Below are 56,839 nucleotides of genomic sequence, written 5' to 3'. Positions count from 1 at the left end.
AGTTTTTTCATTACTACTTCCTAGAGTTTAATAACTACAAATAATGACTGCAGATGCACTAAAAGAAACGGCTACTTGGCACTGCTCTGTTATGCCCAGTTGTTCCTCAAGTACGCTAGGAACAATAGCGGATAAGTTTTTTTGTTCGGCTAGCTGGACACTAATGTCCAAGTTGTCTGGCCCTTTGTTGATGCGGCTAACCCTCCCTATAAATTTGTTAGTATCACTTTTAGCGTTATCTGCACCTTTGCGTATGCTTACTTGTGAGGCTTTTATCAAGCACAATACTTCGCTGCCTAGTGTAAGATTTAGCTCTTCTACAGATTCCATAGACAGTAAGGCCTTAACGGTAAGGTGGCGGCTTATTGCTACGTTAACCAAACAGTTAACTGCTTTTTTTTCAATTAACACAACTTGCCCAAGTAATTGATTTCTTGCACTGCATCGTAAACTCATGCGGCGCATAAGCTGTCTAAACTCAACTATGTTTAGTTGCTCATCGCAGGGATCACTAATTCGAGATTTTAATTGCTCGAAGGCTTGTTGGTACTCAAGTTCTAAGGCTCGGTATAAACTCAACAGGCCGATTCCGTAATCAGTCAACTGCGTTCCACCACCATATTTACCGCCACTTTTTTTAATGACCAATGGCTGTTCAGATAAGTTATTAATTGCATCAAGTGCATCCCAAGCCGCTTTATAAGACATAGGAATTGATTTAGCCGCTGCACTTAAAGAACCGTATTCTGTAATGGCCTCTAAAAGCTTTATTCGTTTATCACTAAGAAAGGGACCTAGCTCACTACAAAGCTTTATTTTTCCAATCAGAGGTTGCTTGGTATTGTTAAGTTCTCTTAAGGTCATATTTCCACCTATATAACGTTTGAAAGCGCTCTGTTAAATTGACCAAATGCGGACTAAACGCACCGTTAGTTACCTTATTGCAAGCACGACACCAACTAAGAAGATCGACTAAAACACCAGTTAACATGAGGGTTGAGCCCCAAAAGCAGGAAATTTGAAGCTGTAGCTAAACTAACAATCTGCGCTGTATTGTTAGCTATATAACGAAGGTCTAAAACAAGAAAAAAGGGCTAACTTAATTAGCCCTTTGAAACAGTTTTAATCAACAAAGCATTCGGAATAGGATGAACATTCCTGACAACTAGGTGCTCTACAAACATAGTCCCCACCTTGTTGGCAGAGCTGCCGGTAAAAGAACCGTTTCCAACGCATGTTATTGGTATTTTGCTGATGTAATAACGGAAAGTTGTACTTAAGTAATTCGCCAAGTTCACTACGGTTGTGCAGTCCTAAGCTATGCCAAAGATGCGATTTAGATAAACAGGCAGTGGCCACAATAATTGCCATTTGAAAGGCAAAAGGCACTTTGTCGTTGCAATGAGCAAATAGCAGCGCACTTAGCTCGTTGCGCTCTTGCATGCGTAGTTCAAATACTTCTTCTAGTACTTGAGCGCGTTTACGCAATCCCGCTTTAAAGGGCTGTTTCCACAAAATCTCTTGTTTACTAATATCGTCACTAGCAATTGCCCGTTTTAAGTCCATATAACTGGCATTATCTAAGCCAAGACCATAAGGCAGTTCGGCTTGGCCATTTAATTGGCTATGAATGATCATCTTAAACCAGTTTCTATTATGTATAGACATTGGCGGGCAAACCCGAGATAAAGCTTGTTGCCACTGTGTACCTATAAAACTAGTGGTTTCTTGAAGAGTTTGTATTTCCATAAACGCTCCTAACTTAAGGCAATAACGTTGGCTTCTTGGGGTAAACCAGTTAACGAACCAGGAGGATTTAACGCACAACCGTTTGCATCCACAATGGCGTTTTCAACGGGGCAAATTTGAGCACATTGAGCACCATTAACATTGTTTGCACACTCATCACAGCGGTGAGCAATAACCGCAAATTGTTTATCGCCGCTGGTAATGGCTTTACTGGGGCAAACCTCTTTACAGGCATAACACGCTATACATGACTTAGTAATTGATAAGGCCATTAGCTACACTCTCCCATGCTACAACTGGATTTGCTTATATTCGCCTGTTGCACAGCTAACTGCTGTTGAAGATCTTCAAGAGCGCCCTGAATATCCCGCAAGGCATAATCGGTGTTTGCTTTTACGTTCATTGCAGACAATTCCTGCTGCGGAGCATGGCCAATTCGACTACACAAAATCGTGTCGACGTGTTTTAGTTGGCTTAAATCTTTAACTGCGGAGTCATCGCACTGCTCACTGCCTTGACAATACTGCTGCCAAACAAAGTCATCTAACTGAGTAATCTCGTCTGCAGTTACTCGATACATAGAAAACTGCGTGGCATGGCCAAAATGCTGATCAATCAATTGTAAACTACTACTGGCGACGGCAACCTGTATCGGCCTTGCTACCTGTGCTGCCTCACTATTCTCAAGCGCACTTAAATCTATGTCTTGGCCTAACTTACCTACAGCGTCAGCACGGCATTGCTGGCAATGGGTCATTTGTTGCATACTCTGACCAGCTTGCTCCCTAGCAAGGTTTAACTCTTGCTTGGTGGGTTCTCGCTGACCCATTAGACCGAAATAAGTCCCATGAGCTGGATCAGAAATTAGCGGCATAATGTTGTGAATAAAGGCACCATATCTACCTAATTCTTTAGCCAGCGATTCAATATGAAAATCGTTGATCCCTGGGATCAGTACTGTATTAACTTTTACCAGCATCCCCGCCTTGATAGCCGCTTCTAAACCCAGTAATTGGCGATCAATTAAGGTTTGCGCTGCTTCTCTACCTCTTAAGCGACGTTGGTTAAAATACACCCAAGGGTATATACGCTGGCCAATATCGGCATCAATGCAGTTAATGGTAATGGTTAAATGCCTAACACCTGCTTCGATCAGCGACTCAAGTTGATCCGCTAAGGCCAAACCATTAGTAGAAACACACAGATGAACATCAGAATCTACTTTTTCTATAGCCTTTAAACTCGCCAAAGTAGCCTTAGGATTAGCCAAAGGATCTCCCGGCCCTGCAATACCGACAACTTGGGTTTCTGGAACGTGCTGCTTCACTTTTACAAAACGCTTTACTGCTGCTGCTGGAGAAAGCAGCTTAGAGACGACTCCGGGTCGTGTTTCATTACTGCAATCAAATTTTCGATTGCAGTAATTACATTGAATATTGCAAGCAGGCGCTACAGGTAAATGTATTCGCGCGTACTGATGGCCTTCTTTTGAAAAGCACGGATGTTTTGCTACTAAAGCAGCTTGTTTACTGGCTTGTGCGCTTAACGGATTCTCTCCATTGGCTTGCTTAAGTGGTTGTATTGTCATGAAAAGCTTCCTTGTACACTACTATATAGGTAGTTTTGCAAGTGCTGTTCCAAGTATCTTTTTCATTAAATACAGTTACTTAAAACGAACAACCACCTTAAAAGTAAGCTTGTATGTCGTATTTGTTGTAAACACGACAGAGTGGCGGCGTTAATCGCAGATAAACTTTGCCATCTCTTTATAACTAATGTGGTAGTTAGGGTCTGTTGGCCTTTGCTGATGGTTTTTACAGCAATTTATATACAATAACCCGGTTACTCCGAGATGCTGATTGCAGTAATGGCGAGAAGGTAAAAGGACCTTTAAGTCGCCCATTGTCGATGCTGTAATAGGATTTCTGGATTTGAAAAGTGCAAACAAAGTGGCCTGCATTTGATTGCTTAGCAAAGTCCCCCAAACAACCAACAGAAGCTTGGCTTGGGGTAACAAAGGTGAAGGCAAATAATGCAATGCTAAAGCGGCTTGCTTACGCTGTTGTTGATTTGTATAGCTAAGCCGCTGTTGCATTAACTGGCATAGGTCCGTTACATCGTTATGCCAGCTGTTCCATTAAAGCTGTCTAACGTTAATATTCATTACTTGAATACGATAAGCTATTTGCCTTGGGGTCATATTGAGTAAACGTGCTGCTTTAGCTTGCACCCATCCAGCTTGCTCTAAAGCCGCAATAACCCGCTCTCTCTCGTCCATTTCTTGGCTATCCAAATTTACTTTTTCGATGCTTGGCCGTGGGCTTATTTTCGGTCCATCTAAGCCATCGATAACGATTAGATCTTGATCGATAACACCACTCTCACTCATCACCGATGCGCGTTCGAGCAGGTTCTCCAACTGACGAACATTACCGGGCCAGTCATAAGCCATCATCATACGAATGGCGCCATCGGTAAGTTGTAGCTTACGTCGTTGTTGTTTAGCCAGCTTCTCAATCAAAAACTCTGCTAAATCGGGTAAATCTTCAATTCTGTCACGCAACGGTGGCGGGAACATAGGCATAACATTAAGTCGGTAATACAAATCTTCGCGAAAACGATCTTGCTTAACCTCATCTTCTAGGTTTCGATTGGTTGCCGCCAAAATACGCACATCTACGTTAATAGTTTGGGTGCTGCCTACCCGTTCAAATTCCCCTTCTTGTAATACACGCAATAACTTGGCTTGAAAGGCTGAAGAAATTTCACCGATTTCATCTAAAAACAAGGTACCACCGTCGGCCATTTCAAAACGGCCTTTTCGCTGTTTTACCGCTCCGGTGAACGCGCCCTTTTCATGACCAAACAACTCCGACTCCAATAAGTTGTCGGGTAACGCTGCGCAGTTAAGTTTGATAAAAGGCCCAGTAGCTCGTGGCGAATTGTAGTGAATAGCATTGGCAATAAGTTCTTTACCGGTACCCGATTCACCGCGTATAAGTACTGTACTATCCCATTTGGACACCAAGCGAATTTGCTCAAACACTCTGCGCATTACCCGAGAATGGCCAACGATGTTGTCCATACTGTAGTTGCTTCTTACTTTGCGTCTTAACCTGTCGCGTTCAGCCTCCAATTGATCAGTTTGCACAGCGACGTCTTTGGCAAGCAATACACTTTTTGCAATTAGATTTGCGGTCATCTCCAAAAACCGGGTAAACAAAGCCAGTTTTTCTGGAGCATCTATTTGTGGTTGAGCCGCTAATACGCCTAATACTTCATTGGATTTCTTAATCGGTACCGCAATGAACGGTAGATCTAATGCATACAAATCAAGTTTATCGGCAAAGCGTAAATCGTTGGACACTTTGCTTAAAACGATAGGCTGTTTCTGTGTGAGCACCGTGCCAACGATACCCTCGCCAGGTCGATAACGAATATTTTTGGCAACGCTGTCGTTGGCATGGTTAGGCGTATGCACGGTATCTACGCTAAGCATTTGCTCGTTCTCGGCGATTAGCGCTAACATCGCATGCTGTAACATGGCTTTGTCGTGTAAAACCTGCAGCACTTTGGTTACGCTTTGTTTGTAGTCCAAACTATTGGTTAATACGCTGCTAACCTCGTACAGGGCTGCTAAGTGTTGTTCGGCTATATGTGATTCGCGTTTTGTTGAATAGTCCATTATTCACCTCGCTTGCGGCTACGAAGAGGAAGAACGATGCGTGCTTTACAGCCGCCTAATGATGTTGATAAATACTGAACGGTGCCGCTGTGTTCGCTAACCACTTGTTGTACAATACTCAAACCCACCCCGCGGCAACCGCTATTGTTGGTTGGTTTAGTACTGTAAAAGGGTTCAAACACTTTTAGCTGCAACTCCTTCTTAATGCCTGGTCCACTGTCTTCGACAGTAATTTCTATTTCCTCATCCACTAGTTGAGTGCTACAAACAATTTCACGTCGGGTTTTCTTGCCGTAGTCGATAGCTTCAATCGCATTATCAATAAGTTGTTTTAACGCCACCCGAATGCGAGAGGGCTGGCCGGTTAACGAAGGCAAGGTGCCGTTTAAACTTAGCTGCATAGTAATACTGCGATTTAGCAAACGGTCACTAGATAACTCGGTCACTTCATGCACCAATTGATTAATGTTTACCGACTGGCTTGCCTCGTAGGGTTTACGGGGCAAGGCGCTTTCTAGTTGAGCTATTGCGGCGTGGCCTGCTTCTAAGCCTGCTTGCATTGCCGCTGTTCTAGCACAGCTATTTGATACGCCACAAAACATTTGTAAGGCTGAATCAATCATGTTGATCGGCCCTTGGATCTGGTGAATAGCCGCATGCAGTGCCTCTTGCATACTGTGTAAGGCTTCAGACTCTTCGGTGGAACGTCGTAACTCCGATAACTGCTGCTGGGCTTGGCGGCGTCGTTCTTTGGTTACTTCACTTAAAGTAATAACCAAATAGCGGCTAACTTTGGGGACAAAATAATCATCAACCTCAGAACCATTAATTTTTACCGTAGACAGGCAGCAGCTAAACCAGCGTTTACGCTTGCCTTTACCGACTTCAACATTAAAAGTCTGACCTTCAGTAAAAGAGTTCTCTACCTGTTGTGTTTCTCTTAATTGATTTAAAGCAATCGTTACCGGTTCGTCGCTAAAATCACTGCGTAAGGTTTTGTAAGAAAGGTTATCAAGCACTACTTGTTGACTTTGGTCGAGTAAGGCGATGGCAACTGGCGCTGTATTGAGCACCGCTTCAACCATTAATTTTTGATTGGCAGCTATGGTTTGTTGCTGATGGCGTTCACTAATATCTTGGTGAACACTCATATAGTGGGTGATAATTCCCTGCTGATTACGTAAACCAGTTATCGATAACTCTGCAAGATAGCGTTGGCCATTTTTCTTTTTATTAACTAAACGCCCCTGCCAACTTCCTCCGCTACTAATGCAGCCCCATAGCCCCTGGTAGACCTCGGCCGGCGTTGTTTTATAACTAAGTACAGAATGGTTCTGCCCTATCAAATCCTTTTGCTCGTATCCTGTTATTTCGGCAAACCGCTTATTCACAAACATAAAGTTTGCATCTAAATCACTCACCGACATAGCCATTGGCATTTGCTCTAACACCCTAAAGCATTGCGCTAGGATTTGGTTTTCACTTAATGGAGCAAGATCTTCAAAGGCCTGCTCTAAGGTAGATTTAAGTTCATTCATCATTCAATCAATCCTTTGCATTGCTAAGTTAATCGCTGAACATATAGCTACAATGCAAGCGGCATTCCTCCCTGTAACACTGAGCGCAGCAAGGGTTGACTGAATAAACATTGTTTGATTTACAACAATTTTAACTAATCCATCATTTAAAATTGTTGCATTTGTCACCCTTAAAATGTGCTTAGAAACTAAGCCAATACCCAACTAAAGCCCCGTATTACTCAGGTTCTTTCCCCAATATGGTTCATTTCACCAACTTGGTACATCCAATGCAGTAATGCCATTAGTAGTACAACTGTGTGGAGTATTTGATGGCCGACTACCTTCTCATTTTCATTAGCACTGCCGTGGTAAACAACGTGGTGTTAGGCAAGTTTCTTGGTTTATGCCCGTTTATGGGGGTATCAAACAAAATTGATAGCGCCTTGGGTATGGGTTTAGCAACCACCTTTGTATTGTGTTTAGCGGCTATCGCCGCATGGTTAATAGAAGCACTGCTACTTGCTCCTTTAGGCATTCAAGTAATGCGAATTTTGGTGCTTATTTTGGTCATCGCTGCAGTGGTTCAACTCACTGAACTGATTATTCAAAAAAATAGCCCAGAACTTTACCAAGCCTTAGGCATATTCCTGCCCCTTATTACCACCAACTGCGCCGTGTTAGGTGTTGCCTTGCTGGTCGTTCAAAACAACATGAACTTTTTACAAACTCTTTGTTATGCCTTTGGTTCTGCAGCAGGTTTTAGCTTAGTGATAGTGTTATTTGCGGGTTTACGCCAACGTTTGAAACTGGCCAAAGTACCGGCAGCATTTGCTGGCTTACCAATAGCATTTATTACCGCTGGATTACTGTCGATGGCCTTTTTAGGTTTTAGCGGCTTAGTGAACTAATAGGAGAAAGCCATGATTTTTATATCAATCATTTTACTAATCCTACTAGGAGCAAGCCTTGGAGCATTGCTGGGTTGGGCCTCTAAAGCGCTAAAGGTAGAGGGCGATCCACGAGTCGATGAACTCGAAGCCATGCTACCCGGCGGTCAATGTGGTCAATGCGGCGAACCAGGATGTCGTCAAGCAGCTGAAGCCATGGTTAAAGGTAATTTAGCTCCAACCAGCTGCCCACCAGGCGGAAATGGCCTTGCAGCCAGCATAGCCAACTTACTAGGCGTAGAAGTGAGTAACGATCCCGATGCTGTGGCTGTTGTGGCTTATATAGACGAAAGCCAATGCAGCGGCTGCACTCGCTGTTTTAAAGCCTGTCCCTTTGATGCCATTGTTGGCGCCAGTAAACAGATGCACACGGTCATTAGTCAGGTTTGTACTGGTTGTCGTTTGTGCGAAAAAGCTTGCCCGCAGGGATGTTTAACCATGCAAGCCCAGCAAGTACAGCTTAATACTTGGCAATGGCCAAAACCTCAAACGGCTTAAGGAGTGACTATGTTTAATCTAAAACCTAAACCGTTTAGCGGCGGCGTTCACCCCAAGGGTTATAAAGAGCTTACCCAGCAACAAGACATTAGCAAAGACTTTGTACCAGACCGGGTCTACTTAGGTATGCAACAGCGCAATGGCTCGATGCTTAATAGCCTAGTAGCGGTCGGCGACACGGTAGTTAAAGGCCAACTTATCGCCCGTGGTAGTAACGACATGACCGTGCCTTTACATTCACCAGTAAATGGCACTGTAGTAGACATAAAGCCCTACTTAAGTAGCCACCCATCTGGAATTAAAAGCCAGACCTTAGTTATCGCCAATAACGGCACCAAAAACTGGGGGATTGATTACCCGCCAAGTGACTACCAAAAGCTTAGCCACGAACAAATTGTTGAGCGAGTACTTGAAGCTGGCATTGTTGGCCTAGGCGGAGCAGGTTTTCCTACCGGGATAAAGCTTCGTTTAGCGCGAAAGTCTAAAGTCCATACCTTACTCATTAATGGGGGCGAATGTGAACCTTACTTAACCTGTGATGATCGCCTTATGCGCGAACAAGCCGCCGAGATCATCGCAGGGATAAAAGTAATGGCAAAAGCCATTGGTGCTACAAACTCCATTATTGCGATTGAAGATAATAAACCAGAGGCCATTAATGCCATTAAACAAGCGAGTGATGGCATTAGTGGAATCAGCCTAAAAATAGTGCCCAGCCTTTACCCTATGGGTTCTGAGCGTCATTTAATTAAGGCAGTCACTGGTATTGCTATTGGTCCTGGGCAGTTAAGTACTGCTCAAGGCATATTGGTGCACAACGTTGCCACTGCTAAAGCGGTTTACCAAGCAGTGCGTTATCAGCGCCCCTTGATCGAACGCGTGATCACTGTATCAGGCGATGCCATAGAGGCTCCAGCCAATATCACCGTGCCCATTGGCAGCTTAGTATCACAAGTTATTGCAGAATGTGGTGGCCTTAAAGCCGAAGCGAAGAGAATGATTGCTGGTGGCCCAATGATGGGACAAGTATTGCCATCGCCTTTTGTGCCGATAGATAAAAGTGTCGGCGGTCTTTTAGCCTTAAGTGAAGAGCAAATTAACCAGCGGCAAAGCCAAGACTGCGTGCGCTGTGGTAACTGCGTAAAGGTATGCCCAATGGGCTTAATGCCCTTTCAAATGGCCACACACAGCAATAATGATGACTGGCAAGGTGCACAAGAATTTGGCTTAGACTCCTGCCTATTGTGTGGTGCGTGCAGTTACATTTGCCCTTCTAGTATTCCTCTCGTGCAATATTTCCAGCACGCAAAATCTAACATCAACGCGCAACGTAGCATGATGCAGAAATCAAACTTAGCTCGCCAACTTACCGAGGCACGTCAACAACGCTTAGCCCGCGAAGCAGCAGCTAAAAAAGCAGCCAAAGCAGCTAAACGTAAACGCCCTGCGCGTTCTCGCAGCACTCAAGGAGAAAGCTAATGGCTATAAACAACCCAATAGCAGCACCACATACCCACTCGGGCTTATCCACTACTAACATTATGTACTTGGTAGTGCTAGCTCTTAGTCCAGCGGCTTTATATGGGGTATGGATTTTTGGCTTGCCTGCTGCATTAGTGATAGTTAGTTGCTGCATTAGTGCATGGCTTAGCGAGGTAATTTGCCTGCAACTGCAAGGTAAAAACTGGTTAAGCAGTATAGATGGTTCATCATTGCTTACCGCGCTGCTGCTAGCAATGAGTTTACCTGCCAGCACCCCCTGGTGGGTGGCCAGCTTTGGTTGCATATTTGCCATTGTGATTGGCAAACATGTTTACGGCGGTCTTGGCCACAACCCTTTTAACCCCGCCATGTTAGGTCGGGTAATGCTGTTAATCTGTTTTCCAATAGAGCTGACTAACTGGCAAGCCATTAGTATCCCAAGCTTGGGTTCTGATGGCTTAATATTTAGTCAACAATGGTTAGGCATCGACGGCGTAAGCTCAGCTACTCCTCTCGCTGATTTAAATCAAATCGTTGAATGGAAGGGGCTACTACTTGGTGAACATGCCGGTAGCTTAGGAGAAACAAGCGCCTTGCTTATAGCATTGGGCGGGCTATTTTTAATTTGGCGCGGCATCATTCGCCCTTATATACCCTGCGCGTTGCTGCTTGGTTTAACTATTCCTGCGAGTATTGCGCATTGGCTACATCCTCAAGACTACGCCTCGGGATTAGCACATCTGCTTTCAGGTGGAGCCATGTTAGCGGCCTTTTTCATTGCTACCGATCTAGTTACTTCGCCCACTAGCCCTCGAGGTCAAATTCTGTTTGGTGCTGGTTGTGGCTTACTTATTTGGCTCATTCGTAGCTTTGGTAGCTATCCAGAAGGCGTTGCATTTGCGGTGTTAATCATGAATGCAGGTACACCAGTAATCGACCACTATTTAAGGCCAAAAATATTTGGCAGCCAATCATTATTTAAACGCAGCAAAGGAGCTTAATCATGACCTTACCTTGCGTTGAAAAACATATTAACAGCAGCATCTACCAATCTATTTCGTTAGCCGTTGCCGTGGGCCTCTCTAGCGCACTGTTGTTAGGTTTAAACACAATGACCGCGCCGGTCATCGCCCAACGTGTGAACGAAGATAAGCTGGCGGCTATTGATTTAGTCATGCCAAGCTCTTACTACCAAAATGCCTTGTTAGCTACCGAGCACCCTTTTGATGTTGAGCAGCGACACTACACCGTTTACAACGCGCTAGACCAACAAGGCCAAACCAGCGGCTACGTTGTGCAGGTTACTGCCAAAGGCTACGCTGGCCCAATTAACTTATTAGTTGGTGTAGACGCATCTCTCGCTATTTTAGGCGTTCGTGTATTAAGCCATAGCGAAACTCCCGGTCTTGGCGACAAAATTGAAGTAGCCAAACATCCTTGGATTTTAAGTTTTAACCAAAAAAGCCTGAGCAATACTTCAAAAAAAGCATGGGCAGTTAAAAAAGATGGTGGAGAGTTTGATCAATTTACTGGCGCTACCATCACGCCACGCGCAGTAGTAAACGCAGTGCATCAAGCTTTAAAGGATTTGGAGTTAAAACAGGGAGAGAAGGCATGAGCAATTACAAAAACATCATCGCCGACGGGTTATGGAATAACAATGTGGTACTTGGCCAGTGTTTAGCTCTTTGTCCGTTATTAGCGGTAACATCTAGCGCTACTAACGGTTTAGGCCTTGGCTTAGCGAGTTTGGTAGTGATGGTAATGGCAAACTTGATCAGCGCCCTAAGTAAAAACTATGTTAGCCGTGCGGTGCGCATCCCAATAAATATTTTGATGATAGCCACCTTGGTTACCATTACTGATATGTTATTGAATGCTTGGGTTCATCCCCTACATAAAGTATTAGGCCTTTTTATTCCACTTATTGTCACCAACTGCGCCATTTTGGGCCGAGTAGAATCCTTCGCCAGCAAACAGGCTCCAGTACCTGCAGTAATAGATGGTTTCGCAATGGGCATTGGTTTTACCTGGGTATTAGTGTTTTTAGGTGGTGTACGGGAGATAATTGGCTCAGGCACCTTATTTGCCGACGCCCACATATTGTTGGGCCCCGCTTTCAAAGCTATAGAGTTCACGATAATCCCCGATTACCGAGGGCTTCTGTTAGTGATATTACCGCCTGGTGGATTTCTAGTCCTTGGTGGATTGCTTAGCCTGCACAGACTCATCCAGCAAAAACTAGAAAATAGAGCGAAACCAGCAGTTGTTTGCTCAGCCAAAGTTAGCGTTCAGCAATAGGAGGTTACTATGTTAGTGAGCATTGCCTACGCCACTCCTCAGCAGCAACTTTGCATTAATGTAGAAGTGGTAGAAGAAAGCAGCGTGATTAACGCCTTGCATCAATCAGGCATCTTAGATTTATGCCCGGAAATACAACTGGATAAACAAAAGGTCGGAATATTCGGCAAATTTGTAACCTTAGAAAGTCAGCTGGTTGCAGGAGATCGAATAGAAGTTTATCGGCCTATCACATGGAAGCCCCCAATAGAAGAAGATGAAGACGATGATGATTAAGCAACAGACCAGAGCCTAGTTCTAAATCAAATAAGCAATGGCTAGGGTCTGTTGAACTTTGGTGTTGAAATTTTGTTCGAGATAAGCGGGCTTTAATCGCGGCGAGCACTTAGAAGCCTAGTGGGCTAAGCAAAAAGTGCTTAACAAAGAGTAAAGTTCGCTTATCCGAACCCTTCGGGCAGCATTTCTTAGCCATTTATTCAGCGTTAGCGAGTGATGATTAAGCCCACTTAACTGCACACTCACTGCCTTGCCTAAATGGCTAATAAATTGCTGCAAAAACCATCAGTAAAGATCAACAGACCCAAACAACTTATTGCTTATTTGCTTCTATTCATCTGCTCGTTTCGTCTTAAAGCAAACAATCTTCAACAATAGCTCTGTTGTATTTACAACAAAAACAATAAGTGAAAATCATAAGTCATTGTAATTGCTTAATATACTTAGTGGATTACATCTTGCAATAAACTATGTAAGCCAGCTATTTAAGGAGTACTATCATGGCAGATGTAGGAATCTTTTTTGGGACAGACACCGGAACAACACGAAAAATTGCTAAGCAAATTCATCAGCAATTAGGCGCTGATCTTAGCGACAAACCGCTTAACATTAATCGCGTTGATATCGACACCCTAAGCAGTTACAAGATGTTAATCCTAGGCACCCCAACTTTAGGCGAAGGCCAACTACCTGGACTAGCCGCAGATTGCCAGGCAGAAAGCTGGGACGAGTTTTTGCCGCAATTAGAAGATGCAGATCTCTCTGGAATTAAAGTCGCGTTATTTGGTTTAGGCGATCAAGTGAACTACGCCAGCGAGTTTGTAGACGGATTAGGAGAACTTTACGACGCCATCGCAGAAACCGGCGCAGAACTCGTTGGCGAATGGCCAGCGGAGGGCTACGAGTTTGAAGATTCATCAGCCTTGTTAGACAACGGTAAGTTTGCTGGGCTAGTGCTAGATAACGATAACCAGAGCGAGTTACATGCAGAGCGCATGGCAGGTTGGCTAGAGCAGATAAAAGCAGAGTTTGGCGTTTAGCCACTTACTTTCTTATAAAAAATTAGAGCGCTTAAGCGCTCTTTTGTTTATTAGCTTATTGAAACTCGTCACCTTTATTATCTAAAGTTTTGCAACCACACTGTTGGCATACTACGTAGCGGTCTAACAAATCTAAAGAGGCGCCAACCGCACTTGCGGTACCACCAAAAAAGCCTTCCATAAACGCTTTAAACTGTTCAGTTTTGCTAGTGCCATATTTAGACGGTTTTTGTTTCATTAACTCTTTGTGATCGGTCTCTTCACCACACTTTTTACAATACTGCTTAAACATACAACGCTTCCTTGTTTAATAATAATCAGTTCTCTATGCCGGTGGTCTTAATCATATTGCACACCGCGATGCCTTAACCAACCGTCGATGTGACGACCAGCGGGATCATGATGAGTCCAATGAATCACTCCCCCCTTATTGTTCCATTCGTACTCACCGAAAAACTCTACCTTATCCCCTACTCTTAAGTTTTTGAGGCGCGGGGCTAAATCGATATTGCGAGCAACCAACAAGGTTTGGCCATTGTTTAACTTAAGAATAAATCGTTGATGGCGTGAGCCCTGCTCGTCATCCGCTAATACTCTTACAACGTAACCTGAGCTATTAACCTGCAAATCACTGACTTTGTTCTTAAAAGCCGAAGCGATTTGCTGCTCACCACTTGCTAGTGCAAATAAACTAAAACACGCTAAGCTCAGCAGCACAGCGAATTGATATAAAGGTTTAAAAGACATAGAGAATCTGTTCCTAAATAAGCCAAAACATTTAGTTAATAATTAATATTATCAATATAACTTATAAAGTTCATCAAATAACAATCACTAATTGCTAGAAATTGGCTGACTAAGCCTTGGGATTAACTAGGGTCTGTTGATCTTTGGTGTTGAAGTTTTGTTCGAGATAAGCGGGCTTTTCGCGGCGAGCACTTAGACGCCTAGTGGGCTAAGCAAAAAGTGCTTAACAAAGAGTTAAGTTCGCTTATCCAAACCTTTCAGGCAGCATTTCTTAGCCATTTATTCAGCGTTAGCGAGTGATTATTAAGCCCACTTAACTGCACACTCACTGCCTTGCCTAAATGGAGAATAAATCGCTGTAAAAACCATCAGCAAAGATCAACAGAACCTAGATTATTTATCTTTGGCAGCCGATACTAGAAATTGGCTTTTGGGACTAGATTCGAGATTTGTTCTGTCTTCAACCACCAACGAACGGTCTTTTAAACCTATGCCGGTACATTTAGTTTTCATTGACTCGGTTAATAGATAAAAGGCCTTATGGCTGGCCTCTTCATAACAAAGGCCTTCTGGGCGTATGTTAGAAATGCAGTTTCGGCTTGAATCTTTAGCACCGCGTTTAGGGTTCCAAGTAATATAAATACCCATGCTGTCAGGCGATGTAAGACCGGGACGTTCGCCAATTAAAATTAGGGTGATTTTAGCCTTTAGGCACTCACCTACATCATCTCCTACCGCCACGCGCCCTTGTGTAACAATGGTTAAAGGCGCCAAAGACCAAGAGTATTTATCATCCTTAGTTAACTTGGTCACCAAACTTTCTATCACCGGCGCAGCATGGCGTTGAATAGCGGTTGAAGAAAGCCCATCAGCTACAACAATAGCTAAGTCATACTCTTGACTACTTTTCTCTCGATGCTTTAGCAAACTTTGCCACGAGGCTTCGCAGAGTTGGCGGCCGAGATCGGGGCGCTGTAGATAGGTCATTCGATCATTAGCTTTGCTGCTTACTACTATGGGAGCATGTTTTATATGCTTTTGAATAATTGATGAAGCTTGTAGTTGCTCTATGAGATTTTCTGCAGCTAAGGCCTTATGCACTGCGTCTATCGCACGTGCATGGTCCAATTGAAAAGGTAGCAGCTGCTGCGTAGGAATACTGGTTCCAGCGCGTCCAAGCGCTATACGCGCTGATGTAAACTGCTTTAAAGCCTGCCAGGGATTTTCGGTGACTAAACCAATAGCCTTGTTGCTTGATTTTGTAGAAGGCTTACTCATAGTTCATTTTTCTCAACTAAGGAGATAGGCGAGCTAAATGCTTGGGCAAGATTTTGATTTAGTTTTACTTTCTCTACGTCACTAAATATATCCATGTTACTCAACCAAGTCTCAAACTCTGGCGCAGGTTTTAAGCCGAGCACTTTGCGAGCATAAAGCGCATCGTGAAAGGAGGTTGTTTGATAATTAAGCATGATATCGTCAGAACCAGGAATGCCCATAATAAACGAGCAACCAGCCACCCCGAGTAAGGTAAGCAAATTGTCCATGTCATTTTGGTCGGCATAGGCATGGTTGGTGTAGCAAATGTCACAGCCCATCGGTAGGCCAAGCAACTTGCCACAAAAATGATCTTCTAAACCTGCACGAATTATTTGTTTACCATCAAACAGATATTCAGGGCCAATAAAGCCTACAACCGTATTCACCAGAAACGGATCGAAGTGGCGTGCTACCGCATAAGCCCTGGCTTCGCAGGTTTGCTGATCAACCCCAAAATAGGCATCTGCCGATAGCGACGTTCCCTGACCAGTTTCAAAGTACATTACGTTGTTGCCAACGGTACCGCGTTTTAACGACAATGCGGCGTCTTGAGCTTCTTGCAGCACATTTAGGTTCACACCAAAGGTGTCATTGGTGCCTTGTGTTCCGCCAATGGATTGAAAAACCAAATCAACAGGCGCGCCTTTCTCAATGGTTTCGATGGTGTTTGTCACATGAGTCAATACACAAGACTGGGTTGGAATTTGGTAATGCTGAATCACTTCGTCTAAAAAGTTTAGGAGCTTGATAGTTTGCGGGACATTATCAGTGGCTGGGTTAATGCCTATTACGGCGTCACCATTGCCATACATTAAGCCATCAAAAATTGTCGCGGCAATGCCATCTAAAGAGTCTGTTGGGTGATTTGGCTGTAAACGAGTAGATAGCCGATTTTCTAATCCAACAGTGTTACGAAACGCCGTGATTACACGACACTTTTTCGCCACCAAGATTAAATCTTGATTACGCATTATCTTGCTCACTGCAGCTACCATTTCGGGGCTAAGCCCAGGCCGGAGCGCCGCTAAAGCTTCAGCGTCGGCTTCGTCACTTAATAACCAATTGCGAAAATCCCCAACTGTCATATGCGAAATGGGCGCAAATGCCACGCTATCGTGGCTATCAATAATTAGCCGGGTAATCTCGTCAGTTTCATAGGGAACCAACACTTCGTTTAGAAAGGTTTTTAAAGGCAAGTTAGCTAATGTCATTTGCGCTACAACACGCTGCTCGGCAGTTTCTGCACTCACACCCGCAAGAATATCACCCGAGCGCTCTGGGGTAGCCTTTGCCATTAGCTCCGCTAATGAGCCAAAGTTGTATACGGTGTCCCCTTGTTGCCAGCGATACGCTGCCATAGCCATCCCTTTCGTTGTACTTCAAATAGCAGCAACAACGACTTACGCCGTTGCTGCTGTGGTTTGTTAGCTGTAGCGGTAAGGTCTACCTGCTTTTTCCATGTCAGCGTTGTATTTCTTAAAGATTTCTACAATCTTAGCCTTAGTTGGCGATTCTTTGGCGATTTCATCCCAGAATACATGTGCCTCAGCTTCAACCGTAGCCCATTCTTCATCAGGAATGGAAGTTAGCTTCATATCACTACCCTCAACGCGCAGTTTAGCTTCGCCACCCCAGTACCACCATTGACGGTAATAATGTGATGTATCTAAACATAGCCCTAGAAGCTCCTTAAGGTGATCAGGTAATGCATTGTAGCGATCCATATTGGCAAAGAATGAACCAATCCAAGCACCAGAAATATTGTTTGTTAAGAAGTAATCGGTAACCTTAGACCAACCCACGGTGTAGTCTTCGGTAATGCCCGACCAAGCAATACCGTCTAGTTCGCCGGTTTGCAGAGCCACCTCAACATCTTCCCAAGGAATAGACACCGGCACCACACCAAACTTAGCTAAGAAGCGACCGGCAGTTGGGAAGGTAAATACTCTTAACCCTTTAAGATCTTTAAGGCTAGTAATGGGCTTTTTAGTGGCAAAATGACAAGGATCCCAAGCACCTGCAGAAATGTGCTTAACACCTACTTTGGCGTACTCTTCTTTCCAAATTTTGTCTAAACCATATTGATTAAACAATACAGGCACATCCAGTGAATAACGGCTACCAAATGGGAAGTAACCGCCAAAGGTGGTTACTTCTGTAGGCGAAGCCATAGAGTCATCATCAGATTGAACCGCATCAATGATGCCTTTTTGCATGGCGCGAAATAGCTCGCCCGTTGGCACCAGTTGGTCTGCAAAATAGAGCTCAATTTGCATTTCTTCACCGGCAATACGGTTAAAGGCTTCAATGGCCGGCTTTATTACATGCTCAGCTAAAGCTGGACCTGCATAGGTTTGCATACGCCATTTAATTTTCGGGCTAGCGGCAAAAGTTTTGGCCGGAGCCAACATGGTACCCGCGGTAAGTGCAACAGCACTTGTTAAAAACTTACGTCTTGAGTTCATTGTTATCCCTCCAGTGGATTATTGCTAGCAGACCCTTGCCCGCCTTAAGGTAAATATTGGTTAATAAGCTTTTGAATAAATTACGTTTTACTTGCCATATACATAATCAGGTAGCCATAAAGCTAGACTTGGAAAAACCATCACTAGGATTAATGCAAAAACCATAATGCCGACAAATGGAACTACCGAACCGTAAATGTCACGCAGGCTGATTTGCGGCGGAGCCATAGCCCGCATTAAAAATAGGTTGTAGCCAAAAGGCGGCGTCATATAAGCAATTTGGGAGGTCACGGTATAGAGAACGCCGTACCAAATAAGGTCAAAACCTAGTGCATTAACCAGAGGCACATATAACGGCGCAACAATCACCAACATAGCGGTGTCGTCTAAAAAGGTACCCATCACCAAAAATGACAACTGCATTAAAATAAGAATCGCCCAAGGCCCAAGCCCAAGCTGCTCGGTAAACAAATGTTCAATGGATTTTACTGCGCCCAAGCCATCAAATATGGCGCCAAAACCAAGGGCAGCAAGAATGATCCACATAAACATACAAGAGATAGCCAAGGTGCTGCGCACAGAGTTCTCAAATACCTGTTTGGTCATTCGCCTTTTTAAAATAGCGGCCAAGAACGCTGCCATTGCACCAATAGCCGAGCTTTCTACTAAGCTTGTCCAGCCGTTAACAAAAGGAATCATCATTGAGGCAAAGATGCCAAGGGGTAACAGCCCTGCCCTAAGTAGCCTTAGTTTTTCGGCCATGGGCACTTTACGTTCTTCTTCGCTTAACACTGGGCCTAAGCTTGGGTTAATCCGACAACGTACTGCAATATAGATAATGAACAGTGTTGCCATCACCAAACCTGGAATAATACCGGCTAGCCACAGTTGACCGACTGGCTGGCGCGCAATCATCGCGTAAAGCACCAATACCACCGAGGGAGGCACCAATATGCCTAAAGACGAGCCGGCCTGAATAACCCCGGTGACCATTTTTTTGTCGTAGTTACGCTTTAACAGCTCTGGCAGTGCAATGGTGGCACCTATCGCCATCCCTGCCACCGACAATCCATTCATTGCTGATACCAGCACCATAAGCCCAATAGTACCAATGGCTAATCCACCGGGCATTGGCCCCATCCAAACATGAAACATCTTGTATAGGTCGTCGGCAATTTTTGATTCCGACAGCACATAGCCCATGAAAATAAACATTGGCAGCGTAAGCATCGGATACCAATTCATTAGCTTCATGCTGGCAGTAAATGGAATTTCGGCGCCGCCGGTTCCCCAAAGTAATAAGGCGGCAATTGAGGCTACCGCGCCTATTGCAGCAAATACACGTTGACCCGTTGCCATTAGCAACATCATCAACGAAAACATCATTGTTGCTATCATGGCGTAACTCATTTGATCTGAACTCCTCGAATAACTGCAATATCTTTAATAAATTGGGAAATGGCCTGCAAAATCATCATCACAAAACCGGTGCACATTAGTGCTTTAATAGGCCACAACAATGGGCGCCAAGCAGAGCGAGTTCGTTGGCTATATTCAAGGGAGTAAAGTGTGCTTTCTAAGCCACCGTATAGCAGTACAATTAAATAGAAAATCAAGAAGAAGATGGTGAACGCATCAACCCAAGCGCGTTTTTTAATTGACCAATTTCCATAAAAAAGGTCCATGCGCACATTGGCATTTAGCTGCATCGCATAAGCGCCACCAATGATGTAGTAGGCTACCATCATGAATTGCGCAGACTCTAAGGTCCAAAGAGACGGCATAAAGAAAGTTTTTGATACCGATGACCACATAAGCACGCCAACAATCAAAAATATTCCATACATCATTAAGCGACCAACTCTTCGATTGAACGCATCAACATATTTGACATAGGCAATAATAAAACTCGGCATTAACTTTCCTTTTTATACGAACACATGGGTAAAACCTTTTTCCCATTTACAGCTGTTAATCCTTTAAGCAATACACCGGGCTACTTTTGCCCCACACCTAGGGTCCAAATATTCCAGCTATACATCGAAGAACACTTACAAGAATTGGCCTTATAATTCCCTGCTAGTCAAAGATTAAGTAGCCATATTGTTCCCCATATTTATTAACATATAAGGCAATATATTCTTAACAATTTAACTGGACCAGTTTTTGCTGCTTCTTGCGTCAACAACTATAAGTAAGGTTCAGCAATAGCTATTCCGATTAACTATCAATAATTGGCAACATTAAAAATATATATAAAACAATAAGATAAAAGGCATATCGCCCTAAATTGGTTCAGTGCTTGAATCGAGGATGATAAATATGGTGACAAATACGCAAGCAAACGGTGACTCATTGTTGTGCACAATTCACTCTAATGATGCAAATCATCAAGCGGCAAACTTAATTAACTGGCAGCAAGAGTTTGATCAACTAAGCCAAGGTCGCTTTGTTGGCCAAATAAAAGAAATTAACTTCCCGAATATTCATGTATTTCGCGAAGACACAAACCAAGAGCTAAGGCAGCAATGCCGTGTCGAAGAAGGAGGATTATGGATAGGTTTTAGTAGCAATCAAAAAACTTGTCGAATTAACAACCGAACTACCCGCCATAGTCAGTTTTTATGCCGACCAGGTAGCCTAGACTTTGAATTGCTCACGCCCGAACACTTTTCTATTTATGGCTTGGTATTGCACAAAAGTTTATTCAGCCAATTAGAAGAACAACAAGATGAGCCAATTATTAGCCAAAGTTTTGATAGCCTATGGTTAGATAATATCCCCGCCAGTACCTTACAAACCTTTCAGCAATACCTATCACAACTGCTACAAGCAGAAGGCTGTCGTTGGAGCAGCAACACCCAAGCGCTTATTTTAGAAGACGCAGTGCTTAACCTACTTAGCCAAGCACAAAAACCAGCTGTTGTTAGCCCCCCTGCTTTACATCAACGCCAGCGCATTATGCAACGGGTTAAAAGCTACCTTACAGAATCCCGTCTTAAAAACCCTATTACCGTTAGCGAGCTATGTGCTGCAGTGCATGTTAGTCGCCGCACCCTGCAATATACCTTCAGCCAATGCTGCGATATGACACCAAAACAATACATTCAGATAATTCGGCTAAACCAAGTTAGACGAGCATTACTGCATTGCCAGCATCAACAAACCATTGCTGAAGTGGCATTTGATTATGGCTTTTTTCATTTAGGACAATTTTGCCGGGATTACAAAAGACTGTTTTGCGAAACGCCCAGCGAAACCAGACGCCGAGAGTTTGCCTAACCTTGTGTTGTTCGAAGTAACAAGCTTAGGTGTTTTTCCCTACTTATAAATTCGAAGGAGCTTGCAGCTACCAAAGTGGCATTTGGCTTATTGCATCACTTTGAACAAAGGTCCCGACAAATTGCTCTACGTTTTCTTCACCATTGGCATAGAGTACATACAGGTTGTAAGTAAGCTCGCCTTCACCGTCGCCTTGGGTGGCATCACTCACTATCGGTTGAACTTGTAGCGTAGCTGTGGAACTTGGCTCGATTAAAACTGGTGAATCAAAAACTAGCTCAGAGACTGGATTTAAGTGATTTAAATTTATCGTTTGCTGGTTGTTGGCAGTATCTAATGGTGATCCTCCGTCACTTGCCTCACCGCCTGTCGAATATAAGTTTTTGGCTCTAATACCGTAAACAGTTACTAAGGCCTGCCCTTGGTTTTTAAACTGTATGTTTAGTTTAGGCGGTTCAATCAATCCCGATATATAACTAATCGCGGCGCTATGCCACAGATAATCAGGCGTGGTGTCATCAAACTCAGCGTACTTCGAAATTTTTGGATCTCGTAGCATTTTAGTTTTTATAGATTCTGGTATTTGACTAGCACGCCAAGGGGACTCAGCGTTTTGATTACTTGGATATAACCACTCAAGGTTAGCGCTATCGCGTTGCCATAAAACTTGATAAACGGCTAAGCCTTTCGCATTCACAATATAAGGAGTATTCGAGTAAACCCACATGGACGCATCTTCTTGGTAACCCAAGTTTCTATTGTTGTATTCTCGTAAAGGCTCCCATAAATCGGCTACTGTTAAGCCTTTAAGCTTCCATGTCCCAAATTCTGAGCTAACTTGATCATCGGGTGAAATATAGACACTGTTTAGCACCAAATTGCTTGGTGCGTCTGTTGGAGGAGTTACAGTGGAAGAACACCCCAAACTCAGCCAGAACACTGCCGCAAACATAGCAGCTAGAAAACCCTTAATGGTTAGATTCATCCTATCCTCTCAAATTGTAAACCTAAGAACTAACTAGAAGTAAATGGTCTACTTAACTGGCAGTACACGAGTAAAAACCGGCAAGCAGTGGTTCTACATTATTGAATATATTCAACTAATTGGCCATGAGATAATAAGTAAAGTTCTGGGTATGGTGCTAAACCATGATCTTTCAACAACCGATTAACATCCCTGTAGGTGCGTACTATCTGTTTCTGATCTAGCTTCGCCACTTCAACAATGTTTTGTTTAAATACCGGGTCTGTTTTATTGGGCAAATAGTCTAGATAGAAACGATCGCAAGCTTTGAGATTCTCAGAAAATAATCTCGCTGTAAGGCATTGTTCGAAATCCTCGATGGCTTGGCTATCTGCTTCTTGTTGAGCTGTTATAGGTCCAAAGCTAGCAAAGTAAATTAGTAAACCCGCAGCTAACAAAGCGGTACTACTTATAGCGACCCAAGCCTTCTTATTGCTTAAAATACTCAATGCCACTTGCATGTCTCTATTGTTTATTAACGCCCCAACATAAAGAGCAGCAAAATAGCGTGGCGATTTTCGTTAAAATTTAGACCTCAAAACAAAACCGCCGCGCTGTTTTGACTGTCCCAGCCCAAGCTTGCTTGGGCGATTTTGATGTACTTGTTAGTTTTCGCTACTCATCATCCCAAGGTAGTTCTGGCAATTTTTTAAGGTTTGCAAAATACCTATCGTAATCCATTTCTTTTTCGTTTTTCATAACATCAAAGATTTCTACCGAAAGCGCACAGGCTATGTATTTCTTTGACTCTCTTCTACTGATTCCCAGTTTTCTTAGACGGTCAAAAGCGATTTTTACTTCTGGAGGATCATTATCATTAATCTGATTCTCAACCGCCTCAAGTATCGCTTCTCCAGCTTTATTCGGATCATCATTATTCATTTATGACTCCAGCTTCAAAAGAAAACTAACGCCAAGCTAAGCTGTGAGTGTACGTGTGCCAAAATTGGAGCGAAGCGAAAATGGCACGCGTTCACGAATCAGACTTAAGCGCCTTGTGTACGCCCAGCATGGGCATGAACTAATGAGGTGAAAGTCCTCTGTAGGAAGGTCACCGATTAATAACACTTTGATGATTAAACGCTAACTACTAGCGAATGGCAAGGGCATAACTGCGAGGGAATGTCTGAAGGAAGCCGGACGCCTTTTTATTTAAAGAGAGGGCGAGCTGATGAACAAAAACATCATATGAGGCGTAGGCTGGAGGCGAGTTGGCACGAGACAACGAAGCCATGTGATCTAACGGCCACCGTAAATGATGCAGCAGTGCAGAGAAAAGAGAAAGTGCATGTTCTACTTCCTATAAACAAAGAGTGGGGAGATCTGCTTAACTTGCGATCGTTTAACTCACTAGCTTGGCCGCTAGTTCAACAGGCCCGGCGCTTAAGCCTCATCAACTTAAGTGAGCAAACTCGATGAACAACGATAGCGCTAGTTGGGGCAACTCAATTGGTGATTAAGCAGAAGTCAGCAGACGGCATAGTAGCCCAACGCCCATCGTAATGGTTGGGACACGGTGAAGGCCTGAACACTTAGAATAAAGGAGGAGCCTTGTTAAACTTGAACACCCATTCGCCGGCCGGCGTAGATGAGATTCAGCGTATTAACCCGCAGCCAGCCTTTAGCCAACATCTATTTGAACACATGCTACAACGTGAAAATATTCTGCGTGCGTGGCAGCGTGTTCGAGCCAATAAAGGGGCGGCTGGCGTAGATAACATGTCCATTGACGCCTTCCCTGCATGGGCAAAAGCACACTGGAAACAGGTGGCGGCGGAACTGCGCTGCGGCCAGTATCAACCTAAACCGGTACGCCGTGTTGAGATAGATAAACCCGATGGCGGGAAGCGCCTACTGGGGATCCCAACCGTGCTCGACCGTGTCGTCCAGCAAGCCATTGCCCAAGTGCTAACGCCTATCTTTGACCCTAGCTTCTCAGCGAACAGCTTTGGATTTAGGCCAAACAAGAATGGGCAACAAGCGGTGAAACAAGTGCAAAGCATCATCAAGCAAGGCCGAGGTTTTGCGGTTGATGTCGATTTATCTAAATTCTTTGACCGAGTTAACCATGATCTATTAATGAGTCAACTGGGACAAAGCGTGCAAGATAAACGGCTACTGACACTGGTTGGAAAATACCTGAGAGCGGGTTTTATCCATAACCAGTGCTATCAGCAAAGTCGAGAAGGTGTACCGCAAGGGGGACCATTATCGCCCTTGTTGGCCAATATCATGCTCGACCCATTAGACAAAGAGCTGGAAGAGCGAGGGCACAAGTTTGCTCGTTACGCCGATGATTTTACCATTTTGGTGAGAAGTCAGCGTGCGGGCGAACGGGTGCTAACCAGCATTAGTCGATACTTGCAACGGCGCTTAAAACTTGTAGTTAATACAAGCAAAAGTCAGGTAGTTAAAACGGCGAAGAGTAAGTTCTTAGGATTTACCTTCAAAGCGGGACGGCTACAAATTCACGCAAAAACGCTACACCGTTTTAAACAACAGCTAAAGCGCCTTACCAACCGGAACTGGGGCGTCTCGATGACTTATCAACTCGCTAAAGTGAGTCAATACCTCCGAGGCTGGATAAACTACTTTGGTATCGCTAATTGCTATCAACTGTGTGTCGATCTAGATCACTGGATAAGGCGCAGAGTACGAATGGCCTATTGGCGACAATGGCGTAAGCCTAGAACCAAAGTGAGGAATCTCATGGCCGAGGGGTACATGTTCAAGCCGCAGTGGCGTGTGGTATCACCAGTAAAGGCCCATGGAGGAGCTCAAAAACACCGGGGATACAGCAGGCATTATCGAATGCTTACTTGAAATCCCAAGGTCTATTTGCGCTACGAGATGGATGGATAAAGCTTCACCATTCTAAGTGAAACGCCCTGTGCGGAGCCGCATGCAGGGTGTTGTGGGGGCTGGAGGCTAGATACCTCCGGCTACCCGATTATGTAGCTGTATCCAGTAACTCTTTTCTTTCTACTTCATTTATACTTTTTCCAAAGTAAGTTAATTTAGACTTGATAACCTTTCCTGTTTCACTATTCGCAAATACTTGCCCCTTTAAACCTCCGAGTTCATAAAATTCTGATATTTCACTACTCTCAAGACCAAGTCCGTCAGAGGAAACTAAATTAACTTGAGTACTTCGCCCTGGCTGAACACTAACGTAATTAGTTGATGTAGATGATTTTGATATTGTTCGCTTCTTACTATATCGATAAATGGGATCTCATCTTGTTTACCTGACTTATCAATATTTTCTAGCACCATTGACTTAGACTTTTCACCAAAAACCAATTTTGCTGCAAAATAAGGTTTAATTATAATTGGTGTTTGTCCTAAATTTGATATAGATACTTTAAGTGAAAGCTTAGCGTCGGATACAAGGTGCTCTTTAACCGAGTTTTTTATTTTTTGGTAGTTATAAAGTTGTGATCCAGCATAGCTTGAAAAGTGCTCGTGAATTTTCATATAGTTTGAAAATTCACCTTTAGAAATAGAATAAAGGATTAGCTCTAAATGATTTATCATTTCTTCAGAATACTCTTTTTTACGAAAAGGAATTGCAAAGTTTCCGCAATGTATTTCGTACACCTCATTAGTAATCTCAAGTGGAAATATATCAGGAAGCGCCTTTAACTCTTCTAGAGTTGTCGGTAGTTCAGGTACCTCTCTCCTTCTTAACATTCCTTTTAGATACGGGTGAAAAACTCTGAGCCCCTCAATAAGAGGGCTCCTCATCATTTGTCCAATTGAAAATTGCTTTCCTGTACCATCAGCAAGAAAGTGTTCCATCCATTTATCTACATTTTCTTTTTCTTGCTGCAGTGCAGCCTCAATTTGAGATACCTCTAATTGAAATTTAGACAATTCATCATATGAAACATATCTAGAAATTGAATCTGTCCAATTGCACTTTCTAGAAAGGCTTTGCACTTCTTCATCAATTTCTATTACATCTCCATCAAAGCCCAAAGAAGTCACATTCAGTGTTGGTTTAGCTCTTGATATATATCGATGAATAAAAAGACCTGCAATACCTGAAATAGCACTTGCAGAAAATGTAATTATTGTTGATAAATCCATTATATGTTTCCTATTGAGCTACATAACGCCTCAAACACAGGATTGGTGAAGTTGGCGGCTTTTTTGGTACAAAAAAGATGACAGCTTTACCAAGTCCGCGTGATTTGATTTGTTAAATGCTTTTTGCAGCTCTGTTAAAAATTTTCCCATGACAGACCTTATATTTTTTACCGCTATTACAAAAGCAAGAGCTTTGGTGATTTAAGCCTTGTTGCACCATCATTTCTAGTATAAGTTTGGCGCTTTCAAATACTTGATGCGCTTTTGCATCGTTACCTGTTAATGTAAGTGCGTGCTGGAATGCACGCTCTCCTTTATTTTTTAACCTATAAGAAGCTTCACATACTTCAATTAGGTCATCTACCAGCCGATTACCGCTGATATTGATTCTAATGTTATCTACTTGCCTACCTTCATATATTGCGTTTGCATCAGGCACAAATAGTATTTCCTTTTCAGGAACTGGTTTCGGTGAAATATCCACCAACTCTCCATCCGATGATTTCCATATAGCATGAAATATGGCTTCTACTAAAATCTTAGTTTCACGAATATGCCACCCTAAAACTGATTCTCCACCATGACTTACTACTTTAGCTTCTACAAGAGGAAAACAGTCATTTATCTGTGCACCTACCTCAGGAACGCAAGTTACCGTAATAGGGCTACTCTCAGATTCTAATTCTCCTAAAAGAGTTTTTACATGGTCAGATATCACAATATATCCTGTGGCATTTAACGCTGCTATAAACCGCGCGAGCTTGCGAGCGTCGGGCGACCGTAGGGCGCGAATTTAATGACCTTGTTACACGTGCTATAACGTGAGCCAGAATGTTTCATCATGGTTTTCTTTTTCCGAATCTTTCCACGTTACCTTTGCTTGGTATTTCAGTGGGCTTTGCATATGTATTGCAGCAATAAGTTTAACTCTTGAATTTGGTTTCATTTCGGGGTGCGGAAACTTTTCAGGCACATCGCTAGTTAATGGACTATCTTCGCAATCTACAAGCTCGAAGTTAACATCATATGCTGTACCTTGCCCCGTATTGGTAATGTAAAAGTAATACGACTTGCCCAATTTTGACAAAGTTACGTTAAATTTCGGTTTAATCTTTTCCGCTTTCTCTTGTTCAATACCTTCAATTTGAAGCCTAGAAAGTTCAGCAGTAACTCTTTCCAATTCAAGTTGTTCTTTTGCAAGCTTACGAGTACGAACCAGGGAAACAGATGAAACGACAATTGCCAATAATGACACTAGCGTACTTATGATTTCGTATTTACTCACTTTATTTAAATCCCTTGAATGCCTTCTTTAGCATTTTCTCTATTTCTTTCTTAGCTTCAGGAATGGCGACTTCTTTTGCTTGTTCGATTCCAACTTCTTTAAGGTCAGACAGCATAATTTCGAACTTGCATTGATTGCACTTTACAAAGTCATCATCTTGCACGTTTTCTGGTTGCTCAAATTCTGTATGCCCACATTCAGGACATTGAATCTGTATATGGTCAGTTTTAATCATCTAAACTCTCCATGTACGTGTAACGCCCAAAGCAGCGGCGCGCGTTAGCGCGTCCAGCCCGCAGGGCGTTGCTGCCTTTGCTTGTTATGTGTTTTATGCCACCAAGTGCCCAAAAAACTAAACACAATAGCGATAACACAGGTTGTAATTAGCGGGACTAATTGAAATACCGCGATCATTGGCCCCATTGCCTTCCAGCTAGAAAATGAAACTAGGACAAAGAGAATTAAGCCAAAAAAAAGGCCAAGACAATACTCTTTTGCTGGCACAAATTTTAAAAGCATAAGTATTGCTGTGGGCAAACCTGCAACTAGCGAAACCCAGTAAATACCAATGGGTAGCAGAGAAGGAATAAACCCCGCTATAAACATAATCAGGCCGCCCAGTATTACTCCCATTTTTTACTCCGATGACACATAACGCTTAACATTTGGGGCAACCGGAGCGGCTGCGCCGTGTAGGTTGTCCCTTGCCGCGCTCTTAGCGGCAACCAGCAAAATGTTTTTGTTATATGCTGATTTCATTAGATTACTTTCGCGTAGCCCACTACTTTGTATGCCTCGCAAATATGCCAAGCGAAGCCAGGAACGAACAGCTTTAAGTCTGCCTTCGGAATTATGCATTCGAGCCTAGCTTTGCATTTTTCTCCAGGCTTCAGCCACGTTTTACCTTCAAACTCGACTCGACCAATAAAAAAGTAGTCTTTACCTGGAATCAGATGGTTGGGCTGAACGCCAGATCCATAACCTTCTCTGCCCCTCATTGGGGGCTCAAAGAGCGCTACTTCTATGTCAAAAGCAGCATCGACAGTATCAGCTATTGGTTCCATCTAATTCCTGAGCATATAACGCCCCAATCATGCGCCCAAAGCGTGGCGGGGCCTTTTGCTGCTAAACTGGCGCGGAGCGACATAGCAGCAAAAGCCGCGCCGCGATTTGGGTCGCCTTGGATTGGTTTGTTAACTGGCTGCAACCTCAGGGTTAGGAACTGCTCTAGCTAAAAAATCAGGCATGTGATCAGCAGGATTTATTCCTCCATCATGGACGGTTCCAAGATCTGCCGGATGCACATCGGGGCTTGGCCATATTTTATTGTGACCAATAAATTTATCTAGGTTCAATTTTTCTAGCTCTGAGAAAAGATAGTCTTCGGTTTCGCCATTGAGCAGACAAGTTGCCCAATGTGTAAACGAGCTTGTAATAATATCTGCAACCTGAAGCTGCAAATGATTCTGCGAGCTTTCAAATTTCAGAGACTTACCTTGTAAAGGCAACCCAAATTTACGTCTATCATAACCATACTCAATTGTTTCTTGAGTTAAATCCATGAATTTTGCAAATAGCAATTTTTGCTGCTCAACAGTATGAGAGTCATCATGAATTAAGTGGTAGCCTTTGGGGTATGACTGCTGCCATTGAACACACTGTGCAAATAATGCAGGTATAGATGGATCTAAGGCTGACTTATCAAGACTATCAAGTGCGCTATTTACGCACTCACTTGTGTCCAAGATCAAATCGATTGACTCTTCAAACCGCTCATATGAGCATGAGTCTTTTAACTTAGTAACAGATGAATAGAATGACTCGATGCTTGCCGGTGTTTGCTCTTTAACCATCTGCACGAATTTTATAGACATGTCTTTTACATCTTGCTCATCACAAAAACTGTTCAAGCAATAATAGAGCATGTTAGATAAAGCAATGTTCTGTCCATTGACGTACAAATCGTGACCTTTAAGGTGGAGCATGTGCTCAATCAAAATGTCTACGACTTTGGTGATAATCATGAACTCTTTATGAAATAAATTGACCTTAACCGTATCTGTATTGATCAAGGAATGTTTCATTAGCCGAATTATTCCATCTTGTCCGGGTTTTCTTCTTTTTAATCTCTTGAAGTGCATCTCATGCTCAGATTGACATCCAACCAAATCACATAGTTTTTTAGCTTCTCTTTCATTAAAACAGCAACTTGCCAAAGTAAATACAGGTTGATTTGGATCATTGAGATTGGAACCTGTGTTTCCTGATTCATCAAAGTAGATCGTTGGAACGATATTCATTTTTACACGCTTGGCTTCAGCGGATTTATTAGCTATCTTTTCTTTCTTAGCCTTTTTCAGTGCTCTCTTTTGTTGACTATTTCGGCTCACAAATCCCTCCTAAAGCCAGTTAACGCCGTAATAAACGGCACAAAATAGCAGGCTAAAATTGGCGATGAAGGAGCACAAGCCTGCTGTTTTGTGTCCTTTGTTTAATTACTTTGTTAGCTGTACGATTTTTATGATTTTGTTTTCTTTAGCTATAGTTAAGTAGCTAATTTCTAGGCAATTACCATTTTTTATAACTTTGCCTGGTAACTCTTTTTCATAGAAAAAAGGTGTTCTTGTATAGTTGTTATAGGAAAACTCGACCCCTTGCACTTCGAATGTTGCTGTATGTCCCTTAAATTCGTCTAGACGATAGTTTTGAATACAACCTGATACAAGTGAAAATTCACCTGCATCGATCTGTTTTTTAACATCGATATCTTGTTGTAACTCTGAGTATGTAGCAAACAGTGCAATGAAAAAAATCAAACCAAAAATTGTTAAGAGCCAATTTCGTGAAATTTTAACCATGCTCAATACAAGATCAGAAACGGCCGGCAATTTAACAAAAGCTACAAGCAAAAATAAAACAGGTAGCACCCACAAAAAGTAATCAATGCTCGGTTTTAAACTGATTTCAAAAAATGGGCTCAAATTTCACCTAGTACAGCTAACGCCTTGCTCACCGGCACATGCTGCGGAGAGCGTTTTGTGTAAAAATGGAGCGTAGCGACAGACACAAAACGAGCGTAGCAGTATGTGTCCGCGTGCAGCAACTTGTTAGGCTGTGGACTCCCAGATGAAATGAATAAACTCATCCTCATATTCCGCAAATAAGTCAACTATTAGCTCTCTTTCCATGGTACACATAGCAAGAGCTCCAATAAACTTTCCCGAATTTAGTGGTAAGACTGGCTTTATTATTAAATCGCTACACTGTGAGCTCACCATTGAGTTGAAATCGTATTCAGATATATTCTTGAAATCTGAATCAATAATATAAGGCTCAAAATATTGTTCTCTGCCATTCCAGTTATCTTGAAGCTCTGCTGCTAGCCAAAAAAGCATACCATTATCTTGTGCCGACTTTGGCGCTCTTGAGATTCGTATACTCTCTTCTGAATCTGGAACCCTGAAGGAGTATTGATTATAAAACGTTGAATAAAGCCCTCGATAACAACCTAATCGATTATTTTGAAAATCAATATTTTCTATATCATTTCGACTAAACATACGGTAAGCCTAACGCCGCGGTAACCAGCGTAAATTGTGGTGATTTTTTTGGCGTATTGTGGCGCAGCCACGCCAAAACAAGCGCCGCAATTTGCGTCTGGTTGAACGCCTGGTTATGTGCCTACACTTCAACCAAAAACTTTAATGCTTCAGATGATTTGCTGGGCACGATTTCAGTAATTTCATAGCTAGCTAAATTTTCTCTATGAAAAGGGTCTTGTACAAGTATTTGCTCTAATTTTTCTCTATTTGCTACAGTTGCAAGAATGACCCCACCGGTGCGCGGCTCTTTACGACCAGATAGTTGAAAATTACCCAACCTGTATTGTTCATCTAGAAATTCAATATGTCCGGGTATGTATTTATCCACGTCTTCTAGAGATTTTTTATAGACTAAAGAAACTATAAACAAAACAACTCCTTGTTTGATAAATCAGATGATAGAGCTAGCACATAACGCTTACGCCAGTGGTTAAAATGCGCAGAAAATTTTAATCCATTGCGCGTACTTGTTAGGTGATTACTCACCGTTTTTCTTACGCCAAACTTCAATTGCATCTAATGATTGCTCTGAATACTGCTCGTAAACATAGCGTTTTTTGTATTCAGATGTGCTTGTTTTCGATATTGGAGAAGAATAGTTAATCGCATTAGCTAATTCATTAAGATACTCACGACCCTTCGCTTTATAGGAAGAGACCTCTTCTTCATTAAGAAACATCATAAAATCGTAGCCAACAAAGCTATGCGAACAGTTCACATCGAATAGAAGCGCTCCTTCCTCTTCAAATAGGAACCATGAACTTCGTTCTTCATCGATGACTTTCATATTCACCTAACGCCCATATTAACAGGCTAAAAATTGTGGGCTAAAATCGAGCGAAGCGATTGAGCCCGCTGTTTTTTAGTCCTTGTTAAATTGACTTGTTAGGTTTTTGACTGCTGTAAATATAATTCGGCTAGTTCAACAAGCGTACTCGGTGCATTTGGAACTGCTAATTTAATATCTTCAGCAAGAGCAAAATTATCAAAACCTTTCATATCTTTTAGTAAGTTGGGAGTAGATTCTAATAACGTTATAGATTTATTGAGAATGTTTTTGAACACTCTTAGTGATAACACTTGTGAATCCCTGTCAACTTCATCATGGTAAAACTTCACTAGCTTGGTACAAATTCGGAGCTCTGTACCTTTATATTGAAATTCAGCTATTGGTAACTCTTTAAGGAATTGTTCAAACCTTTCATTACTCGCTTCTAAAGTCTTTCGTGGTGGGGAAACATTTCGAGCACAAAATTCAAATACAACAGATTCAATTTTACCACCGTAGCTTTCGCTAAGGTGCTCACTTAACCACTTTCCGGCAACATTCAACGTTGCATTACCGCCAAATATTGAATATGTTCTGTAGCAAAATAGTATATCCATGATAAAAAACCTAACGCCCGGCTCACCGAGCAAATTTTTGATGGCGGCTTTTTTGCCGCGCAAAAAAGGTGACAGTGGAAATTTGTCCGGTGCAGCCGCTTGTTACAAGTTGGGTCATGCGAAGAACTCTATTACTTGCTTATCTTCAGCAACGATATGATCAGTAATATGGTAAACGTCCTTGATCCAAGGGTGCTGTAGCGCCTCTTCGCGGTTAACAATTTTCCCTAAGAACTCTACATGACTCCAAGGTGATTCTTCTTTATCTGTGACGGTTACTGCCCAATTGTCATTGTTGTCCCAGATTTTCACAGCGAAGGCGGTACGCTTTTCTGGCTCACCACCTTCACCCCACTCACCTAAGCCTATTAAGGAGTATGCAACTTTATCCTCATGGCCGTCAGTGAATAGAACATAGTAAACAGCGAAAGCATCACCATCTTGGTATACGAAGCGCGTTAATCGAGTGGTCGTATTACCACAACATTCACACGCTTCTAATTTTGGTTCTTCGAATTCAATTTCGATCATTGCTCAATACTTAAGACTTGTAACAGCTTATTAATATGAAAAATTCCTTGTTTAAACACGGAATTTTTCCTCTTATCATACATTTTATAAAATCAAGGTTATCACCTTTCCTAAGCTACATCAGCCACCTAGCTCGAAAAATAACAAAAACATCAGCATGAAAGTATGCAATTACTTGTAGAAAGTAGGAATCGCAACAACACTGTATATAAAAACAGTTGTCGTGAGCTTTTGGGGTTTACGCACCAGACAGTTAAAAAGCTAAAACTACTGGGGATTTAGACTAAGGAGCTTGTTCCTTAAACTGTGGAACACCGTCGGGTATCAGTTCCCAGCTGGCTTTTGAATCAACGTAAATATGGCGACTTAGTTTTATATTGGGGTCGCCGTTTATGCAGCCTAAGGTTACACCATGTACTTCTTCTTGATATACACCTACTAAGGTAGAACCACATTTGCTGCAAAACTGTAAACCAAAACCCTGTTCTCCAATGTATGAAGTAAGCAAGTTTTCGCCTCTTAGCCAAGAAAACTCGCCAGCTTTAACTAAGGCATAAGCAGAGGCTTGGGCACTAAATGCTTTGCGGCATCGGGAACAATGGCAGGAGCGAGCATCGTGTAACTCGCCCTCTATTTGGTATTTAATTGCACCACAAAAGCATTCTCCGGTAATGGCTATGGGCGCTCCTAAATTATCGTAAAGTTATGGTTATTGGCATGTGCTTGCTGCGCGTTTAGGCAAACAGCTCAATTAGTTTAGCGATTTGCGTTATTGCCAACAAACCACCACACACTATAAGTGTAGTGCCGGTAGACGTGTCGTTACTAGATGCTGAATTACCTGCAGAACTTTTGCGATCTCTTAATACCTTGCCCCACACGACTAAGGCAACAGCACACAAGATAATAGTAAGATGTATGGCTAAGCTAGACAAAACCTCAGTTTCCACTCGGTATCCTTAACAGCAGTGATTGGCTAAAAATTTAAAGCCGCTTTGCTTTGATGAGAACGGCAGCGCCTTAGCTTAATGCCTTAGTCGGATATAGTAAAAGCTTAGCTGAACTTACTTGCTCGTGTCTTTGTTGACCAAAGGCGCAGAGGATATTTTGGTAGGTACTTTAACTTGTTGGTTAAGCGTGTCTTTTACTTCGCCTAACTCAAGCTCTTTCTCAATTTTGGTGGATACCTCTGCCATGGTGGTTTTAGCTTTGTTGTACCATGCAAATCCAGTGCGCAAGGCATTAGGTAGGCGTTGAGGACCCAATATAACGAGGCCCAAAACAGCAATAAGCAAGATCTCTAAGGAACCAACATCAAACATGTTTAGCTACCAAGTTGCTTATTATTGTCGCCCTGCTCTGCGCTTATTGGGCTACTCACATTTTGTTGCGCATTATCTTCGCTCATCGCTTGTTTAAAACCTTTAATGGTAGAGCCTAAATCCCCACCCAAGCCTCTTAAGCGTTTGGTTCCAAACAACAAGGCTACTATTACGGCAATAATTGCCAGTTGCCACACACTAATTCCAGCCATTTCTTCTTCCTTAAACTATTAATAAAACAGGCCCGTTTGGGCCTGTTATATGTTTCTAGAGTTAATTACACACCTAACTCGCCACCGTCGGCTTTGCGAATAGCCACAACCGATGCGCGAGGACGAAGATCCATGCCTACTGGCGTTTCTTCTGCTGCATTGTTGCTGTAAGGCCAGTTACCAGGATGCTGGATAGACACAAACATGGTGGTGTAATCTGGGCTAATGGTAAAACCGGTAACTTCACAGCCATTAGGGCCAACAAAGAAACGACGTAATTCGCCTTGGTTATCGCTGTTAATGGTGTCTGCGTTACCGTCTGCGTCTTTAATCGCTGAAGGAACTACCGCTAGCATTTGATCGTTAGTGTAGCTAGTCACTTCATCGGCGCCGTTATCGGTTTGAATCCACAAAATACCGCGATTATCAAAGGCTAAGCCATCTGGGCTAGCAAACTGGTTAAACTCGCTTAGGCCAGATAAGTTGGTGGCTTCGTCACCGTCGGCTGGAGAGCCAAATACAAAGATGTCCCAGCTAAAGTTGGTAGCGGCCTCGCCCTCATCCCAACGGATAACGTGACCAAACTTGTTGTTTAGGCGTGGGTTTGCAGGGTTGGTACCAGTGGTTTCATCGCGGCGCGTATTATTGGTTAGAGTTAAGTAAACAGAACCAGTAATTGGGTCTACCGCACACCACTCTGGGCGGTCCATTTGAGTTGCACCCACCAAGTCTGCTGCACCGGCAGTGTTTAAAATAATAGCTGCTAAAGAGTCAAAGTGATCACCCAGCGTGCCGCCATCTGTGGTAGCGCCATCTAAGGTTAACGGCAACCAATGGCCAACACCGTCGGCATCAAATTTAGCCACGTATAAGGTGCCTTCGTCCATGTACTTATCGCCCATGGCTAAACGGTCGCTAGCTTCTGCGTCTGCTGCATCCCAAACTGCGGTAGACACAAATTTGTACATGTATTCAAAACGCGAATCGTGACCAGAATAAAACACAATCGGCTTGCCAACTTCAAGAGTACCAAAGGTACAACCTTCGTGGCGGAAACGTCCTAAAGCGGTACGTTTAACCGCGCGCGAATTAGCTGTGTAAGGGTCAATTTCTACAATGTAACCGTGGCCGTTGGCTTCATTACGGTAGTCGTCCATGGCGCTTGCACCACTTGGTGTTACGTTAAAACGAGAGAACTCGTCTACACGCTCATCGGCGTGCCCCGCTAGGGTTTCCCAACCATAACGCGCAGTGCCAGAGGTATCTAAACCAATTCGGTCTTGCTCTGCAGTGGTGGTACCTAAGTTGATGAAGTAACCAGGCCAGTTTTCTTCACAAGTTAAGTAAGTACCCCAAGGCGTGTAACCATTACCACAGTTGTTTAAGGTACCACGTGCTTGGCTGCCATCTGGCGAGAAAGGAGTAACTAACAAGCTTGAGTTAGCTAATGGACCAGAAATGTCCATAACCGTTGCACCAGTGTAACGGCGGTTTAATGGATCGTTTTCTACCAGCATCCATTGGCCATCTTCTTGCAACTGAATACGGATAACACTTACACCGTGAGCGGCAATTTCTTTACGAACTTGATCAACACTGCTGCGAATACCGTTTTCATCTTTGTCACTGCCATTTTGATGCAAGGCATTTTGGTCGATGTACTCATGGTTTACTGCTAGTAAGCCATCTGTACCAGAATCATTTAATGGGAAGAAATGTAAGCCATCGTGATGCATTCCCATAGCGTTGTTTTGATCAACGGCATCGTTAGTGCCGTCATCTTTCCAAGCTTCTGCCATAGCATTGATTGGCTGGCCCCATGGCGCAAGTACTTGAGCGGTGTAACCTTCTGGAACACTTACTGCGTCAATTTTTGAACCAGCAATAGAGTTAAAGTTTAAGCTAGCACTTGGAGCGGCAGCACCACCGCCGGTAGTAGAGCTAGAAGAATTACAGCCAGCTAAACCAAAAGCGCCAAAGGTAGCCATAGCGCTTAGGCCAAGACCACCTTTTAGAATTTTACGACGAGACATGCGAACATCTAATACTTCATCAAAGGTTGGGTTGTTACTTTTATTGAAGCGAGTTGGGTTAAATATTTCCTTGCTCATTTTTGCTATATCCTAGTTGAGTACTCTCTTTGTTGTGCGGATTAAGCTAAATGGCAATTGTTACATTTGAGTTAAGTTAAGATTTCAGTTTTAGTGAATTATGTAAGCATTAGGTGACCAGTAAGTAGACAAAAAATGTGTAAGCGGGAGACTTATACTACCTCTTAACAAGTAGACCAAGTTAAACAACACATTAGCCAATTACGCGACAGTACAATTAGCATGATTAACTATTGCTGAGCAAATGCCTAAATTTTAATATTACTTTGATTAATAACTACGTGAGCATGTTGTCTACACAGGATTAGTTTAAATTTTCACCTTTACAAGCGCGGCTTAACCAAACTCTCTGTTGCTGTTTTTGCGCATGTTCATACAGGGATTGCTTAATTTTGGCTTTTGCATCATCAAAACTCACCCGATGCTCTGGGTAATGCTGTTTACACCATAATAAGTGGTAGCCCATGCCAGTATAGATTGGTTGGCTAAAGCTCTCGCTTGGCATGTTAAACAACACCTCATCTAGTTCGGGTAACAGCTGTTGCCTAGATACTAGCCCTAAGTAACCACCGTTCACTGCTGTTGGACATTCGGAGTGGCGCTCTGCCAGTTTCTCGAAGTTGTCGCTAGTGACTTTATTGGCCAAGCTTTGAATTCGGGCTCTAGCCTGCTTCGGAGTATTCTCCTTAAATTGTTCGTTAATGGTTAACAGAATATGATGTGCTTCGCGACGTTCTACTTGTAAAAACTTGTCGGGATGGCGCTGATAAAAGGCTAAGGCCTGCTGCTCTGTAACCTCGGGAATATCTTTGCTTATATAGGCAAGCACCGCTTCACTGCTAAGCTCGCTACGTAGCGCCTCGCGCAAGCCCAGCTCAGAAAGCTGATTGGCTAACAGTGCTTGTTCAAAAGCTGCCTCAGATTCAAAATTTTGCTTAATTAAAGCAATAGCTTTATCTAGTTGAGGCTCATCAACATACACCTTTTCTGCCTCTTTAGCCGCAAGCACCTTTTGTTGAATGCCAATGGTTTTGCTCACTACCCGGTTTAACTCTACTTGCTGCTCTTCACTAAGTTGATCGGTATTTAGATCAAACAAAGCGATGCTGGTTTTCATTGTTATATAAGCGTGGCTGCTATCCAACATAGGCAGGCTCCTCTTCTTTTAAAGCTGCGAGTGCTCGCTCCGGTACTTCTACATCTAACTCACCGTATTGAATCCGATAACAAGGATCTGTTTTTGGTTTACGGCGCACCGCTAGTACATCTACCACGCTGCCTTTTTTGGCAACAACTTCGCCCTGTTGAGACAAACTAAGTGTTAACGCTGCTTTGTCGCCATACTCAAACTGATTAGGTTGCCAAACTAACTCGGCATCTATTAGCTCATGTTCTTTGCAACCAATGATTAAGCCTCGATTAATAAACTGCACCTGATACACAATTTGGTCTTGTAAGTAATATCCCGATTGGCGTACATAGCCAGTAGCGCCACGGCGCACTAACAAAGCGCCTTTTTTACAGCCTGGGAAACTACCGTCGTTGCGAATATTTTCAACCACTCTTACTTTGCAGCCATATCCAAATTTTGCTGAATTCATCTGCTATACCTCTTTATTAACAGCCTTCACAAGCGTCGCAACTAGGCACTTGATGTGCCAATACAACGCCCTTTTCCAATAAACAATAGGCTTTGCTCACAGCAGCTTGGTATTCGCTATAACTGCTTGAAGCCTGTTTCGCCAATACTTGCTTAAGTAGGCGCATAAACAACACCCGCTTTACTCGAACTAAACCTGCTTGATAGTTAACGCCAAAGTAATTGAGAAAGTCTTCGGCACTGGCAAGCTCGTTAATGCCCGCAAGATCAGCAATTTGACTCTTGGCTTGATTCTCTAGCATCTACGCTCTCCTTAGCCTTAAATACCCACGGCGTCTAAGCGCTGATTAATGCTCTGCCGATAAAAGCTCAATAACTCTTTGGCATTAGGGCTACGTTTGTTAACTTCTGCCCATGCGCTTAATACCGAACGTAATGCCTGACATTGAGCAAAATTAAGTGCAATGCCTAAATCTTGATAAACCGATTTAATGGCAGCCACACCAGAGTGTTTACCTAATACAACGCTGTGTTTTCGGCCGATAATCTCTGGCGCGAAAGCTTGGTAGTTATTGGGATCTTTGAGCAAGCCATCTACATGGATGCCAGACTCATGAGTAAATACCTGTTTGCCTACTATGCTCTTACTAAGGCCAAGCTTACGGCCAGAAGCCTTGGCAACTAACTCACAAATAGGGTTTAGCGATTTTAGATCTACTGCAGGTATCGCCTTATTGCCGGCTAATTGGGTAACATTTAGCGCCATAAGCACTTCTTCTAAAGCGGCATTACCGGCCCTTTCTCCTAAACCAATTACCGTGGTATTAACCGAATCGGCGCCGGCTTTAACAGCAGCTAAGGTATTCGCTGTTGCCATGCCTAAATCGTTATGCGCATGCATTTCAATTTGTAGGTCACTACGCTGCTTAAGGCTACTAATAAACACTTCTGTAGCAAAAGGGTCCAACAAACCCAGAGTGTCGGCAAAACGTAGCCGCTTAGCACCAAAACCTTGGGCTTTCTCGGCAATAAGATATAGCTCATCTAAACTGGCGCGTGACGCGTCTTCCATGCCAACACAAACTTGCAAGCCAAGCGCTAAAGCCTGTTTAATGCCCTGTTCTAATTGGACAAAAAGCTGAGCAGTAGAAAGTTGTAGCTTAGATTCGCGTTGCTGTTTAGACGCTGGAATAGATATGTCGAGCAGATCTAAACCTAGACCATTTGCCAGCGAGATATCATGCTGGTGTAAACGGCTCCAGCCCATGGTTTTTGCATGCTTAAGTTCATCACAAAGGGCTTTAATCACTTCCCGTTCGGAGTCGCCCATTGCTGGCACGCCAACTTCAAGCTCAGTTATCCCTGCTTGCTCCAAACTGGTGGCAATGGCAAGTTTCTCTTCGCCATTAAAAGCCACCCCAGCGGTTTGCTCGCCATCACGTAAGGTAGTGTCATTAATGATCAGCATAGTGAGTCCTTTTGTGTTAACACCTAGGCATAAACCGGACTAAAGCTTTCGCTCGCTGGCTGATTGGTAGTCACATCCCAATACGGCGATAACATGCGAAGCTTTTCAACAATTCCGGGCAGTACTGCTAACACTTGGTCAACCATGGCCTCGGTAGTAAAGCGAGAAAGCGAGAAACGAATCGCGCCATGCGCCGCGGTATAAGGAATCTCCATTGCCCGCATTACGTGAGATGGCTCTAAGGAACCTGAAGTACACGCCGAACCAGAGGATGCGGCAATACCGTGTTGATCTAACATCAACAATATCGACTCACCCTCGACAAATTCAAAAGCAATATTGCTGGTATTAGGTACGCGGTGTTTTGGGTCGCCAGTAACAAAGCAATTAGGAACTCGCGCTAACAAACCCATTTCTAGGCGGTCACGCATCAGCTTTATGCGCGCGGAGTCTTGCTCGATAGATTGTATTGCCAGTTCGGCAGCTTTGCCTAAACCTACAATTCCGCTGCTGTTTTCGGTACCCGCTCGACGCCCCCGTTCTTGGTGGCCACCACGCAATAGCGGTCTAAACTTGGCGCCGCGGCGTAAATACAAAGCACCAATGCCCTTAGGTGCATGAAACTTGTGACCAGAAATAGACAATAAATCTATGCCACTATCAGCAACTTGAATTGGCAGCTTGCCAGCCACTTGTACAGCGTCGGTATGAAAAACGATACCGTGTTGTTTTGCTAACTCGGCCATACCGCGAATAGGAAACAAACTACCGGTTTCATTGTTTGCCCACATAAAGCTTGCAACGGCTACGTTTTCACTTAGTGCGGCTTTGTAGGCTTCCATATCTAAACGGCCACGTTGATCCACGCCAATCCAATGAATGGTATAGCCTTTGCGCTCAAGCATTTGACACAGCTGTAAGGTAGCGGGATGCTCGATAACTGACGTAACAATTTCTTTTCGCTTAGGGTAAGCCTCAACCGCTGAGAGGATCGCGGTGGCGCTGGCTTCTGTTGCACAAGAGGTAAAGATCACCTCACTAGCATGGCTTGCGCCGATAAGCTTTTGAACCTGCTCCCTAGCCTGTTCAATCGCCTGACCAACTTGGCTGCCAAAGCGATGTATAGAAGAAGGATTGCCATAAAACTCGCTAAGAAAAGGTAGCATTTCTTGTAACACTGCTTGGTCCACTTGCGTGGTGGCGTTGTTATCTAAATACGCTAGCTCGGTTTCGGTGGTTAAGGTGGTTAAGTTACTCATGCTAATGCTCCTTACGCTAAGCTAGCTGCGCCAACGGGATAAACAGTAATGGTTTCGCCAAGGGCTTGGCTGATCTTTTGCTCGATCATCGCAAGTGTTCCCGCAGACAAACCGCAACCAGAACAGGCACCAGTTAACGATACAAACACCATGTCATCATCTACATCAGACAGCTGAACATCACCGCCATCGGCTTGTAGCTGTGGGCGAACTTGCTCCAGTGCTTGTTCAATGATTCTTATCCGCGCCACAATGCTAGTGGCAGCCACAGGGCTTGCTTTTGCTACTTCAGGCTCCGCCAAGGGCGCACCTAGGCATTCTTCTAATACCCACTCAATTTTTTCATGGCAGGCAGCACAGGCCCCGCCTGCTTTGGTGTAATTGATAACCTCATCTAAGGTCTCTAGTTTGTTTTGCGCAACCACCCGCTTGATAAGTGCATCGTCGATGGCAAAACACTTACAAATCAATTCACCTTCTTCGTGTTCTTCCGCTACTTCTTCGCCGCGATATTGAGCAACTGCAGCATGCAAGGCTTCCATTCCCATTACTGAACAATGCATTTTTTCTGGCGGCAAACCGTCTAGGTAATCGGCAATGTCTTGATTAGAAATGCTCATTGCTTGGTCGATGGTTCGGCCGATGATCATTTCAGTTAAAGCAGACGAAGAAGCAATAGCGCTACCGCAACCAAAGGTTTGAAAACCAGCATCTTCTATCACGTCACTATCAGGATTCACTTTAAGGCTTAAACGTAAAGCGTCACCGCAGGAGATTGAACCCACATCGCCAATAGCGTTTGCATGGTCGACAGCTTTAGCATTTTTAGGTGTGAAGAAATGCTGTTTAACTTTTTCTGAATAATTCCACATACGCTACCCCACAATGTTTTATAAATTGGTAGTGGCGATAACCCGTTGCTAAAGACACATACTGCCTAAAACTGAGTGTTGATAAGCCATTGGGAACCTAGAACACAGCGTTTCTTGCTCATTGGCAGCAAACTCATCAACAACGGGTTATCTCCCAACTAAACTATTGCAAGTGAAGTACCGGATAAGAAAAGTAAGTTAAAGCACTGTATTTATTAGCTTATTTACTTTATCACCACCCATAATCACTGTGAGTTACATCACATTTAGGTAGCCTTGTAAGATTTGCGACATCACATTGTTGGCTTAAACGACAATTTGTAAACCAGCGATCCGGTTTTGGGATACAAACAACTCTGGCTTCGCTCTGCTTAATGCTAATTAGAAAGAAAAAGAGCTTAGCGTTGCCGATAAGCTCTCTTTGTTAACGCGTAATAAGTACGCCTATAGTTTATTCGTCAACGAGCTTCCAAGTACGGATCCAATCAACCTTCATGGTGTTGTTGTTATCGTTAAGCAAGTCTGTTTTTTGCGGCAAACCACCTACCCAACTTGAGTCTTGGCTCCATAAGTCCCAAATAACAAACTGCTCTAGGGTAAACGGCTGTTGTGTAGTGACTTTATTAACCGGTTCGCCGTTTAGATAAAACTGTACAGTGTGTTCATCTTTCCACCAGGCACCAAATACATGGTAATCATCTGTCCACAACACACCTTGCAAGGTGTTTTCATCTGACAAATCGGTACGGTTGTCTGAGTTACCATGATTTCTTTCGGTAGAACCATCCTTAGCAATAAAGTACTGAGAGTTCATCTTCCACGGGAAATCTGGCTGACAATTACAGGTAGGAACCGGGTTAATTTCAATAATATCGATTTCATCTCGATTATTTATATCGCCGTTGTTTAACCAAAAAGTACTGTAGGCAGAGATATTGGCCACCTTAATGCGGCTCTCTATGTACATAGGAAACTTAATTTTGGCAACTGAACGTACCCGAGAAGTTTCGAACCACTGATTAGGGCTATCAGCATTTAAGGTTGCTTGTATCCACAGATTACCATCCGACACACCCGAGTTTTTGTTCAACATGTTTACCGGGGTATTGCCATAGTTCCAGTTGGTTTTTATCCATTTAGCGCTATTCCAAAACTCAAACTCATCGGACAAACTTTCTACTTTTTCCCAGCGCTTGCCTAAGGGGGTAGTATTGTTAAACGATACAAAGCTTGGCAAGTTAGCATCAGCGGTATTTACATCTATTACTCCAGGAGAGTTTGGCTCACATCCGGTGTTATCAACGGTAACGCCAGGAGGTGTGTTAGGACACTGATCGACATCATTGCTGACACCGTCATTGTCATCATCAAGTTGCGATTGCGCACAGCCATCTTGATTTACCGGCTGGTTGGCTGGAGTGTTAGGGCATAAATCATTTACGTCGAGTACCCCATCACCATCGCTATCTAGCAAAGGTGGGTCAACAGGGTCTGTAGGTTCGCCTTGCCATTCCAATTTAAACGACGCTAAGTTCCACTGCCAGTCATTGCTACCCAGCGCGTGAATACGTAACTTTTGCGTGCCGGCCGCTAAAGACACTTCGTTAGCTGCGCTAAGTTCAGTAAAATTGTCCCAGCCATAAGCAGGTACCGACGCTTGAGCGTAAGACACCCAGCTGCCATTTTCTAGTACTAAAAGCTCAATCACTGCGTTTGACGTAATCGCTGTTCCCACATTAAAAGTAACCTGGTACTTTCCTGCGCGGTCAATATCTACCTTGTAGTCTACAAAGTCGCCGCTATTAATGTAATTAATCGCTTGCTGCCCCGCTACGCTGTAGATGCTTACTGGGCTTTGCTGATTATCATCAAAACTGCCACCTTGACTTACGAAGTCTGCGGCTTGAACCGTAATGGTGCCACTAGGATCGCTAGCAACATTTTCATCAAAGATAAAACGAAACTCTTGGTTAGGATGGTCGGCTAAGCAGGCCCATTGGTGGAACTCTGAGCCTTTTTCAGTATATGCACCCGCTACGTCGAGGCATTTTTCGGTGGCACGGTTTTTAAGTTTAAACCAGCCATTATTCATATCTTGCAGTGACCATTGCTGATTAGCACTAGCATCTGCACAAGTGAGTTGCTGAATACGCGCGCCGTTTGCAGAGTCACTATTCGCAACCTCTAAACACTTTTGGCTTGTCTTGGTTTTAATACTGTAAAAACCCTCACCTCGCTCAACAAACTCAAGCCGTTGGTTGCTGTTGTTTTCGCCGCAAGTCCATTGGCTAAAACCTGAAAAATTAGCAGTATTTCCCCCGGTCAAATCGATGCACATTCCGCTATGTCGAATCTCAACATTGCGAAAATCTGCATTACTTACAGTAACGGCATGCACAGCATTGCTTGCCGAACAAGCAAACGCCAAGGCAATGCCTAGCGAAAGATTATTTTTACGAATCATCATATATTCCATTATGTTTTGGCTAATCACATTTAGTTCAAAAACCGAACAGTAGCCTAGAAACACAACAAATGAAAACAAAAAATTAGCTAATAAAAACAATCAATTAAATTACAAAACCACAATAACTGTTAAGCCATAAATAGTACTTAATAAAGCCATTTATAAAGTGAGGAGTAGATCATTTAAGTAAACATTTTCAAAAATATTTAGACCTAATTTAGCGTGAATAAAGAGGAGGTTTTTAAGTATTATATTAGGGTCTGTTGATCTTTGGTGTTGAAATTTTGTTCGAGATAAGCGGGCTTTAATCGCGGCGAGCACTTAGAAGCCTAGTGGGCTAAGCAAGAAGTGCTTAACAAAGAGTAAAGTTCGCTTATCCGACCCCTTCGGGCAGCATTTCTTAGCCATTTATTCAGCGTTAGCGAGTGATGATTAAGCCCACTTAACTGCACACTCACTGCCTTGCCTAAATGGCTAAAAAATTGCTGCAAAAACCATCAGCAAAGATCAACAGACCCTAGTTATTATCTAAAAAATAATTTCGCTTAGTTACTGATTTACAGCAAAGACCTAGCAGCGACAAGCATGCGCAAACACTGTTCGGACTGGCAGTATTACGGTGTGGGTTTAAGCGATAGTTTGTTGCGTAGCTCAGAGGCTAAACCACGCGATAAGCGTCGACTTACCAGCAAGCCCAATACAAAACCCAAACAAGCAAAACCGGCACAGGCAATATCAAGTACAGATGGTGTAAGAAAATACAGTAGCTGATTGGCCAGCAGTGCAAAGCTAATTAAACCAAGCAATGCAGGCATTAAGGCTGCCAAGATAGCTTTGAGGAGAAAGCTATCTTGGCAATTAAGGGTAATGTTTTGACCAAGTTCTAAACCTTGAGTAGCAGAGAACTCCGCATTAAGTAGGTTTGGTGATTCTGGATTAACGGTTAAGCAACTACTCTTACTGGCGCACGAACTACAAGCACTGGCGCGCTGCCCTTGCAACACAACCTTGCCTTTGTCGACACTAATTACCTGCATGCTTACCTGTGCCATAGCTACTACCTCTTTACACCAACGCACTGGCAGGCGTATGGGTATGGCAATTTTTGGCACAAACGGTAGAGCAAGCTGCACAGCCGATACAATCGCCAGCGTTGGCTAATTCCATCACCATTACTACGTCGTCTTCATAATCGTCAAAGGCTTCATCGTCTTCGTCAATTTCACGCTCAACTAGATCAAATACGTCGCGAGGACATACTTTGTAGCAACGCCCACAGCCTATACAAGCATCTTGATCTAGCGCTGTTACAAATTGTGGCTCCCAGGGCGTTCCGTCGCGAGTTAAGCCCATGTATGTTTTATCACTCATTATTTTTTCCTTATTTTGAAAGTTAATCTTGCCCTACCAGGGCTCGTCTAATAATTCGTTGAGACGTTGCTCTTGTTGTTGCGGGTCGAGGTTTTGGGAGTACATCCAAGGGAGGGGTTGATGTACAAACTGCAAGTGAATGTCGCCTAACAACACACTTAGCTCGGTGTCGCTATCAACCATTAAACTGCAAATCCCCTGCTGTTTAAGCAACTCGTTTGCGCTATGACCACAAGCATTGCTAAAAACTGCGGCGCAGCCAGCTAAGGCATCAATTCGTTGTTTTAAACGGCCTTTGTCGTGACCTGGTTTTGCCTGGTCAAACTGTAGAGCCTCTAACAGTTGAATGTGGTGTTCACCAAAGCCATACACCAAAAAGGTATGGGCACTGCCAAAATGCTGATCGACACAATGTTTACTTTCGCTGGCAAACGCTACTTTAAAAACATGTTCACGCTGCTGGCCATCTTCAATCACTCTTAGTTGTCTTTGCATCGCATTCATAATTTTTACCTCTAGCTACTTAAGGCTGGCTGAGTACAGCTAGATGGTTCAAAGCGATAGCTACTTTTATGGGCTGGTACTTCATCTTGATGGTTTGCTTTAAGTAAATTAGCCATTGCAAACAAGCGTTGCCGCGCTCCTTCATAGCCCACTTGCAAAATATCACTGTTACCAAATCGGTCGTGACAAGGAAATCCCGCTCGTAAAACAGGCGTAAGCGGTTCGCACATGTTGGCGCAGTGGGTATTACCTACAATCAGTTCACATTCGTTTACGCAAGGTTCTAGATCAGACAAATCCCCTACCACTACGCTGTTTGTTTTTAGCTGCGGTAAACTTGTCACATTAAGCGTGGTAACCACTCGCTCAACACTTGCACCTACCTCAGAAAAAATCTCGCAATAACCTGCAGCAAGATCTGGCTCAAGGGCAATGGCCACTTTGGCGTCACTTAACAAAAAGTGGCTATCGAGTAAGGCATCTTGCAGCCGTTTACGCTGCCGAGTAATCCATTGAGGAACGGGCTTATTAGACAGATCGGCAAGTTTCATTACCAATTGGTCGGTCTGCTGCATGCCCATTCCTGTTCCCATGAATAAACTTGGTACTTGGTAATGCCTTTCTAGCACACTTGCAGCTGGCAGCATCGACTCACCAAACACCAAACTTGCTTTACTGTGAATACAACTAGCAAGCTGACTTAAACCAGTACCACCTGTGGAAGTGACCGAAAAGTCGTCGTCGGCTAAGTGCCCGTCTAAAGAATCGCTAAGATTGGGTACTAACACCGGGTTAAAACCGAAGGCTTCACAATAGCGGGCAATTAACTCTAAATCGCCGCTAGTTAAGGCACAGGACACAAAAACATTTAGTTGCTGAATGTTTGAATCGAGTTCTTCCACACTTAGTTGCTTTTCTACTAATAACTGCTGCATGCAGGCTTCGATGGTACTGGCAAACCCACTTTGCATAGACCCAGTAAAATCTGGAGTATTTACACTTACAATCCTCTTGTTAGAAAACTGAGGATGTTGCGTTTTAAACTCTCGCACAACCCTAGTTACATCGCAGCCCTGCATCTCGGTTAAACCTGTTGTCATCACTACGATAAGTGCTGCTTGGTGCTTTTCGCACAGTAATTTAAGTGCACTTGATAAGTTGTCGTCACCGCCCATCACCGCTGCGATGTGATCAATGGCGGTGTTTTGTAGCGGAATGGGTTCTCGGTAATGTTGAATCAAATACACTTTTGCGAACGCCCCGCAGCCCTGCGAGCCGTGCATTAAAGGAATTGAGTTATCTAAACCCATACATGCCAATGTAGCGCCAGTGGCTGCACTGGTTTTTAAAGGTTGCTCAACCAATGCGCTGCGTTTAACTGATACTTTATTTGTCATGTTACTTCTCCCCTATTGGCGCACTGCTGGTCCACGGCGGATTACTGGTCACTAAAGGCCAAATGGCACTGTCTAAGGTACGGCAAAGCTCTTTAGCAAACGTAAGCATGCCTTGATAACCCGCGTAGGCATGTTCACGTTCTTGATTAATATCCAGAAACGGCAGACGCGCTTTTAAGGCGGTATACATGTTACGTCCGCCGGCAATCATTAAATCGGCGTTATGTTGTTGAGCTACATTGAGCAGATTTCGGGCGCCACCTTCATCTAGCATCAGCGCATCCTCACCCATAATTTGCTTAATTCTTGCCTTATCTTCTGCTGTCGATTTCTTGGTTCCGGTAGCTACAACGCTAATACCTAGCTCTTGTAGGGCGGAAACGATAGACCAAGATTTAACTCCACCGGTATACAGCAAAGCCTTTTTGCCTTTAAGACGTTCTATGTAAGGTTGTAGTTGCAGCCGGATCAACGCTTCTTGTTGAGCAATAAGCACTTCGGTTTCTCGGTTCACCTGCGGGTCATCCAACAACTTGGCAAAACTACGCAACGAAGCAGAAGTATCTTCAATGCCATAAAAACTGCCTTCAAACCACGGAATGTTCCAGCGTTCTTGCAACATTCGCGCGACATTAATTTGCGCTCTGGAACACACCACCATGGCAACATCGGCCTGGTGCATGGTTTGTATCTCGTGAAAACGAGTATCCCCCGACATGCAACTTAATACTCGATAACCCAAACGCTCTAACAGCGGAGATACATGCCAAAATTCACCTGCAATGTTGTATTCACCAATCAACACAATATCGTTCACTCGCCTGGTTGGATCGTGACGCATAAAAGGTTTCTCTGGCGGGTCTATGGTGCCCACCACCTGCTTAACCATCACTTCACCAGCTATCCGGTTACCTAGGTTTTTGCTGCCATAAAAGCCTGCAGCATCTACCGCCACAACTGGGATACTCCAACGGCTTTGAGCCAATTTACAAATAGCCTCTACATCGTTTCCTTCCAGAGCGGGTACACAAGTGACATATACAAAAACCGCTGGAGGGGAATGTTTTTCAATGACCGTTTTTATCGCGTGTAACAAACGCTTTTCGGCCCGCCCCATAATCACGTCTTGCTCGTTTAAATCGGTAGTAAAACCCAAGCGAAATAAATTGCGGCCCGATGCGCGAGTGCCTCGGTTGTTCCAGCTATTTCCCGCACAAGCTATAGGCCCATGAACAATATGGGCAACATCGGCAATCGGTAACAAGGTAATTTGCGCACCATCAAAACTACAACCGCCTGCCGTTGCCCCAGGTACTGGTCTAGCACAGCCAGATTTTTCTCCAGTGTTATGCTCGCAAGCGGGTTCATCTAATAACTCGGCTATGTCGCTTCGCTTCATGCTTACACCTCACAACAACTATTTGGATCAATGATTAATTGTGGTATTGCAAAGCGTATTCCATTGGAGAATAGCGCTATTAGGGGCTTTGAACGGCGGACTATTTGTCGTAATTGCTACAAAGCCTTACGACTAGAACAATATGTGGGAAATAGTGCGACTAAATCGAACGGAGTAAAATTGAAGGAGTGAGTCGCCCGTAATATAGGGCGACTACCGTAAGAAGATGTGGCTACCAGCTAGTTTGAGTTACCCAAAAGAGGGTTAAACAGAAAAGTCTTCAAAAGAACCACTGCGCGTTACTACTTTATTACGTCCAGTTTCTTTTGCTTCATATAGGGCTTGGTCAGCAATCGCAATCATTTTGTCCGCTAGCATTTCAAAATCACTGGGTAAACTGCTCTCGTTAAAGCCGAGATAATAAGCACCAATAGATACGGTAATTGGTGCTTCTGTTAGCTTAATACTACCAATCGCCTTCATCACCCGACTAAATACCTTTGCACAACCGTTTAAATTACTATTGGGCAACCAAATTAGGAATTCTTCTCCACCCAAACGAGCAACAAAGTCATAGTCTCTTAAGGAATTGCTAATTTGCTTCGCGGTTTCGACTAATGCTTTGTCACCAAGCTGATGACCGTAGCTATCATTGAGTTTTTTGAAGTGATCAATATCCACAATAGCCAACGTGCCCTCGCCGCCAGTTCGGCTTAACAAGTTCATACTTTTCTTTAGCTTTTTGTACATCCCACGGCGATTTGGTATCTCGGTTAAACTGTCGTAGTTCGCTAATCGTTTTAGCTTTTGATTAAGTTTGTTTAGCTGTTCTTCTTGTTGCCTGCGAATCAGCTCTACTTCTATCCATGAAGCCATTAATTGCACCGCATCAATATCAATTTCTTGGAAATGACGAGGGTAAGGAGCAGGACTAGAAAAATTTAAGGTTCCGTAGAGTTCACCATTTAAACGAATAGGCATACCAATGTAAGACTCTAAACCAAAAGCTTTATAGGCCGGATGCCTGGCGTACATATCATGTTTACCAATGTATTCTAGAGCGACCGGTGCTTGGGCTTCACAGGTGATTCCACAGTATGTGGTATCCAAAGTAAAACGATCGCCAGCTTTGAGCTCAACAGCCTCTGGAGTGACGCAATATTGAACAACATAGTCGTTTCCCTGAATCCTGGACAAAATAGCAATATCCAAGTTAAAACGCTCTAAGCCCATTTGAAGCAGCGCCAGGATCTGCGCTTCGAAGCCTTGGTTATGTGCATTTGTCACTTGATACAAACGACGAATAACTTGTTCGCTGCTAGTGTTAGCCTGATTAAGACAGGTTGTTGACATGCATTAAGTCCTTTAAATATTCGATTTAAACAGTATTTACTAACAATAGTATAAGTAGCTTGTTTTCACATGAATAGGGGTAAAACTCTTTAAAAATGATACAACTAACAGTTCTCACTTAATATTAGATCACCCCCACTTTACAGCGCCACATAACCAGTGGGGCTTAATTTGGTTTAGAGCAAATTTTTACTATTTTACTTGTTATAAACTGCTACAAACTTTAGAAAGGATCCGGTGATGAAACTATCGCTTTTTAACGTGAGTTTAGCGAACCCCGTTACCCAGTTATTTGAACAAGTATTTGCTGACTCTGAAGGCGCTGAAGAAGGCCAGTTAATAAAAGCTTTAGTCGCTGAAATGATAGAGACTACGCCAGAGCAAGATATAATCGGCTTCGTAGCAAGCTCAAACGAAGAACTGGCGGGTTGTATCTTTTTTAGCCGCATGTTGCTCGCATCTGACGACGTGGCGTTTATATTGTCTCCAGTGGCTATAGCTACCAAGCAGCAAGGCCAAGGTGTTGGCCAAAAGCTGATAAATTACGGTGTGGAGCAATTACGCAAGCTAGATATAGATTTGTTAATCACTTATGGCGACCCAAACTTTTATAGCAAAGTTGGCTTTAAGCAAATTACTGAGCAACAAATCAAAGCACCATGTAAGTTAAGCCACCCTGAAGGCTGGTTGGCGCAAAGTCTGTCCAATCAAGAAATCCCCAGTATCAACGGGGCAAGCCAATGTGTTGCCGCACTAAATAAACAAAAGTACTGGTAAGCCAAAACCTAAGCTGACCGAACCGGTGCCAAGAAACAGGGCTTACTTAACAACATTCTTGTTCAATTTTGTAAAGTAGCTCTAAAGCCTGAGTATCTTCACAAACTTCGAAGTACTCATACAAAGGATTAGTTTGATTACCGATAAAATTAAGGTTATCTCGCTGCATTTTCGCTTGTTCTGCGCGTTTATCATGAAAGTAACTCAGCCATAGATCGCCTCCCCTTTTTGCGTTTAAATGCTGTTCAAGCATGCTTATTAGGCGGTCTGCATTTTCATCACAATTGATGTTGCAAAAAGAGACATAGCGGTCGGTAATATTACTGCTCATGAATAGCTAACCTGTTTAAAGAAACTGCCTAATGCTGGCACTAGGCAGTACATAAGAACCTATTTTAATAACTCACTCTTCGTGCAAAGCAATTACGAGCCCAATAGCTAGATCTACGCTATTGGTTAATCTGGCACAACTAGTGCCTTTAGCCATTAAGAATAAATCAAAATAACTGGCACTCATAAACGCCTCACGTTCGGCCATATCATCTTCACTGCACTCGATAATACGGATGCTTGGATGATGTTTTTTAAAACAGTTAAGCTTTGCTTGGTAATCGTTTTTATCGGCCAAACTTGCCACTAACTTATCAATTAGGCTTTGGCTTAGCTCTTCGGTAGCAGCGTGATCTTCATGCTTACACCCGCAGCTATGCTTAGGTTTTGAGCCTTCTGACTGGTGGCTCTTACACTGACAACTAGATGAGTGTTTTGGGCTATGTAGCTGCTCTTCACCTTTGCAAGAACATTGCTTCGGCTCTGCTGTAACACTCGGCTCTATAGTAGACATGCTTCTGCCTCCTGTTTTTCTAGCAACTTAGCTAACCAACGCGGTGGGCAATCCATCACTGTTTGCAAGCGTTCTAAGATAGACCTTGCGGCTTGAGGCGTAAGCTGTTTCAAGGGCAAAATATCAGCGCGACTCACCCGAGCGGCAGCAGGCCCGCCAATCGACAAAGTGGCTAGCAATTGGCAGTCACTGATCAAGTCAATTAAGTAGCTAGTGCGCGCATCGCCACTTAAGTTCTCAATTACCGGCCTAACATCTACTAACTGAAAACCTTGAGCACTCACTTGATAAATGAGAAAACGTAAGCAAGAGCCAAAGTGTCCGTCGATGCGCTCCAAGTTATTAGAACTTACCGCAAGCTGCACAATCGGTCCTTTTAGCAAGGTTTGCTCCGGGACTACCGGCGCTTCCATAGGACTGATTTGCTCTGAGCTTAATATTGCATGTAATTGATTTACTTGGCTACGCTCTACAGTGTAGCGAGAGCTTTGAAATACTTCGCGTAATACTTTAGGGCTTAAGGCTCTTAACTTTTTCTCGGTTAATGGTTCGCCGCAGTGACCCACCAGCAATGATACAAACTGCTTTAGTTCAATATCTGGAATCGCTTTAGACGCCACAGCCAATCGCAGCGCTAAGTTATCGTTAATGTTTGATTTCATCGGTACTCCTTAGCGTATCAATCTCATCACCAGGACTCGCGCATACTAAGCGCGTCTTGCACGAAAGGTTTTAGGTAAACTTGGCGCAGGGTTTACTGGCTCAATATAAAATTTACTGCCGTCACTAAGTTCTATCTCCCCACCCCATTGATCTTGTTGATCAAACTGCAATGAGTGAATTGGCAACTCCAAATCTTTCTTTGCAATATAGGCTTGAAGCGCGCCAGAACTTTCTCGGCTAATTATTAGGTTTGGCATATCTCGTCCTTAAGTGGCCGGGGCTAAAGCCCCGGCCGGTCTTGTGGTGGGCAGTGATTAACGAACTAGGTCGAAGCCATAGTCTGTTTTACCCATTTCACTGGTATCTTGATCAAGTTTTGCCAGCACTTCGTTCACTAAGGTGGTAAGCATGTACATGCTGCCTTCGTAGCCTAGTGTGGTGTTGCGGTGTAAATGGTGGCGATCAAAGATCGGGAAGCCTAAGCGAATTAGCGGTACTTCAAACTCTTCACCTTTTGCTTTGGTATCACGCTGAATAAACTTGGCGTAAGAGTTACCAATCATAAAGTCAGGTTTATTGGTAAATACCAACGAACGGAAGTGCCACAAGTCTTTGCCTACATGGATCTCGGCATTTGCAGTGCTTGGTGACTCAGCAATAAGCGCTTCCATTTTCTTACGCCAACGTTTAGCACCGTTGTTACATAAGATGTGTTTAACTTCACAACCTAATTCTTGTAAGAATTTAGTTAAACCCATTAGGTAATCTGGATCACCATAGATAGAGAAACTCACGCCGTGTAACCAAGTGTGTGAATCGGTCATCATGTCGACTAAACGACCACGCTCTGTGGCTAAGCTTTCTGGAATTTCTTTGCCAGTTAACTCGGCAATCTTAATAAGAAATTCGTCGGTCCAATCTAAGCCCATTGGAATTTGCAATGCAGGAACCTCATGTTTCCAAGTACCTTCCACAAATTTTTTGGTTTTAGTTAGCTGATCAGGCTGCAATAACACTGTTGTAATTGCGTTAGGTGCGTCTTCAAGCTCACTTAGCGGCGTACCACCAGCATACATGCGGTACTCACCATCAGCAGGTGTATCCAACACTTCTGATGGGTCACTAAGTAGACTGTAATCCACACCCATTTGTTGCATCATTTTGTGAATAACACGGTAGTTACCTAAGTAGGTTTCAAAACCTGGTATTAGGTTAATTTTGCCGTTACTGCCTACCGTTTTATCGTCCATTTTGTTTAGGGTGAAATAGCGAGCAAAGCCCTCAAACATCCCGTCCCAACCGGTTACATGGCTGCCTACAAAGCTTGGTGTATGAGCAAAAGGTGTAGGTAGTTCTTTAGGTATGTAACCCTCTTCTTTGGCATTGCCGATAAAGGCGTTTAAGTCATCACCAATTACTTCTGCCATACAGGTTGTAGACACAGCAATAACTTCAGGCTTATACAATGCTAAAGAGTTTTGCAGGCCATCAAACATGTTTTTCTGACCGCCAAATACCGCTGCGTCTTCAGTCATTGAGTCTGATACACAGGCAACAGGCTCTTTGAAGTGGCGGTTAAAATAGGTACGGAAATAGGCTACACAACCCTGAGAACCATGCACATAAGGCAGAGTTTTCTCGAAACCTAGCGCACACAATACCGAACCTAATGGTTGGCAGGCTTTGGCTGGGTCTACGGTTAGGGTTTTACGAGAAAAGTTAAGATCTTGGTATTCTTGGGTGGTAGTCCACTCAAATACTTCTTTGATCTTCTCGTCGCTGACACCTTCTTCATGATCGGCACGTTTACGCGCCATCATGTCTTTATACTCTGGCTGTTCAAACAAGGGGTAGCCAGGTTTTATATCATCTACTTGTTGACTCATTGTATCTCTCCTTTCGCGCCACTCATCTGTGAACTACGAATTGAGTTAATTTTTTAAGCGCTAATGCACTCTTCCTGATCTTGCTAGTACTTAAGCGGCTGCTTTGGCACTCTTCCATGGTGGCGTTAACTTGTCCCAACAAGGGTTGTTTAAGGTCATGTCCATGTCGCGGGCAAAGATAGCGAAGCCATCAAAACCGTGGTACGGACCTGAGTAATCCCAGCTGTGCATTTGACGGAAAGGAATACCCATTTTTTGGAATATGTACTTCTCTTTAACACCCGCACCTATCAAATCAGGCTTGAGTTTGTCGGCAAAAGCTTCTAGCTCGTAACCCGTTACGTCATCGTAAATTAACGTGGCGTCTTTCACTTCTGGTACAGTTTTGCTGTAGTCATCGTTATGGCCAAACTCATAACCAGCACCAACAATTTCCATACCTAAGTCTTCATAGGCACCAATTACATGGCGAGGACGCAAACCACCTACATAAAGCATCACTTTCTTGCCTTCTAAACGAGGGCGATACTTATCCACCACTGCTTGCCACTGTTCTTTATATTTGGCGATAACTTCTTCAGCCTTAGCTTGAATTTTCTCGTCAAATTTAGCGGCGATAGCGCGTAATGATTCTTCACACTTGGTAGGACCGAACAAGTTGTACTCCATCCAAGGGATGCCATATTTCTCTTCCATATGACGACAGATGTAGTTCATTGAACGGTAACAGTGCACTAGGTTCATTTTCACTTTTGGCGTATTCTCTAGCTCTGGTAAAGTACCGTCACCAGACCACTGCGCCACCACTCTAAGACCAATTTCTTCTAACAGAATACGCGAAGACCAGGCGTCACCACCGATGTTGTAATCACCAATAATGGCTACATCGTAATCGCTAGTAGCGACTTCTTTGTCTTCTGATTTATCCAATACGTAATCACGTAGAGTATCGTTAGCAATGTGGTGACCAAGCGACTGACTCACGCCGCGGAAACCTTCACAACGAACTGGAACAATGGTTTTGCCAATCTCGGCACCTTTGGTTTTAGCCACTGCTTCGATGTCATCACCAATTAGCCCTACTGGACATTCAGATTGAATCGAGATCCCTTTAGCCAAGGGGAATAACATCTCAATTTCGTCTACCATGGTTGCTAGCTTTTTATCGCCACCAAACACAATGTCACGCTCTTGGAAATCAGAGGTGAAGTTCATGGTGCCAAAGCTATTTACTCCGGTATAACCGGTGTAATAGTTACGACGACCAGCGCGCGAGTATTGACCACAACCCACAGGACCATGAGAGATATGCACCATATCTTTAATTGGCCCCCACACTACCCCTTTTGAACCTGCGTAGGCACAACCGCGGGCAGTCATAACACCAGGAAGTGACTTACGGTTAGCAGTAATACAACTACCACCTTCGCTGTCGTTTGCACCTAGGTGTTTTTGGCGATCTTTTTTGGCTTTTTCTGGATAGACTTCTAACACTTCATCAATCAGTGCTTGAGTCTCTGCTTTTTTATCTGACATTGCTGCCTCCTATAGCATCAATTTACTCACTGAGATGAGTGATTAAGCCGTTGCTTCTTCAGCTACTTGACCAATGATTGATTCGTCTTCTTCATCCATGATGCCGAATTCCATCAACAACTCTTCGAGCTCATCCATAGTTACCGGCGTAGGTACTACAAACATTTTGTTGTCGATGATTTTTTTGGCTAGGGTGCGGTATTCGTCAGCTTGATTACATTTAGGGTTGTATTCAATTACTGTCATACGACGAATTTCTGCTTGCTGTACAACATTGTCACGCGGTACAAAGTGAATCATTTGAGTGCCAATTTTGGCTGCTAGCGCTTCAATTAACTCATCTTCACGGTCACATTTACGTGAGTTACAAATAAGACCGGCTAAACGAACACCACCAGTAGCAGCATACTTACAGATACCTTTAGAAATGTTATTCGCTGCGTACATCGCCATCATTTCACCAGATACAACAATGTAGATTTCCTGTGCTTTGTTTTCGCGAATAGGCATGGCGAAACCACCACACACCACGTCACCCAGTACGTCGTAAAATACAAAATCTAGTT

The 56,839-nt window shown here is 43.5% G+C and carries 65 protein-coding genes and 1 pseudogene (2 of these 66 only partly in view); 11 read left to right on the top strand and 55 right to left on the bottom strand.

The features are described from left to right. The 7 genes from modA to nifL form a co-directional block, all read right to left on the bottom strand. Window positions 1–11, bottom strand: the 5' end (the start) of a protein-coding gene (modA, locus tag K5L93_RS19740) for a molybdate ABC transporter substrate-binding protein (protein WP_220721364.1). Its footprint begins 757 nt before the window's first position; only the first 11 of its 768 coding nucleotides appear in the window; the start codon lies at window positions 9–11; the stop codon falls past the left edge of the window. Window positions 12–27: 16 nt separating this feature from the next. Further along, window positions 28–864 carry a TOBE domain-containing protein gene (locus tag K5L93_RS19735; RefSeq protein WP_220721363.1) on the bottom strand — a complete coding sequence of 279 codons (837 nt, stop codon included), beginning with the start codon at window positions 862–864 and terminating at the stop codon, window positions 28–30. 258 nt (window positions 865–1,122) lie between these two features. Continuing rightward, the gene (locus tag K5L93_RS19730; protein ID WP_220721362.1) at window positions 1,123–1,749 is read right to left on the bottom strand and encodes a nitrogen fixation protein NifQ; all 627 of its coding nucleotides are present in this window, start codon (window positions 1,747–1,749) and stop codon (window positions 1,123–1,125) included. An 8-nt stretch (window positions 1,750–1,757) separates the two neighbouring features. Continuing rightward, window positions 1,758–2,021, bottom strand: a complete 264-nt coding sequence (locus K5L93_RS19725; RefSeq protein ID WP_152784860.1) for a 4Fe-4S dicluster domain-containing protein — start codon at window positions 2,019–2,021, stop codon at window positions 1,758–1,760. Then, on the bottom strand, window positions 2,021–3,337 hold the full coding sequence (nifB, locus tag K5L93_RS19720) for a nitrogenase cofactor biosynthesis protein NifB (protein WP_220721361.1): 1,317 nt from the start codon (window positions 3,335–3,337) through the stop codon (window positions 2,021–2,023). Before nifB ends, K5L93_RS19725 begins: the two co-directional genes overlap by 1 nt. A 549-nt stretch (window positions 3,338–3,886) precedes the next feature. Then, window positions 3,887–5,434: a nif-specific transcriptional activator NifA gene (nifA, locus tag K5L93_RS19715; protein WP_220721360.1), complete on the bottom strand. Its 1,548-nt coding sequence runs from the start codon at window positions 5,432–5,434 to the stop codon at window positions 3,887–3,889. Next, window positions 5,434–6,975 carry a nitrogen fixation negative regulator NifL gene (gene nifL, locus K5L93_RS19710; protein WP_220721359.1) on the bottom strand — a complete coding sequence of 514 codons (1,542 nt, stop codon included), beginning with the start codon at window positions 6,973–6,975 and terminating at the stop codon, window positions 5,434–5,436. The genes nifA and nifL overlap by 1 nt, the downstream gene beginning before the upstream one ends. Window positions 6,976–7,283: 308 nt before the next feature. On the opposite strand from nifL, the gene rsxA reads away from it, so the two are divergent. The 8 genes from rsxA to K5L93_RS19670 all read left to right on the top strand — a co-directional run bounded on the left by rsxA (window position 7,284) and on the right by K5L93_RS19670 (window position 13,498). Further along, entirely contained in the window at window positions 7,284–7,862 is a 579-nt protein-coding gene (rsxA, locus tag K5L93_RS19705; protein ID WP_152784850.1) for an electron transport complex subunit RsxA, read from the top strand. A 12-nt stretch (window positions 7,863–7,874) separates the two neighbouring features. Next, entirely contained in the window at window positions 7,875–8,399 is a 525-nt protein-coding gene (locus tag K5L93_RS19700) for an RnfABCDGE type electron transport complex subunit B (RefSeq protein ID WP_220721358.1), read from the top strand. A 9-nt stretch (window positions 8,400–8,408) separates the two neighbouring features. Then, on the top strand, window positions 8,409–9,878 hold the full coding sequence (rsxC, locus tag K5L93_RS19695) for an electron transport complex subunit RsxC (RefSeq protein WP_220721357.1): 1,470 nt from the start codon (window positions 8,409–8,411) through the stop codon (window positions 9,876–9,878). Beyond that, window positions 9,878–10,882, top strand: a complete 1,005-nt coding sequence (locus K5L93_RS19690; protein WP_220721356.1) for an RnfABCDGE type electron transport complex subunit D — start codon at window positions 9,878–9,880, stop codon at window positions 10,880–10,882. Before rsxC ends, K5L93_RS19690 begins: the two co-directional genes overlap by 1 nt. A 2-nt stretch (window positions 10,883–10,884) precedes the next feature. Further along, window positions 10,885–11,499 carry an electron transport complex subunit RsxG gene (gene rsxG / locus K5L93_RS19685; RefSeq protein ID WP_220721355.1) on the top strand — a complete coding sequence of 205 codons (615 nt, stop codon included), beginning with the start codon at window positions 10,885–10,887 and terminating at the stop codon, window positions 11,497–11,499. Further along, complete coding sequence (locus K5L93_RS19680; protein WP_220721354.1) at window positions 11,496–12,182, top strand: electron transport complex subunit E; 687 nt, start codon at window positions 11,496–11,498, stop codon at window positions 12,180–12,182. Before rsxG ends, K5L93_RS19680 begins: the two co-directional genes overlap by 4 nt. Before the next feature lie 9 nt (window positions 12,183–12,191). After that, window positions 12,192–12,458, top strand: coding sequence for an RnfH family protein (locus tag K5L93_RS19675; RefSeq protein WP_220721353.1), 267 nt, complete (start codon window positions 12,192–12,194; stop codon window positions 12,456–12,458). A gap of 500 nt (window positions 12,459–12,958) precedes the next feature. Further along, a complete protein-coding gene (locus tag K5L93_RS19670; RefSeq protein ID WP_220721352.1) occupies window positions 12,959–13,498 on the top strand; it encodes a flavodoxin in 540 nt (179 codons plus the stop codon). A gap of 55 nt (window positions 13,499–13,553) precedes the next feature. Here K5L93_RS19670 and K5L93_RS19665 read toward each other — a convergent pair whose 3' ends face one another. From K5L93_RS19665 to K5L93_RS19635, 7 genes are all read right to left on the bottom strand, one after another. Next, complete coding sequence (locus K5L93_RS19665) at window positions 13,554–13,790, bottom strand: hypothetical protein (RefSeq protein ID WP_220721351.1); 237 nt, start codon at window positions 13,788–13,790, stop codon at window positions 13,554–13,556. Between the two features lie 47 nt (window positions 13,791–13,837). Then, window positions 13,838–14,245, bottom strand: a complete 408-nt coding sequence (locus K5L93_RS19660; RefSeq protein WP_220721350.1) for a DUF3465 domain-containing protein — start codon at window positions 14,243–14,245, stop codon at window positions 13,838–13,840. A gap of 393 nt (window positions 14,246–14,638) precedes the next feature. Next, the gene (gene eutC / locus K5L93_RS19655; protein WP_220721349.1) at window positions 14,639–15,523 is read right to left on the bottom strand and encodes an ethanolamine ammonia-lyase subunit EutC; all 885 of its coding nucleotides are present in this window, start codon (window positions 15,521–15,523) and stop codon (window positions 14,639–14,641) included. Next, window positions 15,520–16,923, bottom strand: a complete 1,404-nt coding sequence (locus K5L93_RS19650; protein WP_220721348.1) for an ethanolamine ammonia-lyase subunit EutB — start codon at window positions 16,921–16,923, stop codon at window positions 15,520–15,522. Before K5L93_RS19650 ends, eutC begins: the two co-directional genes overlap by 4 nt. A gap of 66 nt (window positions 16,924–16,989) precedes the next feature. Next, window positions 16,990–18,030, bottom strand: a complete 1,041-nt coding sequence (locus K5L93_RS19645; protein WP_152784836.1) for a TRAP transporter substrate-binding protein — start codon at window positions 18,028–18,030, stop codon at window positions 16,990–16,992. Window positions 18,031–18,117: 87 nt separating this feature from the next. Continuing rightward, window positions 18,118–19,440 (bottom strand): TRAP transporter large permease, encoded by a 1,323-nt coding sequence (locus K5L93_RS19640; protein WP_220721347.1) that lies wholly within the window; start codon window positions 19,438–19,440, stop codon window positions 18,118–18,120. Further along, on the bottom strand, window positions 19,437–19,946 hold the full coding sequence (locus K5L93_RS19635) for a TRAP transporter small permease subunit (RefSeq protein WP_220721346.1): 510 nt from the start codon (window positions 19,944–19,946) through the stop codon (window positions 19,437–19,439). The genes K5L93_RS19640 and K5L93_RS19635 overlap by 4 nt, the downstream gene beginning before the upstream one ends. A gap of 406 nt (window positions 19,947–20,352) precedes the next feature. Between K5L93_RS19635 and K5L93_RS19630 the strand changes: the two genes are divergently transcribed. After that, a complete protein-coding gene (locus K5L93_RS19630) occupies window positions 20,353–21,312 on the top strand; it encodes a helix-turn-helix domain-containing protein (protein ID WP_220721345.1) in 960 nt (319 codons plus the stop codon). Window positions 21,313–21,379: 67 nt separating this feature from the next. Here K5L93_RS19630 and K5L93_RS19625 read toward each other — a convergent pair whose 3' ends face one another. The 3 genes from K5L93_RS19625 to K5L93_RS19615 all read right to left on the bottom strand — a co-directional run bounded on the left by K5L93_RS19625 (window position 21,380) and on the right by K5L93_RS19615 (window position 23,218). Continuing rightward, window positions 21,380–22,297 carry a hypothetical protein gene (locus tag K5L93_RS19625; RefSeq protein ID WP_220721344.1) on the bottom strand — a complete coding sequence of 306 codons (918 nt, stop codon included), beginning with the start codon at window positions 22,295–22,297 and terminating at the stop codon, window positions 21,380–21,382. Between the two features lie 98 nt (window positions 22,298–22,395). Continuing rightward, window positions 22,396–22,791: a hypothetical protein gene (locus K5L93_RS19620; protein ID WP_220721343.1), complete on the bottom strand. Its 396-nt coding sequence runs from the start codon at window positions 22,789–22,791 to the stop codon at window positions 22,396–22,398. A 160-nt stretch (window positions 22,792–22,951) separates the two neighbouring features. After that, window positions 22,952–23,218 carry a hypothetical protein gene (locus K5L93_RS19615; RefSeq protein WP_220721342.1) on the bottom strand — a complete coding sequence of 89 codons (267 nt, stop codon included), beginning with the start codon at window positions 23,216–23,218 and terminating at the stop codon, window positions 22,952–22,954. 762 nt (window positions 23,219–23,980) lie between these two features. On the opposite strand from K5L93_RS19615, the pseudogene ltrA reads away from it, so the two are divergent. After that, window positions 23,981–25,218: pseudogene (ltrA, locus tag K5L93_RS19610) on the top strand (group II intron reverse transcriptase/maturase). A 250-nt stretch (window positions 25,219–25,468) separates the two neighbouring features. Here the strand turns inward: ltrA and K5L93_RS19605 are convergent. The 31 genes from K5L93_RS19605 to K5L93_RS19460 form a co-directional block, all read right to left on the bottom strand. Continuing rightward, complete coding sequence (locus K5L93_RS19605; RefSeq protein ID WP_220721341.1) at window positions 25,469–26,428, bottom strand: hypothetical protein; 960 nt, start codon at window positions 26,426–26,428, stop codon at window positions 25,469–25,471. 112 nt (window positions 26,429–26,540) lie between these two features. Beyond that, the gene (locus K5L93_RS19600) at window positions 26,541–27,146 is read right to left on the bottom strand and encodes an SEC-C domain-containing protein (protein WP_220721340.1); all 606 of its coding nucleotides are present in this window, start codon (window positions 27,144–27,146) and stop codon (window positions 26,541–26,543) included. A gap of 96 nt (window positions 27,147–27,242) precedes the next feature. Then, entirely contained in the window at window positions 27,243–27,713 is a 471-nt protein-coding gene (locus K5L93_RS19595) for a DUF8453 domain-containing protein (protein ID WP_220721339.1), read from the bottom strand. 1 nt (window position 27,714) lies between these two features. Further along, a complete protein-coding gene (locus K5L93_RS19590; protein ID WP_220721338.1) occupies window positions 27,715–27,948 on the bottom strand; it encodes a hypothetical protein in 234 nt (77 codons plus the stop codon). A 401-nt stretch (window positions 27,949–28,349) separates the two neighbouring features. Next, on the bottom strand, window positions 28,350–28,472 hold the full coding sequence (locus K5L93_RS20230; RefSeq protein WP_281422595.1) for a hypothetical protein: 123 nt from the start codon (window positions 28,470–28,472) through the stop codon (window positions 28,350–28,352). Next, entirely contained in the window at window positions 28,472–28,777 is a 306-nt protein-coding gene (locus K5L93_RS19585; RefSeq protein ID WP_220721337.1) for a hypothetical protein, read from the bottom strand. Before K5L93_RS19585 ends, K5L93_RS20230 begins: the two co-directional genes overlap by 1 nt. Before the next feature lie 129 nt (window positions 28,778–28,906). After that, on the bottom strand, window positions 28,907–30,103 hold the full coding sequence (locus K5L93_RS19580; RefSeq protein WP_220721336.1) for a DUF3800 domain-containing protein: 1,197 nt from the start codon (window positions 30,101–30,103) through the stop codon (window positions 28,907–28,909). Window positions 30,104–30,208: 105 nt separating this feature from the next. Beyond that, on the bottom strand, window positions 30,209–30,694 hold the full coding sequence (locus K5L93_RS19575) for a hypothetical protein (RefSeq protein ID WP_220721335.1): 486 nt from the start codon (window positions 30,692–30,694) through the stop codon (window positions 30,209–30,211). A 126-nt stretch (window positions 30,695–30,820) separates the two neighbouring features. Further along, entirely contained in the window at window positions 30,821–31,273 is a 453-nt protein-coding gene (locus K5L93_RS19570; RefSeq protein ID WP_220721334.1) for a hypothetical protein, read from the bottom strand. Window positions 31,274–31,394: 121 nt separating this feature from the next. Then, on the bottom strand, window positions 31,395–31,685 hold the full coding sequence (locus K5L93_RS19565) for a YciI family protein (RefSeq protein ID WP_220721333.1): 291 nt from the start codon (window positions 31,683–31,685) through the stop codon (window positions 31,395–31,397). A 108-nt stretch (window positions 31,686–31,793) separates the two neighbouring features. Then, window positions 31,794–32,102, bottom strand: coding sequence for a hypothetical protein (locus K5L93_RS19560; RefSeq protein WP_220721332.1), 309 nt, complete (start codon window positions 32,100–32,102; stop codon window positions 31,794–31,796). Window positions 32,103–32,200: 98 nt separating this feature from the next. After that, window positions 32,201–32,701 carry a hypothetical protein gene (locus K5L93_RS19555; RefSeq protein ID WP_114340062.1) on the bottom strand — a complete coding sequence of 167 codons (501 nt, stop codon included), beginning with the start codon at window positions 32,699–32,701 and terminating at the stop codon, window positions 32,201–32,203. A 114-nt stretch (window positions 32,702–32,815) separates the two neighbouring features. Further along, entirely contained in the window at window positions 32,816–33,232 is a 417-nt protein-coding gene (locus tag K5L93_RS19550; protein ID WP_220721331.1) for a hypothetical protein, read from the bottom strand. 283 nt (window positions 33,233–33,515) lie between these two features. After that, on the bottom strand, window positions 33,516–33,905 hold the full coding sequence (locus K5L93_RS19545) for a GFA family protein (protein ID WP_444979139.1): 390 nt from the start codon (window positions 33,903–33,905) through the stop codon (window positions 33,516–33,518). 61 nt (window positions 33,906–33,966) lie between these two features. Beyond that, window positions 33,967–34,182, bottom strand: a complete 216-nt coding sequence (locus tag K5L93_RS19540; RefSeq protein WP_220721330.1) for a hypothetical protein — start codon at window positions 34,180–34,182, stop codon at window positions 33,967–33,969. Window positions 34,183–34,296: 114 nt separating this feature from the next. Then, complete coding sequence (tatB, locus tag K5L93_RS19535) at window positions 34,297–34,554, bottom strand: Sec-independent protein translocase protein TatB (RefSeq protein WP_220721329.1); 258 nt, start codon at window positions 34,552–34,554, stop codon at window positions 34,297–34,299. A 2-nt stretch (window positions 34,555–34,556) separates the two neighbouring features. Continuing rightward, the gene (gene tatA / locus K5L93_RS19530) at window positions 34,557–34,766 is read right to left on the bottom strand and encodes a twin-arginine translocase TatA/TatE family subunit (RefSeq protein WP_220721328.1); all 210 of its coding nucleotides are present in this window, start codon (window positions 34,764–34,766) and stop codon (window positions 34,557–34,559) included. A 65-nt stretch (window positions 34,767–34,831) separates the two neighbouring features. Continuing rightward, the gene (locus K5L93_RS19525; protein WP_220721327.1) at window positions 34,832–36,877 is read right to left on the bottom strand and encodes a PhoX family protein; all 2,046 of its coding nucleotides are present in this window, start codon (window positions 36,875–36,877) and stop codon (window positions 34,832–34,834) included. A gap of 304 nt (window positions 36,878–37,181) precedes the next feature. Further along, window positions 37,182–38,024: a nitrogen fixation protein NifM gene (nifM, locus tag K5L93_RS19520; RefSeq protein ID WP_220721326.1), complete on the bottom strand. Its 843-nt coding sequence runs from the start codon at window positions 38,022–38,024 to the stop codon at window positions 37,182–37,184. Beyond that, window positions 38,014–38,478, bottom strand: a complete 465-nt coding sequence (locus K5L93_RS19515) for a nitrogen fixation protein NifZ (protein ID WP_220721325.1) — start codon at window positions 38,476–38,478, stop codon at window positions 38,014–38,016. The genes nifM and K5L93_RS19515 overlap by 11 nt, the downstream gene beginning before the upstream one ends. Window positions 38,479–38,494: 16 nt before the next feature. Further along, window positions 38,495–38,779 carry a nitrogenase-stabilizing/protective protein NifW gene (locus tag K5L93_RS19510; RefSeq protein ID WP_220721324.1) on the bottom strand — a complete coding sequence of 95 codons (285 nt, stop codon included), beginning with the start codon at window positions 38,777–38,779 and terminating at the stop codon, window positions 38,495–38,497. A 17-nt stretch (window positions 38,780–38,796) separates the two neighbouring features. After that, window positions 38,797–39,945: a homocitrate synthase gene (nifV, locus tag K5L93_RS19505; protein WP_220721323.1), complete on the bottom strand. Its 1,149-nt coding sequence runs from the start codon at window positions 39,943–39,945 to the stop codon at window positions 38,797–38,799. A 23-nt stretch (window positions 39,946–39,968) separates the two neighbouring features. Beyond that, entirely contained in the window at window positions 39,969–41,204 is a 1,236-nt protein-coding gene (gene nifS / locus K5L93_RS19500) for a cysteine desulfurase NifS (protein ID WP_220721322.1), read from the bottom strand. Window positions 41,205–41,215: 11 nt separating this feature from the next. Beyond that, the gene (nifU, locus tag K5L93_RS19495) at window positions 41,216–42,076 is read right to left on the bottom strand and encodes a Fe-S cluster assembly protein NifU (RefSeq protein ID WP_016401554.1); all 861 of its coding nucleotides are present in this window, start codon (window positions 42,074–42,076) and stop codon (window positions 41,216–41,218) included. A 451-nt stretch (window positions 42,077–42,527) separates the two neighbouring features. After that, window positions 42,528–44,543 carry an RICIN domain-containing protein gene (locus K5L93_RS20225; RefSeq protein ID WP_220721321.1) on the bottom strand — a complete coding sequence of 672 codons (2,016 nt, stop codon included), beginning with the start codon at window positions 44,541–44,543 and terminating at the stop codon, window positions 42,528–42,530. 614 nt (window positions 44,544–45,157) lie between these two features. After that, on the bottom strand, window positions 45,158–45,595 hold the full coding sequence (locus K5L93_RS19485) for a SoxR reducing system RseC family protein (RefSeq protein ID WP_220721320.1): 438 nt from the start codon (window positions 45,593–45,595) through the stop codon (window positions 45,158–45,160). Between the two features lie 13 nt (window positions 45,596–45,608). After that, a complete protein-coding gene (fdxB, locus tag K5L93_RS19480; RefSeq protein ID WP_152784799.1) occupies window positions 45,609–45,914 on the bottom strand; it encodes a ferredoxin III, nif-specific in 306 nt (101 codons plus the stop codon). A 33-nt stretch (window positions 45,915–45,947) separates the two neighbouring features. Then, the gene (locus K5L93_RS19475; protein ID WP_016401558.1) at window positions 45,948–46,418 is read right to left on the bottom strand and encodes a NifB/NifX family molybdenum-iron cluster-binding protein; all 471 of its coding nucleotides are present in this window, start codon (window positions 46,416–46,418) and stop codon (window positions 45,948–45,950) included. Between the two features lie 11 nt (window positions 46,419–46,429). Then, on the bottom strand, window positions 46,430–47,815 hold the full coding sequence (nifN, locus tag K5L93_RS19470; protein ID WP_220721319.1) for a nitrogenase iron-molybdenum cofactor biosynthesis protein NifN: 1,386 nt from the start codon (window positions 47,813–47,815) through the stop codon (window positions 46,430–46,432). A 1-nt stretch (window position 47,816) separates the two neighbouring features. Beyond that, entirely contained in the window at window positions 47,817–49,214 is a 1,398-nt protein-coding gene (nifE, locus tag K5L93_RS19465; RefSeq protein ID WP_220721318.1) for a nitrogenase iron-molybdenum cofactor biosynthesis protein NifE, read from the bottom strand. Between the two features lie 264 nt (window positions 49,215–49,478). Continuing rightward, entirely contained in the window at window positions 49,479–50,567 is a 1,089-nt protein-coding gene (locus tag K5L93_RS19460; RefSeq protein WP_220721317.1) for a sensor domain-containing diguanylate cyclase, read from the bottom strand. Window positions 50,568–50,807: 240 nt separating this feature from the next. Between K5L93_RS19460 and K5L93_RS19455 the strand changes: the two genes are divergently transcribed. Further along, window positions 50,808–51,344 (top strand): GNAT family N-acetyltransferase, encoded by a 537-nt coding sequence (locus K5L93_RS19455; RefSeq protein WP_220721316.1) that lies wholly within the window; start codon window positions 50,808–50,810, stop codon window positions 51,342–51,344. Between the two features lie 46 nt (window positions 51,345–51,390). On the opposite strand, the gene cowN is transcribed toward K5L93_RS19455, so the two are convergent. From cowN to nifH, 7 genes are all read right to left on the bottom strand, one after another. After that, window positions 51,391–51,675, bottom strand: coding sequence for a N(2)-fixation sustaining protein CowN (gene cowN / locus K5L93_RS19450; RefSeq protein WP_220721315.1), 285 nt, complete (start codon window positions 51,673–51,675; stop codon window positions 51,391–51,393). A 72-nt stretch (window positions 51,676–51,747) separates the two neighbouring features. Continuing rightward, window positions 51,748–52,188, bottom strand: a complete 441-nt coding sequence (locus tag K5L93_RS19445) for a DUF6129 family protein (protein WP_220721314.1) — start codon at window positions 52,186–52,188, stop codon at window positions 51,748–51,750. Then, window positions 52,176–52,850, bottom strand: a complete 675-nt coding sequence (locus tag K5L93_RS19440) for a NifB/NifX family molybdenum-iron cluster-binding protein (RefSeq protein WP_220721313.1) — start codon at window positions 52,848–52,850, stop codon at window positions 52,176–52,178. The genes K5L93_RS19445 and K5L93_RS19440 overlap by 13 nt, the downstream gene beginning before the upstream one ends. Before the next feature lie 45 nt (window positions 52,851–52,895). Beyond that, complete coding sequence (gene nifT, locus K5L93_RS19435; protein WP_220721312.1) at window positions 52,896–53,108, bottom strand: putative nitrogen fixation protein NifT; 213 nt, start codon at window positions 53,106–53,108, stop codon at window positions 52,896–52,898. Window positions 53,109–53,165: 57 nt separating this feature from the next. After that, window positions 53,166–54,737 (bottom strand): nitrogenase molybdenum-iron protein subunit beta, encoded by a 1,572-nt coding sequence (nifK, locus tag K5L93_RS19430; RefSeq protein ID WP_220721311.1) that lies wholly within the window; start codon window positions 54,735–54,737, stop codon window positions 53,166–53,168. A 90-nt stretch (window positions 54,738–54,827) separates the two neighbouring features. Then, window positions 54,828–56,273, bottom strand: a complete 1,446-nt coding sequence (nifD, locus tag K5L93_RS19425; protein ID WP_016403297.1) for a nitrogenase molybdenum-iron protein alpha chain — start codon at window positions 56,271–56,273, stop codon at window positions 54,828–54,830. A 42-nt stretch (window positions 56,274–56,315) separates the two neighbouring features. Then, window positions 56,316–56,839: the 3' portion of a nitrogenase iron protein gene (gene nifH / locus K5L93_RS19420; RefSeq protein WP_016403298.1), read on the bottom strand. 355 nt of this gene lie beyond the right edge of the window; the window shows 524 of its 879 coding nt (coding positions 356–879); the start codon falls outside the window, past its right edge; the stop codon is at window positions 56,316–56,318.

Source organism: Agarivorans litoreus (assembly GCF_019649015.1).
Classification (GTDB): domain Bacteria; phylum Pseudomonadota; class Gammaproteobacteria; order Enterobacterales; family Celerinatantimonadaceae; genus Agarivorans; species Agarivorans litoreus.
Note: the sequence above shows the minus strand (reverse complement) of the source record. Positions and strands in the feature narration are given on the sequence as shown.

Bases quoted from the DNA above. Each gene is read 5' to 3' on its own strand.
- nifD (WP_016403297.1), bottom strand. From the start codon at position 56,273: ATGTCAGATAAAAAAGCAGAGACTCAAGCACTGATTGATGAAGTGTTA.
- K5L93_RS19650 (WP_220721348.1), bottom strand. From the start codon at position 16,923: ATGGCAGCGTATCGCTGGCAACAAGGGGACACCGTATACAACTTTGGC.
- K5L93_RS19560 (WP_220721332.1), bottom strand. From the start codon at position 32,102: ATGAAAGTCATCGATGAAGAACGAAGTTCATGGTTCCTATTTGAAGAG.
- K5L93_RS19630 (WP_220721345.1), top strand. From the start codon at position 20,353: ATGGTGACAAATACGCAAGCAAACGGTGACTCATTGTTGTGCACAATT.
- K5L93_RS19585 (WP_220721337.1), bottom strand. From the start codon at position 28,777: ATGGAACCAATAGCTGATACTGTCGATGCTGCTTTTGACATAGAAGTA.
- K5L93_RS19615 (WP_220721342.1), bottom strand. From the start codon at position 23,218: ATGAATAATGATGATCCGAATAAAGCTGGAGAAGCGATACTTGAGGCG.
- K5L93_RS19515 (WP_220721325.1), bottom strand. From the start codon at position 38,478: ATGAATTCAGCAAAATTTGGATATGGCTGCAAAGTAAGAGTGGTTGAA.
- K5L93_RS19635 (WP_220721346.1), bottom strand. From the start codon at position 19,946: ATGCCGAGTTTTATTATTGCCTATGTCAAATATGTTGATGCGTTCAAT.
- K5L93_RS19445 (WP_220721314.1), bottom strand. From the start codon at position 52,188: ATGTCTACTATAGAGCCGAGTGTTACAGCAGAGCCGAAGCAATGTTCT.
- K5L93_RS19485 (WP_220721320.1), bottom strand. From the start codon at position 45,595: ATGGCACAGGTAAGCATGCAGGTAATTAGTGTCGACAAAGGCAAGGTT.
- nifS (WP_220721322.1), bottom strand. From the start codon at position 41,204: ATGAGTAACTTAACCACCTTAACCACCGAAACCGAGCTAGCGTATTTA.
- K5L93_RS19525 (WP_220721327.1), bottom strand. From the start codon at position 36,877: ATGAGCAAGGAAATATTTAACCCAACTCGCTTCAATAAAAGTAACAAC.
- K5L93_RS19605 (WP_220721341.1), bottom strand. From the start codon at position 26,428: ATGGATTTATCAACAATAATTACATTTTCTGCAAGTGCTATTTCAGGT.
- K5L93_RS19730 (WP_220721362.1), bottom strand. From the start codon at position 1,749: ATGGAAATACAAACTCTTCAAGAAACCACTAGTTTTATAGGTACACAG.
- K5L93_RS19640 (WP_220721347.1), bottom strand. From the start codon at position 19,440: ATGAGTTACGCCATGATAGCAACAATGATGTTTTCGTTGATGATGTTG.
- K5L93_RS19550 (WP_220721331.1), bottom strand. From the start codon at position 33,232: ATGATCGAAATTGAATTCGAAGAACCAAAATTAGAAGCGTGTGAATGT.
- K5L93_RS19475 (WP_016401558.1), bottom strand. From the start codon at position 46,418: ATGAATGCGATGCAAAGACAACTAAGAGTGATTGAAGATGGCCAGCAG.
- K5L93_RS19645 (WP_152784836.1), bottom strand. From the start codon at position 18,030: ATGAACTCAAGACGTAAGTTTTTAACAAGTGCTGTTGCACTTACCGCG.
- nifN (WP_220721319.1), bottom strand. From the start codon at position 47,815: ATGACAAATAAAGTATCAGTTAAACGCAGCGCATTGGTTGAGCAACCT.
- nifL (WP_220721359.1), bottom strand. From the start codon at position 6,975: ATGATGAATGAACTTAAATCTACCTTAGAGCAGGCCTTTGAAGATCTT.
- tatB (WP_220721329.1), bottom strand. From the start codon at position 34,554: ATGTTTGATGTTGGTTCCTTAGAGATCTTGCTTATTGCTGTTTTGGGC.
- K5L93_RS19675 (WP_220721353.1), top strand. From the start codon at position 12,192: ATGTTAGTGAGCATTGCCTACGCCACTCCTCAGCAGCAACTTTGCATT.
- nifK (WP_220721311.1), bottom strand. From the start codon at position 54,737: ATGAGTCAACAAGTAGATGATATAAAACCTGGCTACCCCTTGTTTGAA.
- nifM (WP_220721326.1), bottom strand. From the start codon at position 38,024: ATGTTGGATAGCAGCCACGCTTATATAACAATGAAAACCAGCATCGCT.
- K5L93_RS19660 (WP_220721350.1), bottom strand. From the start codon at position 14,245: ATGTCTTTTAAACCTTTATATCAATTCGCTGTGCTGCTGAGCTTAGCG.
- nifE (WP_220721318.1), bottom strand. From the start codon at position 49,214: ATGAAGCGAAGCGACATAGCCGAGTTATTAGATGAACCCGCTTGCGAG.
- K5L93_RS19455 (WP_220721316.1), top strand. From the start codon at position 50,808: ATGAAACTATCGCTTTTTAACGTGAGTTTAGCGAACCCCGTTACCCAG.
- nifA (WP_220721360.1), bottom strand. From the start codon at position 5,434: ATGGACTATTCAACAAAACGCGAATCACATATAGCCGAACAACACTTA.
- nifT (WP_220721312.1), bottom strand. From the start codon at position 53,108: ATGCCAAACCTAATAATTAGCCGAGAAAGTTCTGGCGCGCTTCAAGCC.
- rsxG (WP_220721355.1), top strand. From the start codon at position 10,885: ATGACCTTACCTTGCGTTGAAAAACATATTAACAGCAGCATCTACCAA.
- rsxA (WP_152784850.1), top strand. From the start codon at position 7,284: ATGGCCGACTACCTTCTCATTTTCATTAGCACTGCCGTGGTAAACAAC.
- K5L93_RS19510 (WP_220721324.1), bottom strand. From the start codon at position 38,779: ATGCTAGAGAATCAAGCCAAGAGTCAAATTGCTGATCTTGCGGGCATT.
- rsxC (WP_220721357.1), top strand. From the start codon at position 8,409: ATGTTTAATCTAAAACCTAAACCGTTTAGCGGCGGCGTTCACCCCAAG.
- nifV (WP_220721323.1), bottom strand. From the start codon at position 39,945: ATGCTGATCATTAATGACACTACCTTACGTGATGGCGAGCAAACCGCT.
- K5L93_RS19555 (WP_114340062.1), bottom strand. From the start codon at position 32,701: ATGGATATACTATTTTGCTACAGAACATATTCAATATTTGGCGGTAAT.
- nifU (WP_016401554.1), bottom strand. From the start codon at position 42,076: ATGTGGAATTATTCAGAAAAAGTTAAACAGCATTTCTTCACACCTAAA.
- K5L93_RS19700 (WP_220721358.1), top strand. From the start codon at position 7,875: ATGATTTTTATATCAATCATTTTACTAATCCTACTAGGAGCAAGCCTT.
- nifB (WP_220721361.1), bottom strand. From the start codon at position 3,337: ATGACAATACAACCACTTAAGCAAGCCAATGGAGAGAATCCGTTAAGC.
- K5L93_RS19670 (WP_220721352.1), top strand. From the start codon at position 12,959: ATGGCAGATGTAGGAATCTTTTTTGGGACAGACACCGGAACAACACGA.
- K5L93_RS19570 (WP_220721334.1), bottom strand. From the start codon at position 31,273: ATGTTTAGTCGAAATGATATAGAAAATATTGATTTTCAAAATAATCGA.
- K5L93_RS19460 (WP_220721317.1), bottom strand. From the start codon at position 50,567: ATGTCAACAACCTGTCTTAATCAGGCTAACACTAGCAGCGAACAAGTT.
- K5L93_RS19590 (WP_220721338.1), bottom strand. From the start codon at position 27,948: ATGATTAAAACTGACCATATACAGATTCAATGTCCTGAATGTGGGCAT.
- eutC (WP_220721349.1), bottom strand. From the start codon at position 15,523: ATGAGTAAGCCTTCTACAAAATCAAGCAACAAGGCTATTGGTTTAGTC.
- K5L93_RS19665 (WP_220721351.1), bottom strand. From the start codon at position 13,790: ATGTTTAAGCAGTATTGTAAAAAGTGTGGTGAAGAGACCGATCACAAA.
- K5L93_RS20230 (WP_281422595.1), bottom strand. From the start codon at position 28,472: ATGAAATCAGCATATAACAAAAACATTTTGCTGGTTGCCGCTAAGAGC.
- K5L93_RS19735 (WP_220721363.1), bottom strand. From the start codon at position 864: ATGACCTTAAGAGAACTTAACAATACCAAGCAACCTCTGATTGGAAAA.
- K5L93_RS19725 (WP_152784860.1), bottom strand. From the start codon at position 2,021: ATGGCCTTATCAATTACTAAGTCATGTATAGCGTGTTATGCCTGTAAA.
- fdxB (WP_152784799.1), bottom strand. From the start codon at position 45,914: ATGAGTGATAAAACATACATGGGCTTAACTCGCGACGGAACGCCCTGG.
- K5L93_RS20225 (WP_220721321.1), bottom strand. From the start codon at position 44,543: ATGATGATTCGTAAAAATAATCTTTCGCTAGGCATTGCCTTGGCGTTT.
- K5L93_RS19690 (WP_220721356.1), top strand. From the start codon at position 9,878: ATGGCTATAAACAACCCAATAGCAGCACCACATACCCACTCGGGCTTA.
- K5L93_RS19625 (WP_220721344.1), bottom strand. From the start codon at position 22,297: ATGAATCTAACCATTAAGGGTTTTCTAGCTGCTATGTTTGCGGCAGTG.
- tatA (WP_220721328.1), bottom strand. From the start codon at position 34,766: ATGGCTGGAATTAGTGTGTGGCAACTGGCAATTATTGCCGTAATAGTA.
- cowN (WP_220721315.1), bottom strand. From the start codon at position 51,675: ATGAGCAGTAATATTACCGACCGCTATGTCTCTTTTTGCAACATCAAT.
- K5L93_RS19680 (WP_220721354.1), top strand. From the start codon at position 11,496: ATGAGCAATTACAAAAACATCATCGCCGACGGGTTATGGAATAACAAT.
- K5L93_RS19440 (WP_220721313.1), bottom strand. From the start codon at position 52,850: ATGAAATCAAACATTAACGATAACTTAGCGCTGCGATTGGCTGTGGCG.